This is a genomic window from Oribacterium sp. KHPX15 (assembly GCF_900107835.1).
Classification (GTDB): Bacteria; Bacillota; Clostridia; order Lachnospirales; family Lachnospiraceae; genus Oribacterium.
This window is the reverse complement of record NZ_FNRG01000009.1, coordinates 57,672-114,083: the sequence shown is the minus strand read 5'-3', so window position 1 is coordinate 114,083 and position 56,412 is coordinate 57,672. Positions and strand designations below refer to the sequence as shown.

The 56,412-nt window shown below is 42.4% G+C and carries 44 protein-coding genes, 1 tRNA gene and 1 pseudogene (1 of these 46 cut by a window edge); 39 read left to right on the top strand and 7 right to left on the bottom strand.

Translation table 11 applies throughout. From position 1 onward, the window contains the following. Positions 1-275 (top strand): annotated as a pseudogene (locus tag BLV86_RS17800) (IS4 family transposase); the annotation flags it as partial. A gap of 187 nt (positions 276-462) precedes the next feature. On the opposite strand, the gene BLV86_RS07830 reads toward BLV86_RS17800, so the two are convergent. Together BLV86_RS07830 and BLV86_RS07825 are read right to left on the bottom strand one after the other, a co-directional pair. After that, positions 463-1,017 carry a chromate transporter gene (locus BLV86_RS07830; protein WP_090816096.1) on the bottom strand — a complete coding sequence of 185 codons (555 nt, stop codon included), beginning with the start codon at positions 1,015-1,017 and terminating at the stop codon, positions 463-465. Continuing rightward, positions 1,010-1,579, bottom strand: a complete 570-nt coding sequence (locus BLV86_RS07825; RefSeq protein ID WP_031549637.1) for a chromate transporter — start codon at positions 1,577-1,579, stop codon at positions 1,010-1,012. The genes BLV86_RS07830 and BLV86_RS07825 overlap by 8 nt, the downstream gene beginning before the upstream one ends. Positions 1,580-1,895: 316 nt before the next feature. Between BLV86_RS07825 and BLV86_RS07820 the strand changes: the two genes are divergently transcribed. From BLV86_RS07820 to BLV86_RS07750, 15 genes are all read left to right on the top strand, one after another. Beyond that, positions 1,896-3,467: a MotA/TolQ/ExbB proton channel family protein gene (locus BLV86_RS07820; RefSeq protein ID WP_049962299.1), complete on the top strand. Its 1,572-nt coding sequence runs from the start codon at positions 1,896-1,898 to the stop codon at positions 3,465-3,467. Between the two features lies 1 nt (position 3,468). Beyond that, positions 3,469-4,497, top strand: coding sequence for an OmpA family protein (locus BLV86_RS07815; protein WP_175456473.1), 1,029 nt, complete (start codon positions 3,469-3,471; stop codon positions 4,495-4,497). A gap of 471 nt (positions 4,498-4,968) precedes the next feature. Beyond that, positions 4,969-6,573: a Na+/H+ antiporter NhaC family protein gene (locus BLV86_RS07810; RefSeq protein WP_090816092.1), complete on the top strand. Its 1,605-nt coding sequence runs from the start codon at positions 4,969-4,971 to the stop codon at positions 6,571-6,573. A 232-nt stretch (positions 6,574-6,805) separates the two neighbouring features. Then, positions 6,806-7,450: a hypothetical protein gene (locus tag BLV86_RS07805; protein WP_031549630.1), complete on the top strand. Its 645-nt coding sequence runs from the start codon at positions 6,806-6,808 to the stop codon at positions 7,448-7,450. A 334-nt stretch (positions 7,451-7,784) separates the two neighbouring features. Beyond that, entirely contained in the window at positions 7,785-9,062 is a 1,278-nt protein-coding gene (locus tag BLV86_RS07800; protein ID WP_090816090.1) for a sensor histidine kinase, read from the top strand. Positions 9,063-9,248: 186 nt separating this feature from the next. After that, the gene (locus BLV86_RS07795) at positions 9,249-9,527 is read left to right on the top strand and encodes an STAS domain-containing protein (protein ID WP_049962296.1); all 279 of its coding nucleotides are present in this window, start codon (positions 9,249-9,251) and stop codon (positions 9,525-9,527) included. Between the two features lie 52 nt (positions 9,528-9,579). Next, positions 9,580-10,368 carry a response regulator gene (locus tag BLV86_RS07790; protein ID WP_031549624.1) on the top strand — a complete coding sequence of 263 codons (789 nt, stop codon included), beginning with the start codon at positions 9,580-9,582 and terminating at the stop codon, positions 10,366-10,368. A gap of 450 nt (positions 10,369-10,818) precedes the next feature. Beyond that, complete coding sequence (locus BLV86_RS07785; RefSeq protein WP_031549623.1) at positions 10,819-11,661, top strand: SDR family NAD(P)-dependent oxidoreductase; 843 nt, start codon at positions 10,819-10,821, stop codon at positions 11,659-11,661. 524 nt (positions 11,662-12,185) lie between these two features. Then, positions 12,186-13,235, top strand: coding sequence for a 3-deoxy-7-phosphoheptulonate synthase (locus BLV86_RS07780; RefSeq protein ID WP_031549621.1), 1,050 nt, complete (start codon positions 12,186-12,188; stop codon positions 13,233-13,235). Positions 13,236-13,364: 129 nt separating this feature from the next. Continuing rightward, positions 13,365-14,585 (top strand): tyrosine--tRNA ligase, encoded by a 1,221-nt coding sequence (tyrS, locus tag BLV86_RS07775; protein WP_090816088.1) that lies wholly within the window; start codon positions 13,365-13,367, stop codon positions 14,583-14,585. A 308-nt stretch (positions 14,586-14,893) separates the two neighbouring features. Beyond that, complete coding sequence (locus tag BLV86_RS07770) at positions 14,894-15,469, top strand: hypothetical protein (RefSeq protein ID WP_090816086.1); 576 nt, start codon at positions 14,894-14,896, stop codon at positions 15,467-15,469. A gap of 161 nt (positions 15,470-15,630) precedes the next feature. Beyond that, the gene (locus BLV86_RS07765; protein WP_090816084.1) at positions 15,631-17,439 is read left to right on the top strand and encodes a DUF5722 domain-containing protein; all 1,809 of its coding nucleotides are present in this window, start codon (positions 15,631-15,633) and stop codon (positions 17,437-17,439) included. Positions 17,440-17,699: 260 nt separating this feature from the next. Beyond that, positions 17,700-18,002 carry a DUF6110 family protein gene (locus BLV86_RS07760; protein WP_031549611.1) on the top strand — a complete coding sequence of 101 codons (303 nt, stop codon included), beginning with the start codon at positions 17,700-17,702 and terminating at the stop codon, positions 18,000-18,002. Positions 18,003-18,091: 89 nt separating this feature from the next. Then, the gene (locus BLV86_RS07755) at positions 18,092-20,188 is read left to right on the top strand and encodes a heavy metal translocating P-type ATPase (RefSeq protein WP_090816082.1); all 2,097 of its coding nucleotides are present in this window, start codon (positions 18,092-18,094) and stop codon (positions 20,186-20,188) included. 158 nt (positions 20,189-20,346) lie between these two features. Continuing rightward, entirely contained in the window at positions 20,347-21,618 is a 1,272-nt protein-coding gene (locus tag BLV86_RS07750) for an SPFH domain-containing protein (RefSeq protein ID WP_031549608.1), read from the top strand. A 60-nt stretch (positions 21,619-21,678) separates the two neighbouring features. Here BLV86_RS07750 and BLV86_RS07745 read toward each other — a convergent pair. Then, positions 21,679-21,751, bottom strand: a tRNA-Arg gene (locus BLV86_RS07745). Positions 21,752-22,013: 262 nt separating this feature from the next. Here BLV86_RS07745 and BLV86_RS07740 point away from each other — a divergent pair. After that, a complete protein-coding gene (locus BLV86_RS07740; RefSeq protein ID WP_090816080.1) occupies positions 22,014-22,877 on the top strand; it encodes a MurR/RpiR family transcriptional regulator in 864 nt (287 codons plus the stop codon). A gap of 40 nt (positions 22,878-22,917) precedes the next feature. Here BLV86_RS07740 and uvrB read toward each other — a convergent pair whose 3' ends face one another. Then, on the bottom strand, positions 22,918-24,912 hold the full coding sequence (gene uvrB / locus BLV86_RS07735) for an excinuclease ABC subunit UvrB (protein ID WP_031549604.1): 1,995 nt from the start codon (positions 24,910-24,912) through the stop codon (positions 22,918-22,920). 145 nt (positions 24,913-25,057) lie between these two features. On the opposite strand from uvrB, the gene leuB reads away from it, so the two are divergent. From leuB to ftsH, 5 genes are all read left to right on the top strand, one after another. Then, complete coding sequence (gene leuB, locus BLV86_RS07730) at positions 25,058-26,152, top strand: 3-isopropylmalate dehydrogenase (protein ID WP_090816078.1); 1,095 nt, start codon at positions 25,058-25,060, stop codon at positions 26,150-26,152. A 232-nt stretch (positions 26,153-26,384) separates the two neighbouring features. Beyond that, positions 26,385-27,467, top strand: coding sequence for a 3-phosphoserine/phosphohydroxythreonine transaminase (gene serC / locus BLV86_RS07725; RefSeq protein ID WP_090816076.1), 1,083 nt, complete (start codon positions 26,385-26,387; stop codon positions 27,465-27,467). Positions 27,468-27,488: 21 nt separating this feature from the next. After that, on the top strand, positions 27,489-28,658 hold the full coding sequence (locus BLV86_RS07720; RefSeq protein WP_090816074.1) for a phosphoglycerate dehydrogenase: 1,170 nt from the start codon (positions 27,489-27,491) through the stop codon (positions 28,656-28,658). Positions 28,659-28,886: 228 nt separating this feature from the next. Beyond that, on the top strand, positions 28,887-30,176 hold the full coding sequence (locus tag BLV86_RS07715) for a DUF1015 domain-containing protein (RefSeq protein ID WP_090816072.1): 1,290 nt from the start codon (positions 28,887-28,889) through the stop codon (positions 30,174-30,176). A 390-nt stretch (positions 30,177-30,566) separates the two neighbouring features. Next, positions 30,567-32,750, top strand: coding sequence for an ATP-dependent zinc metalloprotease FtsH (ftsH, locus tag BLV86_RS07710; RefSeq protein ID WP_090816070.1), 2,184 nt, complete (start codon positions 30,567-30,569; stop codon positions 32,748-32,750). Positions 32,751-32,861: 111 nt separating this feature from the next. Here ftsH and BLV86_RS07705 read toward each other — a convergent pair whose 3' ends face one another. Further along, positions 32,862-33,122: a helix-turn-helix domain-containing protein gene (locus tag BLV86_RS07705; protein WP_044916233.1), complete on the bottom strand. Its 261-nt coding sequence runs from the start codon at positions 33,120-33,122 to the stop codon at positions 32,862-32,864. A 132-nt stretch (positions 33,123-33,254) separates the two neighbouring features. On the opposite strand from BLV86_RS07705, the gene BLV86_RS07700 reads away from it, so the two are divergent. From BLV86_RS07700 to BLV86_RS07675, 6 genes are all read left to right on the top strand, one after another. Further along, a complete protein-coding gene (locus BLV86_RS07700; protein ID WP_090816068.1) occupies positions 33,255-34,187 on the top strand; it encodes a metallophosphoesterase in 933 nt (310 codons plus the stop codon). Between the two features lie 11 nt (positions 34,188-34,198). Continuing rightward, a complete protein-coding gene (locus BLV86_RS07695) occupies positions 34,199-34,999 on the top strand; it encodes a segregation and condensation protein A (RefSeq protein ID WP_031549588.1) in 801 nt (266 codons plus the stop codon). A gap of 3 nt (positions 35,000-35,002) precedes the next feature. Further along, positions 35,003-35,725, top strand: a complete 723-nt coding sequence (scpB, locus tag BLV86_RS07690; RefSeq protein WP_090816107.1) for an SMC-Scp complex subunit ScpB — start codon at positions 35,003-35,005, stop codon at positions 35,723-35,725. Next, positions 35,703-36,140: a dUTP diphosphatase gene (locus tag BLV86_RS07685; protein ID WP_090816066.1), complete on the top strand. Its 438-nt coding sequence runs from the start codon at positions 35,703-35,705 to the stop codon at positions 36,138-36,140. The genes scpB and BLV86_RS07685 overlap by 23 nt, the downstream gene beginning before the upstream one ends. 27 nt (positions 36,141-36,167) lie before the next feature. Continuing rightward, complete coding sequence (locus BLV86_RS07680) at positions 36,168-36,794, top strand: tetratricopeptide repeat protein (protein WP_090816064.1); 627 nt, start codon at positions 36,168-36,170, stop codon at positions 36,792-36,794. A 180-nt stretch (positions 36,795-36,974) separates the two neighbouring features. Beyond that, positions 36,975-38,321, top strand: coding sequence for an aspartate aminotransferase type Ic (locus BLV86_RS07675; RefSeq protein WP_031549581.1), 1,347 nt, complete (start codon positions 36,975-36,977; stop codon positions 38,319-38,321). Between the two features lie 110 nt (positions 38,322-38,431). Here BLV86_RS07675 and BLV86_RS07670 read toward each other — a convergent pair whose 3' ends face one another. Then, the gene (locus tag BLV86_RS07670; protein WP_090816062.1) at positions 38,432-38,950 is read right to left on the bottom strand and encodes a DUF4364 family protein; all 519 of its coding nucleotides are present in this window, start codon (positions 38,948-38,950) and stop codon (positions 38,432-38,434) included. 168 nt (positions 38,951-39,118) lie between these two features. On the opposite strand from BLV86_RS07670, the gene BLV86_RS07665 reads away from it, so the two are divergent. From BLV86_RS07665 to rlmH, 5 genes are all read left to right on the top strand, one after another. After that, on the top strand, positions 39,119-41,803 hold the full coding sequence (locus BLV86_RS07665) for a DUF5717 family protein (RefSeq protein WP_090816060.1): 2,685 nt from the start codon (positions 39,119-39,121) through the stop codon (positions 41,801-41,803). Between the two features lie 5 nt (positions 41,804-41,808). Then, positions 41,809-43,026, top strand: coding sequence for a DUF5716 family protein (locus BLV86_RS07660; RefSeq protein ID WP_031549576.1), 1,218 nt, complete (start codon positions 41,809-41,811; stop codon positions 43,024-43,026). A 72-nt stretch (positions 43,027-43,098) separates the two neighbouring features. Next, positions 43,099-43,890: a tetratricopeptide repeat protein gene (locus BLV86_RS07655; protein WP_031549574.1), complete on the top strand. Its 792-nt coding sequence runs from the start codon at positions 43,099-43,101 to the stop codon at positions 43,888-43,890. 23 nt (positions 43,891-43,913) lie between these two features. After that, positions 43,914-46,553, top strand: a complete 2,640-nt coding sequence (locus BLV86_RS07650) for a valine--tRNA ligase (protein ID WP_090816058.1) — start codon at positions 43,914-43,916, stop codon at positions 46,551-46,553. Positions 46,554-46,597: 44 nt separating this feature from the next. Continuing rightward, entirely contained in the window at positions 46,598-47,077 is a 480-nt protein-coding gene (gene rlmH, locus BLV86_RS07645) for a 23S rRNA (pseudouridine(1915)-N(3))-methyltransferase RlmH (protein ID WP_090816056.1), read from the top strand. 228 nt (positions 47,078-47,305) lie between these two features. On the opposite strand, the gene BLV86_RS07640 is transcribed toward rlmH, so the two are convergent. After that, entirely contained in the window at positions 47,306-47,815 is a 510-nt protein-coding gene (locus BLV86_RS07640) for a CarD family transcriptional regulator (protein ID WP_031549568.1), read from the bottom strand. Between the two features lie 373 nt (positions 47,816-48,188). On the opposite strand from BLV86_RS07640, the gene BLV86_RS07635 reads away from it, so the two are divergent. The 6 genes from BLV86_RS07635 to argB all read left to right on the top strand — a co-directional run. Beyond that, entirely contained in the window at positions 48,189-48,617 is a 429-nt protein-coding gene (locus BLV86_RS07635) for a GtrA family protein (RefSeq protein ID WP_090816054.1), read from the top strand. A 96-nt stretch (positions 48,618-48,713) separates the two neighbouring features. Then, entirely contained in the window at positions 48,714-51,425 is a 2,712-nt protein-coding gene (locus tag BLV86_RS07630; RefSeq protein ID WP_090816052.1) for a YfhO family protein, read from the top strand. A 290-nt stretch (positions 51,426-51,715) separates the two neighbouring features. Further along, positions 51,716-53,047, top strand: coding sequence for an argininosuccinate lyase (gene argH, locus BLV86_RS07625; protein ID WP_090816050.1), 1,332 nt, complete (start codon positions 51,716-51,718; stop codon positions 53,045-53,047). A gap of 263 nt (positions 53,048-53,310) precedes the next feature. Next, positions 53,311-54,573: an argininosuccinate synthase gene (locus tag BLV86_RS07620; RefSeq protein WP_044931939.1), complete on the top strand. Its 1,263-nt coding sequence runs from the start codon at positions 53,311-53,313 to the stop codon at positions 54,571-54,573. Positions 54,574-54,872: 299 nt separating this feature from the next. Continuing rightward, positions 54,873-56,102, top strand: coding sequence for a bifunctional glutamate N-acetyltransferase/amino-acid acetyltransferase ArgJ (gene argJ / locus BLV86_RS07615; RefSeq protein ID WP_090816105.1), 1,230 nt, complete (start codon positions 54,873-54,875; stop codon positions 56,100-56,102). A 16-nt stretch (positions 56,103-56,118) separates the two neighbouring features. Further along, a protein-coding gene (gene argB / locus BLV86_RS07610) for an acetylglutamate kinase (RefSeq protein WP_029200584.1) crosses the window boundary here: on the top strand, positions 56,119-56,412 show its start. 588 nt of this gene lie beyond the right edge of the window; the window shows 294 of its 882 coding nt (coding positions 1-294); it begins with the start codon at positions 56,119-56,121; its stop codon lies off the right edge, out of view.

Genomic DNA, 56,412 nt, shown 5'->3' with positions numbered 1-56,412 from the left:
CCATCGTATTTGCCAGATACATGTATCTTTCTGTATATCAAAGAAAAGATCAGGACGAACGTACGATAGGAGAAATCTTCTATGTACTGCTACAGGAAATGGAAGACATTACATTCCAACATTCTCTTTTCATACTCGTAGAGGCTATGACTGCAAGTATAAAGAACATACTTCATATCACAGACGAACAAGTTGAAGAAATCTATAAGGATTTCTTTTTCAGATTGCCTGAATATATGCAGGATGCTCTGACAAGTGATTACAAAGTGGCGTAATTGTATTTTTATAGTCTAGAATATAGAGTTTTCAAGGTGCGATGCCCACTATTTATGTGGGAAGTTTAAGTTACTAAAATAAAATAAGTAAGCGTCGGCGGAACCTGCCGACGCTTATTTACTTCGAAAGAAATCCATCGTGGACGGTTCTCGCCGGCGAGAATCGTCCACGATGGATTTCCAATCATCATAATTTCAAAACACCGTATACCACTATGCCAATCACTGCACTGATTATGATCACAGTGGGTATTCCGAGATTTGCGAATTTCAGAAGAATAATGTCAAAGATACTTATGATTATGGCTATTATGGAAATGCTTCCCTCTGACATGTAGTTTGTCTGGGATAGTGTGAAAAGCACACCTATAACCATGGCGATACATGCGGGACGGACACCTGTAAGGATTTTATGCATGATCTTTGAATGTTTGAATTTTTCAAAGAAAACCGCTCCTACAAGGCACAGAGTAAGGGATGGAGTGATGGCTCCGAGGTTTGCGAATATGGCTCCTAAAACTCCTCCGCCTTTAAGACCGGCGAATGTTGCACAGTTAAGTCCGAGAGGACCCGGGGTCATTTCAGCTATGGCAACTATATCTGAGATTTCCGAACTGTTCAGCCAGCCGTGTTCAAGCATTTCACTGGTGATGAGAGGAATCATGGATAGGCCGCCGAAGCTGGTGAATCCGATTTTTACAAAACTCCAGTAAAGCTGCAAACAGGTAAATATTTCACTCATGATCTGCTGCCTCCTTACGCTGATAAATCTCACTGATGATGATACCTGCGATGCCGCCAAGGATCACAAGATATACACAGTTGACATTAAAGACCAGGTAAAGGATTACGCACAGCACCATTACGAAATAGCAGGGTGGATACTTAAAGGCACCGTTTATCATTTTTAAGGCTGCTATAAATATGATTGGTACTACAGCACATCTTATACCGCTCATTGCAGAGGCTATCCAGTAGTTGGTGCGGAAAGCATTATAGAAATTTCCGACTATGAGAAGCACTAAAAATGGTGGAAGTATCATTCCGAAAAGGCAGGTGAAAGCTCCAAGTACACCGCCCTGGCTGTAGCCGAAAAGTATGGCGATGTTACCTATCATGGTTCCCGGAAGGCTTCGTCCCACACTGGTCATATCCAGGAGTTCTCCATCGGAAATCAGCTTCCGTTCCTCCACATATTTTTTTTGCATCTGAGCAACGATACTCCAGCCGCCTCCGAAGGTGAACAGTCCGAATTTCAGGAAATCACCAAATAAGGCAGCAAGAGAAATTTTTTTCTTTTCCATGATTACCTCCTCATGACGCAAATTATACGCAATTAAGTCTTATTATACATAGTCTGAGCATATTTTTCATGACATTTTTGTCACGAAATCAAAAATAAGAATGACAATTTTCTCAATAGAGGCAGGGCGACATTTAAGCGGTTGAAATTTATTATCTTTTTTAATCCTAAATTAAGGTTTATTTCAATAAGAATTGCTATAATTCTATAAAGAGCCTGAATTGTAAAGGCATATGAAAGTATAAAAGATCTGAGTGCCATAAGTGGATGTACTTCTGACACTTGTACAATAAGTAACTATCCGGAGGAAAAGGAATATGCAGAGAAAAAAATGGTATGAATGGATTATGGCTGTTGTTTTTATTGCCATGGTGGGATTATGTATATACCTTAATCTGTTTTCTGTTCAGGGCAGGGATATGTCAAGTATAGTGGTTAACAGTGCCATGTTTTTTATTGTTGCCATTATTCTCATAGCATGTGATAGGAAGGCATTTACTCCTATCAATCGTATCATTTACGATCTTCAGCGTGTAACCGGAAAGATTAAAAATGATGCTTTGAACAGTCATGCTTTCCTTTTTGACAGCTATAAGGCGAATCAGGAAATGCTTTTTGAGGAAGCGCATCTTAAGGATCTGTATCAGGATTATAACTTTGAACTCAATCGCATAAATGAGATGAGAGAGCACAGCTATAAATGTGATATAGAGGATTTCATAAATGACAATATCATTGACAGTGTTATGCACCGTGACCAGCTGAACCAGGTGGCCGGTGCCATGACAGGTCTCGGAATTCTCGGAACCTTTATAGGCCTCTCCCTGGGACTTCAGGAGTTTAATACCGGTTCAACTTTGGAGATCACAAACAGCATTGCTCCTCTTATGAATGGTATAAAGGTTGCATTCCATACATCTATATACGGAATGATCTTTTCCCTTACTTTTAACTATGTTTTCAAGAGGAAACTGGATGAAGCCGAAACTTCCATCCGTGATTTTGTTAATGCTTACAGAAAGTATGTCCTTCCCGATACCGAGTTCGACAGCGTGAACAGGCTGATAGAGCTTCAGGAAAAGCAGCTTAGTTCCATTGATAACCTTGGAGATAAGATAACTGATGAGCTCACAAGAGTTTTGACCCCTCAGTTCGACCGTATGAACAGAGTCATAACTGATTTTGCCAATATTGCAACCCAGAATCAGAGTGATGCCTTAAGGTCGGTTGTTAATGCATTTATTATAGAGATGAATAAATCCCTTAATGATGCATTCAAGCAATTATCCGATACCATATCCGAGTGCTACAATATTCAGAATAATAATGCAGATCTCATGAAACAGGTAATGGATGAAACAGGCAGCACCCGTGAGATAGCCCACCGTATAAATGAAGAGGCCAAGCTTCTCGGAGAGCAGCTGGCAGGCTTCACTGCAAGTGTTGTGGAGACGCAGCAGGAGATCAAGCGCAGCATGAATGATCTCTGGGTATCCAATGGAACAAATCAGAAGCTTATCGCTGATGACAGACAGTACCTGAGAGACCTTGAAAGCTACAGAAGCATGCTCAATGAGTCAGTTAAGGTATTCCAGAAGGAGCTTAATGCACAGAAAGAGCTGCTTGATGCCATAAGACTTTCAGTTAATCAGCTGCCGAAGAATATAGACAATACCTTCAAAGTCATAGATAACAATCTTATAAATGTTGAGTCACATCTCGTAAATCAGGCGGCTGAGATTAAGAAAGCCAACGATCAGCTTCCAAAGATCATTAACAACAGCTACAGGGATATGCAGGATGCGGTTGAACGTGCCGTTTCTTCTGTAAATGGTCTCACTCTTGCCATTGAAGAAGCAAAGAGAGGCAATGCGGCAAGGAGAAACTAAAATGTTTAAAGTCAAAAAAAAGAATGATCATCCAAAAAGACAGGATGGAGAAACCACATACTGGCTTTCATATTCGGATATGATGGCGGGCCTGCTTTTATGTTTCGTTCTGATCATTGCCCTCACAACTCTTCATTCACAGATGAAATTTGATCTTAAGGAAGAACAGTTGGCCGGTAAAGAAAAGGAACTGGTGGTACAGGCTTCCGAACTGGATGAACAGAAAAAAGTTGTGGCCACTCAAAAGGAAGAACTGGAGGAACAGCAGGCAAAGCTTGCGTCTCAGAGGGAGCTTCTGCTTACACAGGAGAGTAAGCTTAATTCCCAGGAAGAAACACTGAATGAGCAGTCACGTCTTCTTGCCGAGCTTCAGGAAATCATGAATACCCAGCAGGCAAAGCTTGACAGGATCATAGGTGTAAGGTCTGAGCTTATCGAGGAACTGAAAAAAGAGTTTTCCGGTTCCAACTTGAATATAAAGGTTGATGAAAAGACCGGAGCTATCACCATGGATTCAAGTATTCTGTTTGAATATAACAAGTCGGAACTGAAGGATTCGGGTAAGGATTTCCTTGCGGAGTTTTTGCCAAGATATGCCAATATTCTTTTAGATGATAAGTATAGGGAATATGTTTCTTCCATTTCCATCGAGGGACATACGGATACTAAAGGTAATTATCTGTTCAATCTCGATCTTTCACTTAAGCGTGCATATTCAGTTGCTGCTTATTGCCTTGGGGATAATTCCACTATTCTTTCCGGTGATCAGCTGAGTGAGATGAGAGAGCTTGTTTCAACTGACGGAAAATCCTATACAGATCCTGTTTACAATGAGGATGGTACAGAAAACAGTGAGGCTTCAAGGCGAGTAGAATTTCTCTTCACTCTGAAGGATGAGGATATGATCCGTGAGATGATCGAGATTCTGAATGAGCAGGAGAATGCCACTTCCGCAGCTGAAATCATAAGCGGCGGTCCGACTGTGCCGGCAGAAACCGGAGCTTCCGGAGCTTCTAATGGTCCGGGATGATGTATAAACGGACGTAACAGTTCAGCCGGGGCACTGGAAGAGCAGAGCCTGAGGGCATCAATTTGAAGGCGAGTCGCTTCGTCGGAAAAATCTAAGACAGACCCCCTAAGAACCACTAGGCCCTCGCCAATGTCAGATATTTTCTTTATGAAAAATCTGACTTGGCGAGGGGGCTAAGGAAAAAGGGAACCAAGTGGTTCTAAGGGCGTCTGTCTTGATTTTTCTCGACTCAGCTCAACGCCTTCAAATTGATGCCCTCAGGCTCTTATCTTCCAGTGCCCCGGCTGAACTGTAACTGGTTGTGTATATTTATTAAATTCTTTGCATATATACCATTGAATGATGGACTTTGGAAGTGTAATATATAGGTTATTAAATTTCAGAGTTGCTGCATTAAACTGATAAAGCAATAAAGCGTTGAGCTTGTGTAGCAATCAGAAGCATTTTAAATCAAAAAAGAAGGGGAGTAACATGAAACAAAATATCAAGCGCTATTACACTATAGGCTCTCTTGGTCTGGTGGTTTTCATCCTGATCATTGCCGGGTTTATGACTACGGCAGAAACGGTTCAGATGACTGCCTGGTCGCTTTTGCCGCCTATCATTGCCATAGGACTTGCTCTTGTAACTAAGGAAGTTTACAGTTCTTTGTTCATGGGTATACTGACAGGTGCGTTACTTTATTCCGGTTTTAATTTTGAAGGAACCATCAATCATATCTTTTCAGATGGTATAATCTCTGTTCTTTCTGACAGTTATAATGTCGGAATACTTTGCTTCCTGGTTATACTCGGAGCTATGGTACAGCTCATGAACAAGAGCGGAGGCTCGGCAGCGTTCGGAAAATGGGCTTCAAGTCAGATCAAGACAAGAGCAGGTGCCCAGCTTGCAACCATCGCTTTCGGATGCCTTATCTTTATTGATGACTATTTCAACTGTCTTACAGTAGGTTCTGTTATGCGTCCGGTTACAGATAAGCATAAGGTGAGCCGTGCAAAGCTTGCATATCTTATTGATGCTACGGCAGCACCTGTTTGTATCATCGCACCTATCTCTTCATGGGCAGCGGCAGTTTCCGGATTTGTTGAGGGTGAGAATGGAATGAAGCTTTTCCTTCAGACCATTCCGTACAATTTTTACGCGGTTCTTACTATAGTAATGATGGTAATGCTGGTTATGTTCAGGGTTGATTATGGACCTATGCGTAAGCATGAAAGCAATGCTATTGAAAAGAATGATCTTTTTACCACAACAGACAGAGCTGTTGAGACAAATCCTGAAGAGAACATGAGAGAGGACGGACATGTCCTTAACATGCTTGTTCCTATTGTTTCGCTTATCATATGCTGTGTTATAGGTATGATTTATTCCGGCGGATTTTTCAGCGGAACGGGCTTCATTGATGCTTTTGCAGGTTCTGATGCTTCTGTAGGACTTGTTCTTGGATCTGCTTCTGCACTTGTGATTACAATTGTGTTCTACATGATTGGAAATGTGCTTTCCTTCGATGAATGTATGAGTTCACTTCCGGATGGATTTAAGGCAATGATCGCTCCTATACTGATACTTACCTTTGCATGGTCTCTCAAGGCTATGACAGACAGTCTCGGAGCAAAGGAATTTGTTGCAGCGGTTGTTGAGCATTCAGCTGCAAACTATCTCAGCTTCCTGCCTTTCATCATTTTCCTTATCTCAATCGGTCTCAGTTTTGCAACAGGTACTTCATGGGGAACCTTTGGTATACTTATTCCTATCGTAGTTGCCTGCTTTGAGGGAATAGATCATACAATGATGATCATTGCAATGTCTGCATGTATGGCAGGTGCGGTTTGCGGAGACCACTGCTCACCTATCTCGGATACTACCATCATGTCAAGTGCCGGTGCCCAGTGTGTTCACATTAATCACGTATACACACAGCTTCCTTATGCACTCACTGCAGCAGCTGTATCTGCATTGGCATATATTGTGGCCGGAATCACCAAGAGCGCGGTTATTTCGCTTATTGTCGGAGCTATAGCCATTGCAGCGGTGCTTTTTATTATCCGCAGCAAGACCGGTATAGAAAAAGAGTAAATTTAATTTTTTCTCAGAAGGCGGTGCTGCTATGCACCGCCTTTTTTCTCGATAGGGACGTTACGTGTGTTTTGTGCTTGCACAAAATCACGTGTGACAGCCAATGCGTAATTGGGGTAAGGCGCATTTCCCCTGCTCGATTAGGCGATAATTGATTAAAAATTTATCAAAAGTGTGACTCTTTTGTGATATTTCATGTTGTATCATGCCGCTATAGGAGTGAAAAAAGAAAATGAGTTCTTATTTTGATGTTGAACATCCGGTTAAAACTGAGACCGAAGAACTGATCGGCATTTCTTCGAATAATCGGAATATACCTGATATAAGAGTCGTCATGGTGCCGGAAGTGATTTTTCCGGAGGGCTCAGAAGGATTTAAGCTTGTTGATTATCTCCGAAGATCCACGAGGGGGTATCAGACTGTTGAAGAGCATGATGAATTTCTGAGATATGTATTTGAACCCTTCAGTAATACAGAGAAGCTGAAGCTTGGCTTCTGGTGTGTTGAAGAAGTTGGTAAGATGCCTTTAAATCTCATTGAGATGTATTCGTACATATTTACCAACTGCTTTGGGGACAATGGCAGAGACCTTGTTACATCACCAAGTGCCGTCAGAGATGTTTTTGAACGGATCTTTATAAACGGTGAGAACTATATCGATCATTATAAGCTTAGTCCGGTAAATAAGATGAACTACTACGAGATGGTTTGCGAGTTTATCGAGAATGTAACAAGAGGAGAAGTGGCAGGCAGTTTTTTATCAAAGGAACAGGAGCACATGGTTGTTACCTACATGCCGCCGGGGAAGGATTATGTTAATGTCTATATTCCGGCAGCTTCCGAAGCTTCTGTAAATCCTGAAAAAATGGTGATATGACAATCCGGTACATTATTTAGGGGGTATCGGAGGGCCTTTCAAAATCGGTAGACCTCTTCAGATAACAATATTTGGTCTGTGTTTTCACTTATTGGATGGGAATGTGGGTTAAATCGTTTTCCAAGGTCGGCCTGATAGAAGAGTATAGGGGAAAATCGCTTAAGTCATTATGGAATCTTTTAAAGATTATCCATTGGCTTAAGCGATTTTTCTTTTTTTATGATGTATTATATAAGTATGGTTTACAAAGCTGAATTACCGGCAGATCATATCTCGATTGTGCTGCCGCAAAATGATACTAAAGTAACAGATTAACTGGAACAGGTACAGCCTTATGTTGATAGCTAAAGTAGGGTCGGAAGCCTATGGAGCATGTATAGCGTTGGTGCTTCTGGTGGGAATGCTGACAACCTTTAAAAAAAGTTTAAAAAACTATTGTCTCATATTGATTCTTGCTTCCAATGGATTAATGCTTATTATTGATGCGCTTACCTGGTGGCTTGAGTATAACGATAAGGTCAGGACCTTGTATGTCATATTCACCATTAGCTCAGTATCGCTTTTATATCTGATTGTGGCGGTGTTTAATTATTACATTTATTTTTATCTGTCCGAAAAGTGCAGTGTGCCGGCATGGATCGGACACTTCGGAGTGCCCTTTTGTGTTTTGGGATTTGTAATGTGGCTGACATCCCCCATACATGGTCAGGTTTTCTATATTGAAAACGGAGTATATATACACGGACCTTTATATATGCTTTCACAGCTTCTGGGTGCGGGAGTTATTTTCTTTGATTTCGTACTGACCATCATTTACAGAAAAAACCTTGAACTTCTTGATTTCATTGCTGTAATTGGCTACATGCTCCTTCCGCTTTTTGCTGTCGCTATGACGATGCTTATGCCAAGCGTCGGATCGGCTTTCATTTACCTTTCTGTAACCCTCAGTATGCTGATGGTTTACACCTTTATTCATGTTCAGCAAAGTATAGAACTTAAAGAAAAAGAAAATGCGCTTACCCAGGAAAGGCTATCCATTATGATGAGCCAGATTCAGCCGCATTTTTTGTACAATTCTCTTAATGCCATTTATTATCTTTGTACCAAGGATCCGGAGATGGCTCAGGAAGCCATAGGTGAATTCTCCGACTATCTGCGCGGAAATCTTGATTCTCTGAGAACAAAGGAACCAGTACCTTTTGAAAAGGAACTTGATCACATTAAAAACTACCTTGCTCTCGAAAAAATGAGATTTGATGATGATCTGAATATAGTCTATGACATTGAGACAAAAGATTTCAAACTTCCGGCGTTGACAGTACAACCTATTGTCGAGAATGCAGTAAAATATGGAGTAGGTAAATCTCCTAATGGCGGTACGGTTACGATATCAAGCCGGGAGTATGATGACAGATATGAGATCGTTGTAGACGACGACGGCGTAGGAGGTTACACGGAAGCAAAAAGAGAGTACGACGGCAGATCTCATATAGGTATACAGAATGTCCGTGAACGTCTTAAGCTTCAGTGCAAAGGTTCCCTTAATATAGTAAGTGAACTTGGAGTAGGAACTACTGTCACCATAGTGATACCAAAAGAAGATACAAAGTAGTTACGGCATACATTGATAAGTTAATATTTTTAACGGATTTTACTGATCGGAAGACTATAAAAAGTAATTCTGTTTTTGTAAGGATTTGGAACGAAAAATATAGTAGTTCTGTATAAAATTTAGTATCATATTTAAAAGAATTATTTTTAAAACAATCATTAAACAATAAAAAGGAGCGGAATGACTATGGCAGTTGATTATGTGATGATGGAAAGAGTAGACGGAAAAACCGCACCGCAGCTTGATAAGGATCTGAGAGATTTTATTGAAGCCGGTAACACTGAGATCAATATAGATATGACAAATACAAAGTATATCAGTTCTGCAGGTTTGAGAGCACTCCTTTCAGCCCAGAAACAGCTCAATAAATTGTCAGGTTCCATGGTATTAAGAGGAGTTTCTGATGCAGTTCGCGAGATATTTGATGTTACAGGATTCTCAGGATTTCTTACCATCGAAGACTGAGAGTCGTATTTAAGGGGTGTGGATAAAAAATCCTAAATTGAGGGGTACAGATATGCAGGTGCTTGCTATTGATGACGAGAAGATAGCATTGGAAGGACTGACGGACCTGATTAAAAAGGCATTACCTGACGCGGAGGTTTATTCTTACAGGAATGCTTTGAAGGCCATTGAGGAACTGGAAGGGAAGCACATAGATATAGCTTTTCTTGATATTGAAATGAGAGATATAAACGGTCTTCAGTTTGCTGACCATTTAAAAGAACGTTTTCCAAAGATTAATGTAATCTTCACAACCGGTTACAGTGAGTATGTGGGTGAGGCCATGGATCTCCATGCCAGCGGATATATCATGAAGCCGGTTACACTTGAAAAGATAAAAAAAGAGATAGGAGATCTGAGATATCCTGTTGAGGATGCCGGAAAGAAGAAGGATGTTCTGAGGGTTCAGACTTTCGGAAACTTTGAGGTGTTTAAAAATAATGAGGTTCTCCATTTTCAGTACAATAAGACAAAGGAGCTTTTTGCCTATCTTATCGACAGGTGCGGAGCCCGAACCAGTAACGGTGAGATTCTGGGTGTTCTCTGGGAGGATGATGCCAATCCCGAGCGAAAGGCTTCATATCTTCAGAATCTCCGTGCAGATATGATGTCAACCTTAAATGAAGCGGGATTTTCTGATGTCATCGTTCGACAGAGGGGAACCATAGCTGTTGTTCCCGATAAGATGGAGTGCGATCTCTATGAGTGGAAAAAGGACAGAAATTCCGCAAGCTCGAAGTACACCGGTGAATATATGAATCAGTTCAGCTGGGCGGAGTACAGTAAGGGTGCACTTGAGTAACCCGGCCGGAGCAGAAGCTAATCCCTTTGAATGCGAGTCGCCTCGTCGGAAAAATCTAAAATCGGACCCCTAAGAACCACTAGGCCCTCGGTAAAGAAAGAATCCTGACGGATTCTTTTGAACCGCTCAAAGCCGCGCGGCTCCCAAGATTAAAAAACAAATCTTGGGCAGCAATGTCAGATATTTTCTTTATGAAAAATCTGACTTGGCGAGGGGGCTAAGGAAAATAGAGCCAAGTGGTTCTAAGGGGTCCGATTTTGAATTTTCTCGACTCGGCTCAACGCATTCAAAGGGATTAGCTCCTGCTCCTACATGATGATTCTCGATATGAATCGTTAGTTTTGTATAAATAATTGTAGAATAATTTATCAAATTTAGTACTACAATTATTTGGAATATCTGTTAAAATGTATTCATTGTATGACAATATTTCAAAAAGGAGTAAATATCATGGAATTACCATTTAAGATTGATCTTTCGGGAGAAGTTGCTGTAGTTACAGGAGGTACCGGGGTTATCGGTGGAATGTATGCCCGCGCACTTGCTGCATGTGGTGCAAAGGTTGCGGTACTTGGACGTAAAAAGGAGAACGGAGCTCAGGTACTTGCTGATATTGAGGCAGACGGTGGTGAGGCTATGGCTGTGGCAGCAAACGTTCTTGACAAAGACAGCCTTCTTGCTGCAAGACAGGAAGTGCTTGATAAGTGGGGACATATCAACATCCTTGTAAACTGTGCAGGCGGAGCCATTAAGGCAGCACAGGTTCCTCAGGATCATTATCATGAGAAAGAAGAGGGAACAGACACACTCTTCACCATGGATCTCGAAAATGTTCACAAAGAGCTTGACCTTAACATTTACGGAACCATGCTTCCCACACAGGTTTTCGGTGAAGTGATGGTTGGTCAGGACAATGCCAACATCGTAAACATTTCCTCTATGGGAGCATATCATCCGCTCACCAGAATTCCGGGATATTCAGCAGGTAAGGCAGGCGTTGCAAGCTTCACAGAGTGGTGCGCAATCTACTTTGCCAAGAGCGGCATCAGAGTTAACGCAGTTGCTCCGGGATTCTTCCAGACAACCCAGAACCATGCCCTTCACTTCAACGATGACGGAACACCAAAGCCGCGTGCACAGCACATCATCGACGCAACACCTATGCTGAAGTACGGTGATCCTTCAGACCTGGTAGGAGCCCTCCTTTACCTGGTAAGCCCTAAGGGTTCAGACTTCGTCACCGGCATGGTCCTCCCCGTAGACGGCGGCTTCCATGTATATTTGGGTGTATAATTTAACATAAAATCCAGTTCATCTTTATTCAAAAAGTTATTGATGGATTTGCAATATGTGAAGAAAAAGCAATGGATATGCGCTGAAACTTTCTCAGCGTGAGAAAATGGAAGGGATGGGTGACAAGGCTTGCGAGTTGAAAGAACATCCTACCTGTCATGTGCGTACTAGGCGTACGTAAGTACGAATTGTACGCACATGACAGGTAGGATGTACTTTCAATCTCGTGGGCCGCCGCTCATTCCTTCCATTTTCGTATTGTTGTCAACAACCCAGCGCATATCCATTGCTTTTTCTGTACCATTTCAATAAAAGTTATGGTTTTCATACCTTATTATTACTTGATTTTATGCCTCACAAGCACTATACTTCAGCTAATGCGGCTTTTATCTGCATTTCCGGTATCCGTCAGGTGCGGAAGAATATCCCGGAAATCGTCATGACCGGTAAGCATCGGCATGAATTTAGATATAAGTCCACGGGAAGGGTAGATATGAAGACCCTCGCATTGAAAGGAGTACACTATGGGATTTGAATTCAGAGCAAAGCTCCCCTCAAGCTCAGAGATCAGGGAGCAGCTTCCGCTTTCGGCAGAACTTGCAAAAATTAAAGCGGAAAGAGACGAAGAGATTAAAGCAATATTCAGAGGAGACTCACGTAAGTTTCTCCTTATCATAGGACCATGTTCTGCAGACCATCCGGATCCTGTACTTGATTACTGCAACCGCCTTAAGGAAGTTGCGGAGCAGGTTAAAGATAGCATCATGATCGTCCCCAGAATTTATACAAATAAGCCACGTACAACAGGGCAGGGCTATAAAGGCATGCTCCACCAGCCGGATCCCGAAAAGGATGCCAATGTTTTGGGCGGCATCGCAGCCATCAGAAAGCTCCATATGGAAGTCCTTCAGCAGACAGGTATGTCAACAGCTGACGAGATGCTCTATCCTGATAACCTCCGTTACTTAAGCGACATTATGAGCTATGTGGCCGTAGGAGCACGTTCTGTTGAAAACCAGCAGCACAGACTTGTTGCATCAGGTATAGATGTTCCAACAGGAATGAAGAATCCGACTTCCGGAGATTTCGGGGTAATGCTTAACTCCATTTATGCAGGACAGCATGCTCACGATTTCATCTTCCGTGAGTGGGAAGTTCAGTCAGACGGAAACCCGTATACACATGCCATTTTAAGAGGTGCCCAGTCAAAGCACGGTCAGATGATGCCGAACTATCATTATGAAGACCTTAAGCTCCTCTATAACCTTTATACGAAAAAAGAACTTTTATATCCTGCAGTTGTTGTGGATACCAATCATTGCAATTCAGCAAAGAAGTACAAAGAGCAGCTTCGTATCGCTCAGGAAGTAATGCATTCCCGTAAGTATTCACCTGAGCTTGCAGGCTTTGTAAAGGGTCTCATGGTAGAGTCCTACATTGAAGAAGGCAGCTGCAAGGTGGAAGACCACATTTACGGAAAGTCCATCACCGACGCCTGCATCGGCTGGGACGATACCAAGCGCCTCATTTCAAACGTATACGATTATGTTCAGATGACAAAATTTGAGGACTAAGTAGATTTGGCCGGAGCCGGCAGGCTCCGGCTTTTTTATATTCCAATTTTATTTGCATTTATTTAATTGATTTGTATAATAAGGTGATATGAGTGTGAAAACACATTAATTGCAAAGGAGAAAGATTCCATGGGAGTATACGAAGAATTAGTAGCCAGAGGCCTGATCGCTCAGGTGACAAACGAAGAAGAGATCAAGAATCTCGTAAATAACGGTAAGGCTACATTTTATATAGGATTTGACCCGACTGCTGATTCTCTGCATGTCGGACACTTTATGGCACTGACACTTATGAAGCGTCTCCAGGAAGCCGGCAACAAGCCTATCGCACTGGTAGGCGGCGGAACTGCCATGATCGGTGATCCTTCAGGACGTTCAGACATGCGTTCAATGATGACAATTGAGCAGATTGATCATAACTGCGAGTGCTTCAAGAAGCAGATGAGCCGCTTCATTGAGTTTGGAGAAGGCAAGGCTAAGCTGGTAAACAATGCTGACTGGCTCAGAAACCTTAACTTCCTTGATTTCATGCGTGAGATCGGACCATGCTTCTCAGTAAATGATATGCTTCGTGCAAGATGCTATGTTAACCGTATGGAGCAGGGACTTACCTTCCTTGAGTTCTCTTACATGCTTATGCAGGGATATGATTTCTACAGACTTTTCAAGGATTACGGCTGTAACATGGAGTTCGGCGGCGATGACCAGTGGTCCAACATGCTTGCCGGAACAGAGCTTATCCGTAAGAAGGAAGCAAAGGATGCTCATGCCCTTACCATCACACTTCTCACTAATAAAGAAGGAAAGAAGATGGGCAAGACAGCCAGCGGTGCCGTATGGCTTGATCCGAACAAGACAACTCCTTATGATTTCTATCAGTACTGGAGAAATGTTGATGACGCGGACGTTATCAAGTGCCTTAAGCTCCTTACATTTGTTCCTCTTGAGGAGATTCAGGAGATGGAGAAGTGGGAAGGCGCAGAGCTTAACAAGGCTAAGGAGAAGCTTGCTTACTCACTTACAGAGCTTGTTCACGGAAAGGAAGAGGCTGACAAGGCCGATTCAGCTGCAAAGGCACTGTTTGTAAGCGGAAGTGACAGTGAGAACATGCCTAAGTACACACTTAAGTCTGAGGATTACAGAGACGGCGCCATCGACATCTGCGGAGTCCTTACAGTTTCAGGTCTTACAAAATCAAGATCTGAGGCACGTCAGAACGTACAGCAGGGCGGTGTTCAGGTTGCAGGAGAGAAGGTTTCCGATATAAAGGCAAGCTACACAGCAGAATTCTTTAAGGACGGAGTTGTGGTACAGCGCGGAAAGAAGAAATTCGTAAAGATTTTCTCTTAAAGGTTTAAAGATAGAATCCTTACGGATTCTTAACCGCTAAAAGCCATTCAACTTCCGGGATTGAAAATCGGGGCAGTGACTATATAGATAAAAGTCATCTTATTTAAGGGCTTTTCGGATTTTTTAACGGCTGGTTTATTTAGAAAGAATTACTTCGTTAGTCTTAAATTTAGTTTACAGATGGGGCTCTGGTATTGTCGGGCTCCATCTTTTACTTTATAATGGATTTGTAGGTTGATTAAAAATTAACAGGTTTATGCTGTTTTTAAGCAGTGGCCTGTAATCTTAAGAAGGAGCTTTATCAATCCATGTTATTTAAAAATATACTCCGTGGAACTATAGCAGCATCTTGTATAGCAGCTGCATTAAGTTTTACGGCATTAGCCTCCTCATCAAAGGAAGGCGCTGTGGACCCAATACAGATAGTGGTAGACAGCGACTATATACTTTATAAGGTTAATGATCCTGTTTCACGTCAGACCAAACAGGCTTATATAGTTTGCGACAATGCAGAGTTCCACTTTGTTTCCGGATCATACAATGAAGCTGAGACGATCTTCTATATCAACGAATTTTTATCAGGACAGGATGCAGGTGTATCAAACAGAGTACTGAAGAAGAAAGTTCGCATGGGTGAACAGCTTACCATGCTTCCTGAAGATGTATTCGATGAGGACGTAAGCGATGGTTCGGCATACAGATTCACAGACCGTTGCTATGATATAAGGGTTTATTACGGACCGGGCGATAATTATGATGACTTTTATTTCGGACTTGTAGATTCGAAGACTTTTGAAAAAATGTCAGAGACTATCGGATTTCCGGAAGATAAGGAAGAAGTAACTGAAACTTCCTACATATCAGGACCGGTTGTTGAGAGATGATACCTGTTAAAATTTAAAAATGATAATTTGAAGATACATATGGTTCGACCGTATGTATCTTTTTTATTTTTATTTAATCAACTCTTTCATAAGAGTAAGAAAAATGCTATAGGTTGTGATTTTATGAAATGTTATACTTCATTTACCTGGGAGGAAAAGAAATGTCATTTAAATCACATAAAAAGAAATTGATAACTTTGACTGTTGCAGTTAGCTTTGCAGCACTTACGCAGCTTACAGCTTTCGCTGAGGTTGTGGGTAAAGGAGTGAATCCCTCATTTATACAGGGACCAACCGCAGGCACAGTTCAGGAAGATTCCTCGGGCACTGCTGCCAACACTGCCATCAGTGCGGGAAACGATTACAGGTATCGCATTGACTATACCACAGCGGATTCTTTGAGGGCATCTGCAGTAGTCTCGGGACAGGCAACCATCACAAATGTAAATTTGAACATTTATGATCCTACAAAGATAAATATAACAGTCGATGCTTCGGCGCTTATCGGGCAGGTTCAGGAATTATATCTTTTTGATATTAAGCCTTATGAAACAGATCTTTTCTCGAGGACGGACCCACTGCTGGTAAAGCCCATAGGAAATGGCATATTCACATTAACTGCAGATCTTTTCAGGGAGGATGGAAGCAACAGATTATATGATGCCTTTGTTATTGCTGTCCCCACCGAAAGTGGATATTACCCGGTTTCCAACAGATGCTACATCTCAAATCCGGAGGCCATAGCACCGGATCAGACACCGGCTCTCAACCTTGGGAAAAAGGGACTTATGGTAGATCCCAACATACTGGATGATGCCATTGACCAGAATATAAAGCACGCCTTCATAGCTGTTACCACAAGCCAGCTTTTCGGCACAGGTATAAATTATTCCTTTGAGGGAAAAACCTATTCATTTGATTCAGGACTTATCAATCAGCTCGATCAGGAGATAAACCGTCTCAGTTCAAGCGGAATAGCGGTTACGGCCGGAATAGTAAACGGCTGGAATGCTGCATATCCTGATCTCTACAGACCCGGCACGGCTGTTCAGAGTTCATCTGCAGCTCTTTACTATGGTTTCAATGTTGAGACTGAGGAAGGTTTTCAGATGGTGAAAGCATTGGCATCCTTCCTGGCAAACCGGTATAACGGGCATAACAGTCACGGAAAGATCACCAACTGGGTCATAGGAAATGAGATCAACAATCAGTACTGGAATTATGTCGGAAACTATGGCGTTGTTGACTATACAAGAATTTTCCAGAGAACCTTCAGGGTATTTTACAATGCTATCAAATCGGTTTCTGCCAATGACAATGTCATGTTCTCACTGGATTATTACTGGACAATTCCCGCAGAATCAGGGTATGTAAGCAAATATCCCGGAAAGGATGTGCTTGACAGCTTTGCGGCACTTGATAAACAGGAAGGAAGTTCCAACTGGGCTCTTGCCATCCATCCATATCCATATCCTTTGACAGACCCGAACTTCTGGAATGATGAAAAGTCCGGAAAGGTTAATCAGGAAATCACAACACCGGTTGTAAGTTATCTTAACCTGAGCGTACTTACAAACTATATGCATAACAGTTATATGCTTGATAACAATGGAAACGTCCGGAACATTTTCATGACGGAGCAGGGCTTTAGCTCTATAAAAAATCTGTCTCAGGATGCCCAGACAGAACAGGCTGCTGCTGTGGCCTACGGGCACTATATCGTAGAAAATAATCCTGATATTGATGCGTATATGCTTTCGCGTCAGCTGGATAATCCCGGAGAAACCAAGGACGGACTTTATTTCGGACTGTCCACTACGGGTGCAGACGGTTCTCTTGTTGCAAAGCCTGCAAGAGAAGTATTTAAATACATTGATGACCCTGCGAAGTCTCTGGAGGTTTCCGAGTTCGCAAAGCAGATCATCGGTATAACAGACTGGTCGGAGGTTATTCCGAATTTTCACATATAACTAAGATATTTATTATGATTCAAGGCAGGTCGGATTCGCTTCGGTCTGCCTGATTTTTTTGCAGTTAGATATGATGTGTACAAGTTTCAAAACTAACCAAAAGATTTTTTTGTGAAAATTTGTAGAAATATTGATAAAATATAGACGTGACTAACGTAGGAACCGAAAACTATAATTTATATATAAAGTTAAAAAGGCTTGGTCGCGAAGAGTTAGCTTAACGACCGTACCTATATATAAAACCGAAAGGAGAACATATTATGTGGTTAACAGATTGTTTTTGTAAGATCAACTGGAAGAAGGTTGGCATTTTCGCCAGTGGATTTGCTTTTGGAACAGCAGGTCTCAAGATTCTTGCATCAAAGGATGCAAAGAAGGTTTATGTTCAGGCAACAGCTGCAGCACTTCGTGCTAAAGAGTGTGTTCTTGACACAGCAGCCTGCATTCAGGAAAATGCTGAGGACGTTCTTGCCGCTGCCAAGGAAGAAAACGAAAAGAGAGCCGCAGAGGTTATTACAGATGAGGATCTTCAGGAAGATATCGAGTCAGATGATGAGGCATGAGTTTAAATATTAGCTTTTGGAAATAATTGCTGATCAGGTACGAATCGGGCTTAACCCATTCGTATCTGACTCATGGAGGAAATATTAAAATGAAGATCATCATCCGTGATGAGAGCAGAGGGCGTATACGTTTTACTTTAGGTAAAAAAAGATTTACTGAAAAGCAGGCGGATATGCTCTTATATTATCTGCTTTCACTTGACCAGGTAGATAAAGCTAAGGTTTACCAGCGTACGGGAAGTGCGGCAGTCATATATAAAGGAGATAAGCAGACTCTTTTAAAAGAGATACTGAAGTTTAGATTTGAATCTGATGAAATTGCGGCCCTTGTGCCTGAACATACAGGAAGAGCTCTTGCAAATGAGTATCAGGATCGTATCGTGACAAAGGTGGTTCTGCACTATCTTTTAAATGTGGTTCTTCCCCGGCCGCTCAGAAACCTTAAAGCACTTATTTTATCAGTTAAATATCTAAAAGAAGGCCTCAAATGTCTTTGGGAAAAAAGACTTGAAGTCCCTGTGTTGGATGCAACGGCCATCGGAGTATCAATGCTTCGGAACGATTTCAAGACCGCATCCAGCGTCATGTTTCTTCTCGGTATCGGTGACATCCTTGAAGAATGGACTCACAAAAAATCCGTGGAAGATCTTGCCCGGTCCATGGCTCTTACAGATGAGAAGGTCTGGGTTAAGAGTGGTGAAGACGAAGTTCTCGTTCCTGTCAAAAGTGTCAAAGCGGGAACATTGATATGCGTGCACATGGGCAGGCAGATACCTTTGGACGGAGTCGTTGTTGATGGCGAGGCTATGGTCAATCAGGCATCTCTCACAGGAGAGGGCGTTCCTGTTCACAAGGATGCAGGCGCTTATGTTTACGCCGGAACTGCCATAGAGGAAGGCGACCTCATTATCAGAGTTGAAAATGCCCAGGGTGCAACAAGATATGAAAAGATCATTAAGATGATCGAGGACTCCGAGAAACTGAAAGCCGGACTTGAAGCAAAGGCTTCAAATCTTGCGGACAGACTTGTGCCCTGGAGCTTCGCGGGAACAGGCTTGACATATCTTCTTACAGGAAATATCACAAAGGCTATATCCATCCTTATGGTGGATTTCTCCTGTGCCCTTAAGCTCAGCATGCCCGTATCGGTTCTTTCAGCCATGAGGGAAGCCCAGGATCACAATCTGACTGTTAAAGGCGGTCGTTATCTTGAAGCGGTGGCTGAGGCTGATACACTTATTTTCGATAAGACCGGAACCCTCACCAAGGCAACACCTACAGTTGCGGATATCATACCTTTTAACGGTATGGATGAAAAAGAAGTATTGAGAATTGCAGCCTGCCTTGAAGAGCATTATCCTCACAGCATAGCCAATGCTGTTGTGAAAAAGGCTGAAGAAGAGGGCCTTGACCATGAGGAAATGCATAAAGAAGTTCAGTATGTGGTGGCTCATGGCATAGCTTCACTTATTGACGGTAAGAAGGTAGTCATCGGAAGCTCGCACTTCGTGTTCGAAGATGAGAAGGTGAAGATACCTGCAAAGGAAAAGAAAAAGTTCAATTCGATATCTACACAGTACTCACATCTTTACCTTGCCATTGGTGGAAAGCTTGCTGCTGTAATATGCATAGAAGATCCCCTCCGTCCGGAAGCTCCGGAAGTTATCAGAAAGCTTCATGAAGCCGGCTTCAAACACATAGTCATGATGACAGGAGATTCAAAGAACACTGCTGAGAATGTTGCTTCCATCGTTGGTGTTGATGAGTTCTATGCGGAAGTATTACCGGAGGATAAAGCATCCTTTGTTGAAAAGCAGAAATCTATGGGCCACAAGGTTATCATGGTGGGAGACGGAATCAACGATTCCCCTGCACTGAGCGCCGCCGATGTAGGCATTGCAATTTCGGAAGGTGCCCAGATTGCAAGAGACATTGCGGATATCACCATTTCAGGCTCTGACCTTGAAGGACTCCTGACACTCAAAGAAATCGCCAACGGTCTCATGAAGAGAGTAAATCACAATTACCACTTCATAATCGATTGGAATCTCGGCCTCATTGCACTCGGTCTCATGAGCATTATCCAGCCAAGCACCAGTGCCCTGTTCCATAACCTGAGCACCATAGGCATCGGAATGCACAGCCTCACCAATTTGCTTCCTGATAAAAAAGCAAGAAACAATTAAAATATTAGATTACAGTTTATAGATTTTGTGGAAGATAGAGCCGGAGGGCCTAATACATTTATTGACTGAAACAAATATTATTGTTTCGAGAAAAAAATTGTTTTATAATTGAGGAAAATAAAACAGATTTTTAATAGTTTTAGAGGAGGAATGTAAATATGGGACTTTTGAGTGTTGCTGCGGGTGCTCTGAATACAGTTCTCGCCGATCAGTGGCGTGAATACTTCTACTGCGATTCCTTAAGCGAAAATGTGCTTATGACAAAGGGCTTACCCCGTAAAGCAAAGAACAATCAGAACACAAAAGGTTCAGACAATCTGATATCAAACGGATCGGTTGTAGCTGTTAATGAAGGACAGTGCATGATCATCGTTGACAATGGTGCCATCGTTGAAGTCAGTGCAGAACCCGGACAGTATGTGTACGATTCATCAACTGAGCCTTCTATCTTCTACGGCGGACTTGGAAAAGGTATCGTAGATTCCTTTAACCAGTGGAAGAAGCGTGTAGGCTTTGGTGGAGATACCGCAACAGACCAGAGAGTTTATTACTTCAACACAAAGGATATAATGGGAAACAAGTACGGAACCCAGAATCCTATCCCGTTCCGTCTTATTGACAAGAATATCAATCTGGATGTTGAATTCGGAGTACGCTGCCATGGTGAGTACAGCTACAGACTCATCGATCCTATCCTTTTCTACAAGAAAGTTTGCGGTAATGTTACAGACGAGTTCACACGTGACCGTATAGACAGTCAGCTTAAGTCAGAGCTTCTTACAGCACTGCAGCCTGCATTTGCAGATATTTCAGCAAAGGGAATCCGTTATTCCGAGTTGCCGGCACATGCAGATGATATAGCTGCAGCCCTTAACCAGCATCTTACAGAGACCTGGGGCAAGAATTATGGCGTAGAGATCGCTGCCTTCGGATTAAGCTCTGCTACTATCTCCGAGGCAGATGCAGAGAAGATCCAGACACTCCAGCTCAATGCTTCCCTTCGTGATCCGGGTATGGCAGGTGCTACACTTGCAGCAGCTCAGGCTCAGGCTATGAAGGATGCTGCAAACAATCAGAGTGCAGGACCTATGATGGCCTTTGCAGGTCTTAATATGGCTAATATGGCCGGTGGAATGAATACCGGAAATCTTTATAACATGGCTGCTCAACAGCAGCAGATGGCTCAGCAGGCTCAGCCACAGATGCAGCAGCCAGGAGCACCTGTAGCAGGAGTTGTAGCCGGCGGACCGGCTGAAGCTCCAAAGATGCAGGCAGGCAGCTGGACATGCGAGTGCGGAAGTGAGAATAACGGAAACTTCTGTACAAATTGCGGAAAGCCGAAACCACAGCCCAAGAACTGGTTCTGCCCACAGTGCGGAATTGAAAACACAGGAAACTTCTGCACAAACTGCGGAACAAAGAAGCCGTAATTCTTTAATTATTGAGAAAGAGAGTCACACCCAAAACCTTAGGGAGTGACTCTCTTTTTCTGTTCCTAGACGGACTCGAACCGTCACTACAGGCGTCGGAGGCCTGCGCTCTATCCTGTTAAGCTATAGAAACAAATATGTTTTACGAACTTCTAGAGTATAAAACATTTGAATCCAAAAAACAAGACTGCACAAAAGAAGAAAAACCATATACAACGATAAATAAAAGTGATATTTTTTAATACTCTTTAGATTGAAACTAATTTCCGAAAGTGTTATGATGTTATCAGTGTGATAAATCTGTCTCATGACTTAAATATCAACGTTAAGAAATGAGTGGGAGATGGATTTGGTATCGTTTCATAGAATATTTAGGCTTTTGAGAGGAGAAAGAAATGCAGGAGGATTATATCTCAAAAATTCGTTCCGCATATAATCAGTTTACTAAGGCTGAAAAAAAGGTAGCAGATTATATCCTGGCACATCCGAGAGAAGTATTGTTTATGTCTATATCAGACCTTGCGGAGGCTTGTGATGTAGGTGATACCTCTGTGTTCAGATTTTGCAAGACCATGAATGTGAAGGGATATCAGGAATTTAAAATGATGCTTTCCCTCAGCATGAGATCCGGCGAAACCGCCGTGCCATCAACTGATGATGATGTCATAGATCTGGAAGATGATTTTGATAACCTTTCCAAAAAGGTTCTCATGGAAAATATTTCTGCAATAAAAGAGACCTACAACCTGATCGATGCCGCTCAGATGAAAGAAGTCATGAATGCCATGACATCAGCAGAAAGGATCGTATTCTTCGGAATCGGAACTTCAATGCTTACAGCCATGAAAGCCATGAATAAATTCCTGCGTATCGAACCGAAGGTTGTATGTAACATGGATGTCAATATGCAGCTTATCATGGCATCCACACTTACAGATAAGGATGTTGCACTGATCTTTTCCTACTCAGGCTCAACCAAGGATACAGTGGAAATTGCAAAGTATGCTAAAAAAGCCAATGCAAAAACCGTTGTGATCACAAGATTCGCAAAATCCCAACTCACCCAGTACGCCGACATCCTTTTACTTTGCGGAGCCAACGAAGGCAACCTCCAGACCGGTTCCACCTCCGCCGAAATATCCCAGCTCTTCCTTGTAGACGTTATGTACAGCGAGTACTACCGCCGCCACTACAAGAGATGCAAACCCATCTGGGACAGCACCACCGAAGCCGTCAAAGACAAAAACTACTTAGGTTAAAAATGAGCCAGAGGGGCATTCCCTCTGGCTCTTATAATGATTACTCGTCCTTGCTGAGGCGCTTCCTGATCTCCTCAATCCTGTCGCGGTACCTCGCTGCATCCTCGAAGTTAAGCTCGGTAGCTGCAGCCCTCATCTTCTTCGTAAGCTCCCTGATAAGCTTGTCGATCTCCTGATGATTCATGGATTCAATATCTTTCTTAATTCCGGTCTTATCATCAGAATCCGCCGCCCTTGAAATAGCGATAAGCTCCGCCACAGCCTTCTTGATGGTAGTAGGCGTGATATTGTGCTCCTCATTGTAAGCCATCTGAACCTTTCGGCGCCTGTTGGTCTCATCAATGGTACGCTTCATGGAGTCGGTAATGTTATCCGCATACATGATGACATGACCCTCTGAATTTCTTGCCGCACGACCTACCGTTTGAATAAGAGAAGTCTCCGAACGAAGGAAGCCCTCCTTATCAGCATCAAGAATCGCCACCAAGGCAACCTCAGGAATATCCAGACCCTCCCTCAACAGATTGATACCCACAAGAACATCAAACTTATCCAGACGCATATCCCTTATGATGGAAGCACGCTCCAAAGTATCTATATCCGAGTGTAGATATTTAACCCTGATCTCTGCATCCTTCAGATATTTGGTGAGATCCTCCGCCATACGCTTGGTTAATGTTGTCACCAGAATCTTATGGTTTGCCTTTGTCTCCTTGTGAATCTGGGCGATGAGATCATCAATCTGACCCTTGGTTGGACGAACATCTATTTCAGGATCCAGAAGACCCGTAGGCCTGATGATCTGCTCCGCCCTCAATAACTCATGATCAGCCTCATAATCACCGGGAGTTGCAGATACAAAAAGCATCTGATCAACCTTCTGCTCGAACTCTTCAAAATTAAGAGGACGGTTATCAAGCGCAGAAGGTAATCTGAAACCGAAATCCACAAGAGTGGTTTTTCTGGACAGATTTCCATTGTACATACCCCTTACCTGCGGAAGAGTAACATGTGACTCGTCAATGATGATGAGATAGTCATCCGGAAAATAATCCATAAGAGTGTAAGGTGGCTCACCGGGCTTCGCAAAATTCAGATGCCTTGTATAATTCTCGATACCTGAACAGAAGCCCGTCTCCTTAAGCATTTCCACATCATAATTGGTTCTTTCGGAAATACGCTGTGCCTCAATAAGCTTGTCATTATCTTTGAAGTACTTGACCCGCTCCTCAAGTTCGCTCAAGATATTCTCACATGCCAGATTCAGCTTTTCCTGAGGGATAACATAAGGACTTGCCGGAAAAATCATGATATGCTCCATGGTGGCTGTGGCCTTGGCGGTTAATGCATTTATACGTGTGATACGATCAATCTCATCCCCGAAAAACTCAACACGATAAGCCTCCTCGCCTTCACTTGCCGGAAAAACATCCACCACATCACCCATGACACGGAAAGTACCACGCTTGAAATCCATGTCATTACGATTGTATTGAATGTCTATAAGCTGCCTTATAAACTGATCCCTGTCCTTCTGCATTCCGGGACGAAGAGATATTGCCATATTCAGATATTCCGTAGGCGCACCCAGACCATAGATACAGGAAACCGAAGAAACCACGATTACATCGTCACGCTCCGAAAGAGAAGCCATGGCAGAGTTCCTAAGCTTATCGATCTCATCATTGATATCCGAGTCCTTCTCAATATAAGTGTCAGTAGAAGGAACATAAGCCTCCGGCTGGTAATAGTCATAGTAGGACACAAAATATTCCACCGCATTCTCCGGAAAAAACTCCTTCATCTCGGAATAAAGCTGCGCCGCCAGAGTCTTATTATGAGAAATGATAAGCGTCGGCTTCTTCACCGCCTGAATCACATTCGCCATTGTAAACGTCTTACCTGATCCCGTAACCCCAAGCAGCGTCTCAAACTGATTTCCCTCTTTGAACCCCGCCACCAGCAAATCTATCGCCTGCGGCTGATCCCCGGTAGGCGCATAATCTGAATGCAATTTAAATTCGTGATGTTCCATATATTAAACCTCTTGCTGTTTATCATTGTATTGTTACATCACATTGTATCATATCAGTCATAGCGTATATATATTTGTTTTCTCATTATGGAATTGTAGTATAATATACATAATAGTTATATCAATTCATAGAGAGGAAAGACTGATGAATTACAAGATCGTAACAATTCCCGGAGACGGAATAGGACCTGAAATAGTCAGGGAAGCACAAAAGGTACTTGAAAAGGTGGCTAATGTTTACGGCCACAACTTCACCTTCGAAAAGGTACTCATGGGCGGCTGCTCCATAGATGCCTACGGAGTCCCCCTTACAGACGAAACCATAGAAAAATGCAAGAGTGCAGACGCAGTACTTATGGGCTCCATAGGAGGAAAAGTGGGAGTTTCCAAGTGGTATGAACTTCCTGCAGACAAGCGCCCGGAAGCAGGACTGCTGAAGCTCCGTAAGTCCCTGGGACTGTTCTGTAATCTGAGACCGGCACATCTTTATCCTGAACTCAAAAACGCCTGCCCGCTTAAAGAGTCCATAGCAGAAAAAGGCTTCGACGTAATGATGGTGCGAGAACTTACCGGCGGTCTTTACTTCGGCGCCCGTAAAACAGAAATCGTAGACGGAGAGGAAGTGGCCATCGATACTCTCGAGTATCATGATTATGAAATCAGACGTATAGCAAAGAAAGCATTTGAAATAGCAGGAAAGAGAAATAAAAAGCTCACCTCTGTTGATAAGGCAAATGTTCTGGATTCCTCAAGACTCTGGAGAAAGATATTCAAAGAAGTATCAAAAGACTATCCTGAAGTGGCACTGGAGGATGCACTTGTTGACTCAACCGCCATGCAGCTGGTCCGTAACCCGGCACAGTTTGACGTGGTAGCCACAGAGAACATGTTCGGAGACATTCTTTCCGATGAAATGGCAGAGATTGCAGGATCCCTGGGAATGCTTCCGTCGGCCTCCCTCCGTGAGGACAGCTTCGGCCTTTATGAGCCGTCAGGAGGATCCGCACCTGATATTGCAGGAAAGAATATAGCCAATCCTCTTGCAACCATACTCAGTGCAGCCATGCTCCTTAGATATTCCTTCAATCTTTCCGAGGAAGCAGATGCCATTGAGAATGCGGTGGAGAAAGCATTGGCACAGGGCTATCGTACCGGAGATATCCTTGAAGAAGGTGTTGAAGGTCTCAAACTTCTCCATACAGACGAAATGGGAGATAAGATCGCAGAGCTGATCGGCTGAATATTAAAAGATTAATTTACCTGTATGAGTCCAATGTTTCCTGCGGACACATACAGGTAAATGTATCTATATTAATACATAAAATTATTTTATATATACGATAAAGTCTAATGGTGCTATATTATGCACATATCCAAAAGCAATCGCGAAAAACATTTGTATAAAAGCAGGTTATACCTGATAAATACGTGTTTTATGGATGCCGTAAAATAAAATGAAGGGGAAACATATTATGAGCAGAGTTTACAATTTCAGTGCAGGTCCGGCAGTATTACCGGAGGAGGTTCTTAAAACAGCAGCAGCAGAGATGCTCGACTACCATGGAACAGGAATGTCTGTTATGGAGATGTCCCACAGATCAAAGGACTACCAGGCTATCATAGATACAGCAGAGGCTGATTTCAGAGAGCTCCTCAACGTACCTGATAATTACAAAGTACTTTTCCTTCAGGGAGGCGGAAACACACAGTTCGCCATGGTTCCTATGAACCTTATGAAGAATAAGGCTGCAGACTATATCCTTACAGGTCAGTGGGCTAAGAAAGCGGCCAAGGAAGCTGAGATGTACGGTAAAGTCAATATCATCGCAAGTTCTGCGGACAAGACTTTCTCATATATTCCCGATCTCACAAATCTGAAAATATCTGATGATGCGGATTACGTATACATTTGCCAGAACAACACAATCTATGGAACCACCTTCAAGGAGCTTCCTGATACAAAGGGCAAGCCGCTGGTTTCAGATGTTTCTTCAATGTTTTTAAGTGAGCCTATGGATGTTTCAAAGTACGGTGTGCTTTGGGGCGGCGTTCAGAAGAATATCGGACCTGCCGGCGTAACCATCGTAGTTATCCGTGAAGACCTCATCACAGAAGATGTTCTTCCCGGAACACCTACCATGCTCCGTTACAAGATCCACGCAGACAACAAGTCACTTTACAACACACCTCCTTGCTACAATATCTATATTTGCGGACTTGTATTTAAATGGCTTAAGGAAATGGGCGGTCTTTCAGTTATGAAGGAGCGAAACGTTGAAAAGGCAAAGGTTCTTTACGATTACCTTGATGCTTCAAATATGTTCCATGGAACCGTTGTTCCCAAGGATCGTTCTCTTATGAATGTTCCGTTCGTAACAGGCAATGAAGAGCTTGATAAGAAGTTCATTGCAGAGGCTTCAGCAGCAGGCTTCAAGAACCTGAAGGGACACCGCACAGTAGGCGGTATGAGAGCTTCCATCTACAATGCTATGCCGAAGGAAGGTGTGGAAAAGCTTGTAGAGTTCATGGACAACTTTGAGAAGAACAATAAATAAGCGGAAGGGTCGTGAGATAACATGAAAGATCGTGAAATTTTTTGCCTTAACAACATTAGCCGTGTGGGAACCACAAAATTCAGAAAGGGCTATACACTTGTAGACAGTATCGATAATGCAGCAGGCGTTCTTGTACGTTCTGCCGATATGAAGTCAATGGATTTTCCGAAGCCTCTTCGTGCCATCGGACGTGCCGGAGCCGGAGTAAACAACATCCCTATCGATAAGTGCTCCGAGCTGGGAATCGTAGTCTTCAATACACCCGGTGCCAATGCCAACGCCGTTAAGGAACTGGTTATCGCAGGACTTATGCTGGCAAGCCGTGATGTTATCGGAGGTGCAGAGTGGATCAAGGCCAATGCTTCCGATCCTGACATCGCAAAAAATGCAGAGAAAGCAAAGAAGAATTTTGCGGGAAATGAGATCAAGGGCAAGAAGCTTGGAGTTATCGGACTCGGAGCCATCGGTGTCCTGGTTGCCAATGCCGCAGTTGAACTTGGAATGGATGTTTATGGCTATGATCCATATCTTTCAGTAAATTCCGCCTGGAAATTAAGCCAGAAGGTTCATCACGCAGCAGTAGTTGATGAAATCTATGAGAAGTCAGACTATATCACAGTTCATGTTCCGGCACTTGATTCAACCAAGGGCATGATCAACAGAGACTCCATCAGCAGAATGAAGGACGGAGTTCATATCCTGAATTTTGCAAGAGATGTTCTGGTTAATGACGATGACATCGCAGAAGCATTGGCAAAGGGCAAGGTAAAGACCTACGTTACCGATTTCCCTAATGCTAAATCCGCTAACATGCAGGGAGCTGTTGTTCTTCCTCATCTCGGAGCATCCACAGAAGAAGCAGAAGATAACTGTGCTGTTATGGCTGTTGAGCAGGTTCAGGATTATCTTGATAACGGTAATATCCATAACTCGGTAAACTTCCCTGAGACAGATATGGGAGTTTGTCAGAGCGGCGGACGTATCGCAATCCTTCACAGAAACATCCCCAACATGCTGGGACAGATCACAAAGGCTCTCGGCGATGCTTCCATAAACATTGACGGACTTCAGAATAAGTCAAAGGGTAATTTCGCATATACCTTAATGGATATAGACAAGCATCTCACAGACGATGGACTGGAGAATCTTGGACAGATTGAAGGAATCCTGAGAGTCCGTAAAGTTAAATAAAAAAGATCAGAACATAATAACGAATATCAGTCGGAGAAAAGTTTCTCTGGCTGATATTTTTGTGTAGTATCCACCGGGGACGGAAACCGTCCCCGGTGGATAAGTGGGCAGTTCATCAGTCAGGTTTGCTTGCAAGGATGTGCTGACATCTGATACGATATCAGGTATCGAAATTTAGAGTGTCAGTATAGTAATGCAAAGGATTTATAGATTGTGGAGGATAGATATATGGCAACAGTCAAGCCTTTCAAAGCCATTAGACCAAATATCGATGTTGTAAGTGAAGTAGCGGCACTTCCCTACGACGTTTATTCCAGAGCTGAAGCAAGGGAAGCAGTCAAGGGTCACCCGCTTTCTTTTTTAAACATTGACAGACCGGAAACCCAGTTTCCCGAGGATCAGGATATGTATGCTCCCGAGGTTTATGAAAAGGCCTCAGAACTTCTTTCCGAAAGAATAAAAGACGGTACCTATATAAGAGATAATGAAGCCTGCTTCTACGTTTATGAGCTAACAATGGACGGACGCACCCAGACCGGAATCGCAGCCCTGAGTTCAATTGATGATTATCTTAACGGAGTATGTAAAAAGCATGAAAACACGGTTGAAGAAAAAGAACAGGACCGTATAAAACATGTAGATACCTGCTCCTGTCAGACCGGCCCCATCTTCCTTGCCTACAGGGAGAAAAAAGAAATTTCCGATATAGTTAATGAGGCCAAGAAAAACAAAGCTGTCTATTATTTTGTTTCGGAAGACGGCATCAGACACAGAGTCTGGGTGATTTCTGAAAAGACCATTGTGGATCAGCTTGAAAAAGCATTCTCAGAAGTACCTGCCACCTACATTGCAGACGGTCATCACCGTGCAGCCAGCGCCGTTAAGGTAGGACTTAAAAGAAGAGAAGAACATCCGGACTATTCAGGAAAAGAAGAATTCAATTACTTCCTTTCAGTACTGTTCCCTGATGACCAGTTAAAGATCCTTGATTATAACCGTGTGGTGAAGGATCTGAGAGGCCATGATCCTGAAGAACTGATGCTGAGCATCGAAGAAAACTTTACCGTATTTAATGTAAAGGAAGCCTTCGTACCAAAGGTAAAAGGCGAGATGCTCATGTACATATCCGGCGAATGGTTCCTCCTCCGCGCCAAGGATGAAGTTGTGGAATCACGAAAGAACAATCCCGTTGCCTCCCTTGACGTTTCCATACTCCAGGACCTGATACTTGGACCATTACTCGGAATAGGAGACCCAAGAACAGACAAACGCATCGAATTCGTTGGCGGCATCCGCGGTTTAAAAGAACTGGAAAAACGTGTAAGCCAGCATACCTACAGCCATGCCATGGACGGGACCCTGGAAGAAACCGGCCCCGCCGTAGCTTTCGCCATGCATCCCACCGACATCCGTGAACTCCTCGATGTAGCCGACCACAACCTCCTGATGCCCCCCAAATCCACCTGGTTCGAGCCTAAACTCCGCTCCGGAATTTTTATTCATGAGTTTGAGAGATAACAATTGTATCGGAATAAAACGAGGTAAGAACCGGAGTGCATCCATTTAAAACCGTTAAGCTGAGTCGAGAAAAATCAAAATCGTCCCCCTTAGAACCACTTGGTTTCCTTTTTCCTTAGCCCCCTCGCCAAGTCAGATGTTGTCATAAGGAGAACTCTGACATTGGCGAGGGCCTAGTGGTTCTTAGGGGGACGATTTTAGATTTTTCCGACGAAGCGCCTCGGTTTTAAATGGCTGTCCTCCGGCTCTGGCGTCCGCTTTAAAAAGCCTATAGTGAACCAACGCTTCACACAGTCTGTCTTGATTTTACTTCATGCGTTCTTTATAATTAAAAGTGCTTTAAAAGCAGAAGTCTGCCCATTTTAAATGGGTAAGGGAATGGAGTATTAGATGGATAACAATAACAGCCAGGGTAATGACGGAAAGAGATTTAATCATTCAAGTCAGACTTTTATCATTCTGATAATCGCCGCAGTTATTACTTTCTTTGTTTACACCATGATAAGAGGATTTTTCGTTTCAGGTGTTACACAGGAAGTAAGTTACACAGAGTTCATTTCAATGATAGACGGAAATCAGATTTCCGAAGTGGAGTGGGGTGACTCGGATATAACCATATATCTTAAGTCATCAGCAGAAGCTCCTGTCAAAAATTCTCCGGTAAATACAAAGGATCAGTACAGTCAGTATCTCAGCCAGATGAATGTGAGATATTATGTAGTGCCTGTCAATGCTGACGCCGAAAATCTTGTGGACCGCATGCTTCGTCATGGTGTCGAGATTTACAAGCTGAAGCCGGATAATTCAGGTTACATCATGGAAGCCATGATAAGCATAGTTATTCCTTTTGTGCTTATCTTTGTGATCATGAACATGACCATGCGCCGTATGGGAAACGGCGGCGGCGGTCTCATGGGAGTCGGAAAATCCACTGCCAAGATGTATATGCAGAAAGAGACCGGAGTTACCTTTAAGGACGTTGCCGGTGAAGACGAAGCCAAGGAATCACTGGTGGAAATTGTTGACTTCCTTCATAATCCAACGAAGTATACCGCAATTGGTGCAAAGCTTCCAAAGGGAGCCCTGCTTGTGGGACCTCCCGGAACCGGAAAAACACTTCTTGCAAAAGCCGTTGCAGGTGAAGCACAGGTTCCGTTTTACAGCCTCTCCGGTTCAGATTTCGTTGAGATGTTTGTAGGTGTGGGTGCAAGCCGTGTAAGAGATCTTTTTAAGAATGCAACACAGTCTGCACCATGTATCATATTCATCGATGAGATCGATGCCATCGGTAAGACCAGAGATACAAGATACGGCGGTAACGATGAGCGTGAGCAGACCCTGAACCAGTTGCTTTCAGAGATGGATGGTTTTGATGCATCCAAGGGTATCATGGTCATGGGTGCCACCAACAGACCTGAGATTTTGGATCCCGCACTTCTCCGCCCGGGCCGTTTCGACAGACGTATAGTTGTAGAAAAACCTGACCTTAAAGGTCGTGTCAATATCCTCAAAGTTCATGCAAAGGATGTCCAGCTTGACGATAGTGTTGATTTCAATGAGATAGCACTTGCAACTTCAGGTGCAGTAGGTGCGGATCTTGCCAACATGATGAATGAGGCAGCCATTACAGCTGTCAAGCATGGACGTAAGAAAGTGTCACAGGCTGACCTTTTCGAAGCAGTTGAAGTAGTTCTTGTTGGTAAGGAAAAGAAGGATCGTATCCTTTCTAAAGAGGAGAGACGTATCGTTTCCTATCATGAGGTTGGACATGCACTCGTATCAGCTATCCAGAAGGATGCAGAACCTGTACAGAAGATAACCATTGTTCCCAGAACCATGGGAGCCCTGGGATATGTTATGCAGGTACCTGAGGAAGAGAAATATCTCAATACCAAGGACGAACTTCATGCCATGCTTGTAGGTTATCTTGGTGGAAGAGCAGCTGAAGAGATAGTATTCGGCACAGTCACAACCGGTGCTTCCAATGACATCGAAAAAGCCACAAAGCTTGCAAGAGCCATGGTTACACAGTATGGTATGACTGAAAAGTTCGGACTTATGGGCCTTGCAACCCAGGAATCCATGTATCTCAATACCGGAAGAACAGTCATGAATTGTGGAGATGATACAGCCACACAGGTTGATCAGGAAGTTATGCGTATCCTTAAGGAATGCTACGAAGAGGCTAAGGAGATACTTAACCAGAACAGATTTGCACTTGATCGTATAGCTGAGTATCTTATTGAAAGAGAGACCATAACAGGAAAAGAGTTCTTACATATCCTTCATGATGTTCAGAAAGAAGAAGATATGAAGCTTCATCCGGAAAAGTATACTAACGAAAATGCTGAATCAGAGAATTCTGATGATGATAGCTCTGCCGAAATAATTCCAACTGTTGAGAATCCGGATATAGATTCTGTTTCAGAATCCGGATCACAGGAGAATAAAGGCAAGATGCCTTTTGAAGAAGTAAGAGCGAAATATGCTGCTAAGGAGGTTACAGAACAGCTCGATGATGCATCTCCTGTTAACGACGAAACTTCAGGAAAAGACAGTACATCTTCCGTATAATCAGTTTTTTTAAATTATAAAAGTGTCGGTAATTTATCCCGGCACTTTTTTTCTTCGCAGATTATCATTGGGTCTACATTAGAACGCAACAAATTCGGATGATAATGAGGTTTAAATGATTGCCGGTTTCTTTCCGTCGGGACATAAGATGAAAATATCAGAAGGATGGATGTTGAGTCGTAAGCACAGCATGGCTATGGACTTTAATGTGAGAGGCTGATCTTTTCTTAGCTTTTGTAACATACTTGAAGAAATATAGAGTTTATTCACCAGATCGTATTGAGAAAGTCTTTTCTTTTTGAGAGTGTTCCAGAACGGAGCATAAGAGATTACAGCTTCATAAGAAGACGGTTCTTCAAAATAATTGTTCATACTACTTGTTACCTTTTTTAGTGTGGGATTTATAGTTACAATTGCACGAAATATTAAAATATTGGAAAGAAATCCAAAGAGCTGTTAAGATTTAATAAACGCGCCGATTGACATAATATAACGAGAGGTTTTATGTTTTCAATTGTAATAAACACCATTCTTTTCATACTGATATTTGTCATAATCACTATAACTATGTCAAATTGGGAAAGAAATAACCCAATAGTTTACCGGTATGTAATTCAATCCGGAAAACTGAATAAAGCTCACAGTTTTGTATATATAAGTGATCTTCACGAAAAAGAATTTGGTGAGAATAATGAAAAGCTTATAGAAATGATAGATGAACTGAATCCGGAATTTATCATAATCGGCGGTGATCTCATCAGATGCCGAAAGGTTAGTGATTCTGAGAAATATAAGGATAAAGATAAAATTGATGTTTCATTAAAGCTTTTGAATGATCTTAAAAGCAAATACAAGGTTTATTTCAGCTACGGAAATCATGAACTGCGACTCATGGATAAAGCCGGTTTCAATGATTGCAATGAGACCTCAAAATATGATAAATATATACAGGATATTTCTTTGGAGAGAGTCACACGTCTGAAGCAGGCATTGGAAGGTATAAAGGTATTGGACGATGAAACCGTAAGCTTCTCTGACTTTGATCTGACGGGCTTCACTCTGCCGCTTGATTACTACAGGCCTTTGTTTATGAGAACCAAAGAAATGCTTACAGAAGAGGACATTTCCCTTCATATTTCTAAACCTGATAAAGATAAATTCAATATCATTTTGCTTCATACACCTATGTATTATAAAGAAATGATAGACTATGGAGCAGATCTGGTTCTTTCTGGGCATTATCACGGAGGAACTGTAAGATTACCGGGTTTGGGAGCACTTATGACTCCGCAGTATCAGTTCTTTGTAAAAGAATGTGCAGGAGAATTTAAATATAAAACCGGAAAATTGATAGCCACCAGAGGACTGGGAACTCATTCTATAAATATACGTATCAATGACCGTCCGGAAATCAGCTTCATAACCATTGAACCATAAGGAAGTATTTTATGTCTGAAATCACATATAAACTGGATAAATTTGAAGGTCCGCTGGATCTTCTGCTCCATCTGATCGAGAGAGACAAGGTTGATATATTTGATATCCCTATTGTTCAGATCACTGCAGAATATCTTGAGTATGTCAGCAACATGGAAGAAGAGAATCTGGACATCGTTTCCGATTTCCTTGTTATGGCAGCAACTTTACTTGAGATTAAATCCCGAATGCTTCTCCCCAGAGAAGTGGATGAGGAAACCGGAGAGGAAGTTGACCCGAGAGCAGAACTTGTTGAGAGACTCCTTGAGTACAGAAAATACAAGCTTATGGGACAGATACTTCAGGATCGTGAGGATGCTGCAGATAGATTCTATTACAAAGGCCCGACTATACCAAAGGAAGTGGAAAAGTATGTTCCGCCCATCGATCTGGATGATCTTTTGAAGAATGTTTCCCTGGAAAATCTCAAAACAGTTTTTGAAGATGTTATGAGACGTAAAGAGGATTCCATAGATAAGGTACGTTCAAAATTTGGTGTAATAAAGAAGGAAAAGATATCACTGGAAGGCCGTATCAGGGATGTTTTAAAGTATGTCCGTGGGCATCATAAGTTTTCTTTCAGACATATGATAAGAAAGAAAAAAGATAAAATGGATGTGGTAGTAAGCTTCCTTGCCATACTTGAGCTTATGAAAATGGGGCGTATAACCCTGGTTCAGGATACTCCTTTTGGAGATATGGATATAACTGAAGTTGAAGATCCAAATCAGAACGATGAAGAACTGGATCTTACAAATCTGGAGGACTTGTAATTGATGAATGATGTTGAACAGTTAAGACTTCCCATAGACGGAGATGAGCTTTCCGAAAAGGAAAAGGCGCTTGCACAGGAAATAGACAGGGAATTTACCGATGAACTCCAGATGGAGGAGAATATTATAGAAGCCCTATTATTTGCGAAAGGAAATTCTGTCAGCCTTGAAGAAATAAAAACAGCTCTTGACTGTGGAGAAAAGCCGGCACTTAAGGCACTTGACAGATTGATAAAAAAATATGAAGAACGTCACGGAGGGATCATTATCCAAAAGGTAGGCAGTCATTACCAGATGACAACCAATCCTGAATGTTTTGACGGACTTATCAGAGTGGCAAAGCATCCCAAGAAGCCGGTGCTTTCAGATATTGTCATGGAAACTCTTGCTATAATCGCATATAAACAGCCGGTTACAAAGGCTGAGATTGAGAGAGTAAGAGGAGTATCATCGGATCACGCAGTCAACAAGCTTGTGGAGTACGGACTTGCCTACGAGGTTGGCCGTTTAAATGCTCCCGGCCGTCCGGCATTATTTGCCACCACAGAGGAGTTTTTGCGAAGATTTGGTGTAAGTTCTTTGGATAATCTTCCAAATCTCAACCCTGAAATGGAGGATGAGATCAAGAAGGAAGTTAACGAAGAAGTTATCGATATCATGGGAGCCGCACCGGACACAAATCAGGGAGATGAGGAGAATAAAGATGGAAAAGACAATCAGAATTAAGTACCACTCAAACGAAATTGAAAAACTTGAATATATAGCAGGAAAAAGCGACTGGATCGATCTGAGAGTTGCTGAGAATGTAACCCTTAAAAAGGGCGATTTCAAGCTGATCAGCATGGGTATCTCACTTCAGGTTCCTGAAGGTTACGAGATGCTCCTTGCGCCAAGAAGTTCAACATTCAAAAACTTCGGACTCATCCAGACCAATTCTCTCGGAGTAATTGATGAGACCTATTGCGGTGACAATGACATTATACGCATGCCTGTATATGCAACAAGAGACACGGAACTTCACGTAAACGATCGTATCGCCCAGTTCCGTATTATTGAGCATCAGCCACATATAATATTTGATGAAGTAGACTCTCTCGGAAATGCTGACAGAGGCGGATTCGGGTCTACAGGTAAGAACTAAGATTTTATTTGTCAGGTAGTATTAATCATGTTTAAAAACAGACCAATATTGAAATTCACAAGAAAAACAATCATCATAGCTTCAATGCTTTTTCTTACAGCCTGTTCCTCAAAGAAGGTATATGAACTTCGGGAAAAGGGCATAGAAGAACTTCAGATGGCTAAATATGAGCAGGCAATTGAGACCTTCAACGAAGCTTTGGATAACAGTAACGGAAAAGTTACCGAAACCCAGTTTGATATACTTCTCTACAGAGCAGAAGCCGAATATATGCTGGGAAACTACGAAGCAGCTCAGAAGACCATTGATACATTAAGAGAGGTTGATGGAGATAAGGAAAGCTATCTTAAGTTCCAGGGCCAGCTTGATGCTAAAAAGCTGATAGCAGAGGCAACCGAAGCTCTGAACAACAACGATCCGGAAACGGCAAGAGAGAAGCTTGATGCAGCAAAGGCAGCAGGAATCTCCAATGACCGTGATCTTCAGTTTGACGAGATAGTCTACCTTGAGAAAACCGCAAAATGGCGCGAAGCCTACGAGGCAGTACAAAACTACCTCACCCAGTTCCCCGGAGACGAAGACGCCGAGCGGGAAAAATTTTTCCTCGAAACCCGAGTGGAAGCGTTAGATAGCAACCCTTTACTTTCAGAATAGTAGTGGGTAGAGCGGTCGGGCATCCATATTTAAATGGATGCCCGACCGCTCTTTCAATATGCACCGGATTATCCCTGCTATCACGAAGAGTTATGAATTTCTACCGCCCGACGCTTGCAAGCATCGGGCTTTTTGATTATACTCGGAAAGTATAAAAACATAACAGGCGGGAGGCCACTTATGAAAGCTTACACAAAAATGACAAAAGAAGAGCTTCAGAAGGAGCTTGTGAATCTAAAAAAAGAGTATGAAAAATATCAGGCAATGGAAATGAGCCTTGATATGAGCCGCGGAAAACCATGCAAAGAGCAGCTCGATCTCAGCATGGGACTCATGGACGCCCTTACCAGCGGTGCCGACATGTATTGTGAAGACGGAACTGACTGCAGAAATTACGGTGTTCTGGGAGGGATAGATGAGGCCAAGGTTCTTCTTTCTGACATGATGGAGAATAATCCCAACAACATTATCATTTATGGAAATTCATCCCTGAACGTAATGTATGACTCGATTTCCAGATCCATGACACATGGCGTTATGGGAAATACACCCTGGTGTAAGCTTGATAAGGTTAAGTGGCTCTGTCCTGTACCGGGATATGACAGACATTTCGGAATAACCGAGTATTTTGGCATTGAGATGATCAATGTTCCTATGACACCAACCGGACCTGATATGGATATGGTGGAAAAGCTTGTAAGTGAAGACGAAACTATAAAGGGAATCTGGTGCGTTCCCAAGTATTCCAATCCTCAAGGCTACAGCTATAATGACGAAACAGTCCGTCGTTTTGCCAGACTCCGTCCTGCTGCCAAGGATTTCAGAATTTATTGGGACAATGCTTACGGCATCCATCATCTTTATGATAAAAATCAGGATTACCTTATTGAAATCCTTGCCGAGTGTAAACGTGCGGGAAATCCTGATCTGGTATATAAATTTGCATCCACTTCCAAGATAACCTTCCCTGGTTCGGGAATTGCGGCACTGGCTACCTCATCAAACAACCTGGATGATATAAGAAATCAGATGCAGCATCAGACTATCGGATACGATAAGGTTAACCAGCTCCGTCATGTACGTTTCTTCAAGGATATTCATGGTATGGTAGAGCATATGCGTAAGCATGCGGATATCATCAGACCAAAGTTTGAAATGGTTGAAAAGATTTTTGCCGAAAAGCTTGATGGCCTTGGAATAGGAGAATGGACTAAGCCTAACGGAGGATATTTTATCAGCTTTGATACTATGGATGGCTGTGCAAAGTCTGTTGTAGATCATTGCAAGAAAGCAGGTGTCAAGCTCACAGGTGCCGGAGCTACTTTCCCTTACCATAAGGACCCTAAGGACAGCAATATCCGTATCGCACCAACATATCCGCCACTTGAAGACCTTAAGACAGCTGCCGATCTGTTCACACTCTGCGTCAAGCTTGTTTCTGCCGAAAAGCTTCTTTCTCAGAAAACCGGCGAGGACATCGAGACTCTGGATGCAGAAAAGCCTGAAGAGGTTATTGTAAAAGGCTAATGATAAAAATAAGGACGGTTCTTGATGAACCGTCCTTATTTTTAAGCTTATTTACGGGGTACTGTTCTCGCCGGCGAGAACAGTACCCCGTAGATTTCTTTCAACAGTTTTCAACTTAACAACTGCTTTACTATGAATGCATATATCTCCTGATTTTTCTCACTCCACCTTACGCACATTCTCTCGGCAGATTCCTTATCCGGTACATTGATGTCCAGAGCATAGAGAATGGAGTTTTCTTCCCTGACTTCAGCGTGAACGATGTAATCGCCGCCTTCGGTTGCGTAATAATCTGTAAAATTCGAGGATTCCTGACGGAGTTTTATCTTGTTTTCCTTTAGAAAGTCATCCATATCCTTGATGGCACCGGAGGAGATATCATTTCCGAAGAGGTCAACAGTATTGGAACCTTCCTGGGTGATCTCATAGCGGGTTGATTTCTTGCTCTGATGGGTTTTTATAAAGCCTGCATCATCAAGTTCTGAAATGGCCTGCTGTAATGTGAAATAGGTTGTGTATTCGTAATCAAGGAAAAATCCGCTTAACTGATTGTTTGTTAAAGGATAGTTTACGGTTTTTAATAAGTATAAGATCATAAGCTTATACAGTGTGATAGGTTCTGTTATCATATAAGATTCCTTTACTGGTTTAATGTAAAAGCCCGAAAACGATAGTGGAAGTCTTTTCGTTCTTCGCCTATACAATGATACCAACAAAACCTCCGTATTACAATTACTCTTTAATAAGACCCTTTTCTGTGTTAAAATACATGGAGATTTTCTCGGAGAAAACACAGTATGAAAGAACGTATAAATAAATTAGCAAGAGGAATAGTTGAGATAGACCGTCCTTTGCTTAAATTAAGTGATAAATCTTTTAAGGGAACTGTCGATGTGGGGGAACTCACCAAGTTCGATCTGATCATTTATTCTGAGAACGGAATACTGCTAAAGGGACTCATATATTCTGACAATCCCGCAGTAACCGTGCAAAAGGATGCTTTCGGGGGGATCAGATCCCGTATCAAGTGTTCTGTTGATACCCATAACCTGCAGGATGGAGACAAGATTGACGGACAGCTCTGTATAGTATCAAACGGAGGCGAATTTAAGCTCCCGTATTCTTTTGATGTTTGTTCATCCCACAAATCAGGTGAGCTTATTTCACGTTTTGAAACAAAAGAAGATTTTATAGATTTCTGTAAAAAGAATCCTGATCTCTCAAAAAGAGTATTTGATTACAGTGATTTTGAAAATGCTCCTTTCATGAGGGACTCGGGTATTTATACTATTTACCGGGGACTCAGGAGAGGACATGACAGAAACATTGCCCTGAAACAGTTTCTGAGAGCACTTGGATTCCCTCCTGAGCAGGGTTCAGGTACTGATGAACCGGAAGCCGAAGAAAGCATTATTCCTGATGAGAATGAGCCTGAAAAGACAGAGCTGTTTCCTTTGAAGGTTAATGATAAACCTCTCATAGAAAAGGCAGCCAGCATTTGCATAAGAGAAGGGGCAACCGATAAGATGGCCTTTGACATATATCAGAGAGCCATAGAGATGGGATCTACCATCACAAGGCTTTACGAATATTATGTTTATGCCATGCCCAAGGGCTATAAAGGATTACTGCCCAGAGAAGTATATCTGTACTTTGCTTATGAGCGCTCCATAGAGGAAAACATGAAGCTTCCTCTTTATTACAATGTCATTGTGAATTTCAAAGAAACCGATGATATATATCAGCGATTTGAACACAGGATTCAAAGCTATGCTATAGATATGCTGTTAAAGTCCGAATTCAACCAGCGTCTGAGTGTTATTTATGACAGGATGATCCTTGCGGATATGATAGACGAAAGGATAGCCTCGGTATTCCCTGCGATTCTTCATTCCTACAGACTTACAACAAACGATAGGCGTCTTAGCTACGTGGTTGTTAAGTACAGGGAGCTTGACCGTGAAGAGGTATATGCATTAAAAGAGGGTAATGCTTACATCCCCATCTTCTTTGAAAACAGTGAGCTTTTATTCCAGGATGCCTATGGAAATCGTTATACGGATGTTGTATACGAAACAACCCGCATAATGCATAAGGAAGAGCTGGAAAGAAAGTGCTTTGAGATATTGCCTGAGCATGCCATGTTAAAGCTTTCAAGAGCAAGAAACATTGCAAATAAGGGTATAGCTGACATAGCCCAGCTGAGACTGCTTGAGCAGGTTATGACAGATATGGATATTTCGAAGCCATATCGCACCTTCCTTAATAAGGTTATACTTGATTATCATCAGGCTTTTACCAAGGATTCCGATAAGGATCTCAGCAGCCTGGATATCAGGATATTAAAGAATATAGATCTCAAATATCTCGATGCCAAAGAAAAGGATATTCTTCTTTGCACATACATAAAGCTTTCCATGTTTAAGGAAGCGTATAAGCTTATCCTTGAGATTGGTGAAACTGACATTGAGATGCCGTATCTTGAAAAACTGATAAAAGCTCTTATAATAGACGAGCAAGCAGGAGAATCAAAGGAAATTATGATGCTGGCGCTTCGTACATTCCGCAAAGGCTCTCTGGATATGGATATATTGAATTTCCTTCTCAGGGAATACAATGGCCATTCAAAGGATATGCTGGAGCTTTTAAGGAGAGGTCAGAAAGCAGGTGCCGGAATCAATGATATGGCAGAGAGGCTTCTGGCACAGATGATCTTCTGCTGGGCCGATGATGACCTTGATGAGGTTTATCATATTTACAGACACAGCTCGGCACCTCAGAATGTACTCATAAGGGCTTATATAACAAAACGCTGTATAGATTATTTCCTATACAGGAAAAATGTATCTGAAGAGGTATTTCACGATGTATACGGCATCATACATGACGAGAGATATAAGGAAAAAGTTCCTGTAATCTATCTTCTTTCCATGTCAAAGTATATGTCAGAAAACAGGAAGCTTACGGGCGAAGAGAAATATGTTCTTCAGGAGATTGTGGATATTCTTATACAGAAGAAACTGGTATTCCCTTACATCAGAACTCTCAGTGATATAATCCGTATTCCTGACAGTGTTATGGACAGATATTACGTTGAATATCATGGCGAAAAGTCCATAAGACCGTCCTTGTATTTAAGGATATTGCCTGATGAGCGTGACTTTGAAGAAGTGGAGATAAGCCGTGTATATCAGAATATTTACGTCCGTCCGGTAACACTCTTCAGCGGAGAAAGAGCAGAATATCAGATATATGATGAAGAAAAGGGTGAAGACTTTGTGGAAAGCGGTACTATAAAAGCCGATAACAAAGTACGTCTTAAAGGCGACACCTTTGACATAATAAATGAGATGTCCGGCTTGCTTTGTCAGGATAATGACTGTAAGCTTCGCGATGTTATGCTTCGCTATGTGAAAAATGAATCGGTTATAGATGAGCTTTTCACAAAAGAGCTGGATGAAACGAATGATAAGGAGCAATAAATATAGTGAGTCGCTACATTGGAATTTCACTAAATGATGATTATACATGCATATGTATAAATGATAAAACCATATCCAAATATCATCCTACAGTCATTGCCAGGGATAAAAAGGAAGATGCCTGGACTATAGGTGAAGATGCTTACAAGGCTACTCTTGCAGGTTCGGGAGTTATAGTGGATAAACTTCTGAGCCTTATTGAAAAAAACGGTACGGCAACCATTGCAAGGGTTAAGTATCATGCTGTAGATATACTTGCCCACTATTTCCATGAGCTTTTGGGAAAGGACAGCATTAAGGCTGATGAAGATGTTGTGGCCATAACCATCAGAAAGCCAAGCCGTGAAGCTGTCGGCAGGATAAAAGAAGCACTGATAAGAGCAGGAGTTCTTGCAGATAATATTTTTATTTTGAGCCATACGGAAAGCTTTGCTCATTTTGTACTGGATCAGGATCCTAATCTCTATAATCGTATGGTGGGGATGTTCGAACTCAATAATCAATGCCTTTACTATTACGAAATGCATGTTTCAAGAGGTACCAGGCGCTATGTTATGGTGGCTCATGAAGCAGAGGAAGAGGCGTTTAATCTTGATATCCTGAAGACTACTTCAGGCGGGAAGATTGCAGATAAGATTCTGAGCACTGTGGCAGAAAGAGTGATGGGAAAGAAATCATATTCATCTATCTTCTTATCCGGAAGAGGTTTCCAGGATACGAACTTTGCCACCAATTTTATGAACTTTATCTGTAATAAAAGAAGAGTTCTTATAGAGCCCGGAATGTTTGCAATCGGCGCTGAAATTTATGTAAAGAATAAGTCTGAAGGAAAAGGCGAGGATTACATGATATTATGTGACACTCGCAGTAAATCGGATGTTTCTGTAAAAGTCATTGTGAATGAAAAGGTTGAGAGCCTGCCCATTGTTCGTGCAGGAGAGCCCTGGATGGATACCAGTTCAAGTTATGATATGATACTGGATGATCAGGATTTTATTGATTTTCAGGTCACCTCCATTATTAAACCACAAAGACCTCTGAGACTGCGCATGATGCTGGATACTTTTCCTGAAAGAGAGAATCGTACAACCAAAGTTCGTATGACTACGGAATTCAAGGATGCAGATACTCTGAAGGTGACTGTGAAAGATCTCGGATTCGGAGACATTTTCCCTGCTTCAGATAAAGAGATTGTTGAAGAGATCGATCTGTCTGATAAGTAAAAGTTCACCTTAAGATCTTTTTTGTACAGATGGTTGTGTCATATACGGCACAGATTTTTATAGGAAAAATTCATGGGATTACTTTTGTGTAATAAGGATGCAAGACATCCGTTTTACTATGAAAAACTTGATATAAATATTTGGTCCATTCAGGAACTGAGCTATGTGATATACAATTATCCGGTTATCATACCTGAGGATTTTGTGGATCATAAACTTACCACGTGGATCAGAGATGAACTCTCTATGGGTATTCTCGCAGCCAAGCTTGAGCAGTATTTGAATGTTTCGGATGAGATCGATCAGGAACGTCTCATACTTCTGATCCTGAGGGAAAGCAATTATTATACTCAGCTAGAGATATCAAGGTTTCAAAATGAGTTCAAAAAGCTCAGAAATATCGACAGACACGTATTTCTGAATATGCTCGGAGATACTTATTTTCATATGGGAAGATACGGAAAAGCTATCGAATCATATGAAGAATCGCTTTTTCTTAATAATGATCACATGGTTCAGATGAAACTTGCCGGAACTTATGTTACAGTTATGCAGTTCAGGAAAGCGGCAGATCTTTATGAGGAAGTCTATGTGACTACCCAGGCAGAGGAAGCGCTTCATAAGCTGTACCTGATCAATAAGCTTGAACCAACTGTAAAAACCATAGAGAAATATATCGATGTTATCGATGTTGAAACTCTTGCCGGTTGGGAGCTTGAGTACAACAATGCAGTGACAGATGCAGAACATGATGAGCGTGCTAAAGAAATCTATGATATTTATCAGAAAAGTCATTCAGCTTTTCGTGAACATGCAAAGATCATGGTGCTCAAATGGAAACGGGAGTATCGTGCAAAACTTTGATAAAAATAGAAAGGTAAACATATATGAAGGAACTTGCTAAACAGTACAATCCGGAAGAGGTTGAGGACCGCATTTATGAAATGTGGATGAAAGGTAATTATTTTCATGCAGAGGTAAATGCCAATAAGAAGCCATTTACCATCATGATGCCTCCTCCAAATGTAACCGGACAGTTACATATGGGACATGCTCTCGACAATACATTACAGGATTCACTTATCCGTTTTAAGAGAATGCAGGGTTACGAGGCGCTCTGGCAGCCCGGATGTGACCATGCAGCCATTGCTACAGAGGTTAAGGTTACCAATAAGCTTAAGGAGCAGGGCATCGACAAGCATGATCTCGGACGTGAGGGATTCCTTAAGGAGGCCTGGAAGTGGAAGGAAGAATATGAGTCAAGAATCGTTGACCAGCTCCACAAAATGGGTTCCTCCGCTGACTGGGACAGACTCCGTTTTACTATGGATGAGGGCTGTTCAAAGGCTGTTGAGACAACCTTTATAAAGCTTTACAAGAAAGGCTATATTTACAAGGGGTCACGTATCATTAACTGGTGCCCGGTTTGCCATACATCACTTTCCGATGCCGAGGTTATCCATGAGGAACAGGAAGGACATTTCTGGCATATCAATTACCCTATCGCAGGACAGGAAGGCAGATTTATAGAGATCGCTACAACAAGACCTGAAACAATGCTTGGTGATACAGCGGTTGCCGTTAACCCTGAGGATCCTAGATATAAGGATCTCATCGGAAAGAATGTCAAGCTTCCTCTTACAGACAGAGAAATCCCTATCGTAGGAGATGAGCATGCCGATATGGAGGTTGGTACAGGTGCCGTTAAGATCACTCCTGCCCACGACCCTAACGACTTCGAGGTAGGAAAGAGACATAACCTTCCTGAGCTTAACATCATGAATGATGATGCTACCATCAACTGCCCGGGTTCAAAGTACCACGGCATGGATCGTTATGAAGCACGTAAGCTTATAGTAGAGGATCTTAAGGAGCTTGGTCTTCTTGTTAAGATCATGCCTACAAAGCATAATGTCGGTACCCACGACCGCTGCGGTACTACCGTTGAGCCTATGATCAAGCCTCAGTGGTTTGTAAAGATGGCTGAGATGGCTAAGCCTGCTATCAAGGCTATAGAGACCGGTGACCTTCAGTTTGTTCCCGAGAACTACTCCAAGACATATCTTCACTGGCTTGAGAATATCAAGGACTGGTGTATCTCCAGACAGCTTTGGTGGGGACACAGAATTCCTGCATATTACTGCGATGAATGCGGTGAGATGGTGGTTTCTTCCGAAGCTCCTTCAGTTTGTCCTAAGTGCGGAAAGAATCACTTCACACAGGATCCTGATACTCTTGATACCTGGTTCTCAAGTGCTCTCTGGCCTTTTGAGACATTAGGATGGCCCGAAGAGACACCTGAGTATAAATATTTCTATCCTACAAATGTACTTGTAACAGGTTACGATATCATCTTCTTCTGGGTAGTACGTATGGTATTCTCCGGAATCGAGCAGACAGGAAAGGTTCCTTTCGGAAAGGTACTTATCCACGGTCTTGTAAGAGACGATCAGGGACGTAAGATGAGTAAGTCCCTCGGAAACGGTATCGATCCTCTGGAGGTTATCAAGACTTACGGTGCAGATGCTCTTCGTATGACACTTCTTACAGGAAACGCTCCCGGAAATGACATGCGTTTCTACTGGTCAAGAGTAGAGGCATCTCGTAACTTCATGAACAAGGTATGGAATGCTTCAAGATTTATCATGATGAATCTTGATAAGGCAGATATACCTGAGATAATGCCGGAAAATCTCTCCATGGCTGACCGTTGGATACTCAGCAAGGTCAATAACCTGGTTACCGATGTTACACGTAATATGGAGGCATTTGACCTTGGTATCGCTCTTGATAAGGTTCAGAACTTCATCTGGGAAGAGTTCTGTGACTGGTACATCGAGATGGTTAAGCCTAGACTATGGAATGAGGAGGATGAGACAAAGGGCGCAGCTCTCTGGACTCTTAAGCATGTTCTCATTACATCTCTTAAGCTTCTTCATCCTTTCTGTCCGTTCATTACAGAGGAGATTTACGATACACTTACTGACAGTTCATCACCTCTTATGAGACAGGATTGGCCATCTTACGATAAGGCTCTTGATTTTGCAGAGGATGAGGCTGAGATCGAGGCTATAAAGGAAGCTGTACGTGCTATCAGAAATATCCGTACAGAGATGAATGTTGCTCCTTCCAGAAAGGCTCAGAACTATGTTGTTACAACTAACGACAGAGTAAGAAAGACTTTTGAGCACAGTAAGGTATTCTTTGCTACTCTTGCTTATGCTTCTGAGGTATTTATCCAGGAGAACAAGAACGGTATCGCTGATGATGCGGTTTCTGTAGCTATTCCTGATGCGGTTATCTACATTCCGTTTGCGGATCTTGTGGATATCGAGAAGGAGAAGGAGAGACTTCTAAAGGAGAAGGCTAAGTGGGAGGCTGAGATCAAGCGTTCCGAGGGCATGCTCAATAACGAGCGTTTCATCTCCAAGGCGCCTGAGGCTAAGGTTCAGGAAGAGAGAGACAAGCTCGAGAAGAATAAGCAGATGCTCAAGCAGGTTACAGACCGCTTAGAGTCACTTCACTAATTAAACGAGCCGGAGGCTTTTGCCCCGGCTCTTAATTTAAAGCTATGAAAATTACACTTATCACGGTTGGAAAAATTAAAGAGAAGTACCTCAAAGACGCTATTGGGGAGTATTCAAAAAGGCTCAGTGCTTATTGCGACATCAATATTATCGAGCTGCAGGACGAGAAGACGCCGGACAGGGCACCGGCGGCGGTGGAGGAGAAGATTAAGGAGACTGAAGGAGGACGGATTCTTCAGAAGATTGGGGACAGGGCTTATGTGATTGCGCTGGCCATCAATGGGGATATGCTTAGTTCTGAGGAGCTGGCGGAGAAGATGTCGGATCTTATGGTCAGGGGAAACTCGGATATCGTATTTGTTATCGGGGGATCCCTGGGGCTTTCACCGGAGGTTCTCAAGAGAGCGAATTATAAGCTCAGTTTCAGCAGGATGACTTTCCCGCACCAGCTTATGAGGGTGATTCTTCTGGAACAGGTTTACAGGGCTTTCAAGATCAACAGTAATGAGCCGTATCATAAGTGATCATCAGAAGAATGGGTGTTTATAGCTTGGTTCTGTTGTGAAAAATTCATTGAAAGCATATTGACTTAGATTATAAAAATACCTGTAGGATATCTAATTTGAATAAAAAAAGGGCTTCGGATTCAAAAATCCGAAGCCTTTTGTATTATCTATATCTATACTAAATATTTAGTTATTGTCCAAATAAAATGCAATAGCTTTAAATCAGGGCCCATCACCCTTTTTTACTCATACTACAGATTTATGTACGATTCCGGAAATATACTCTGGAACATTGTCCTTTGGCATATCCAGTACGAGTGCAAGCTCATCATAAAGAATGCCTTCTGCCTGCTGCATATAATGTGAATCTGTAAGTGTAAGTTTCTTTCCCTGGCTGATACGTTCCTCTTTGCGAACGTATAAAGTTTTGATGACCCTCATAAGCTCGTCCGGGTCGCAGCTGCGGATGCACTCTTTATAAGCATCTTCGCGCTGTTTGTTGTTTTTGATGTCAAGGATGCCTATGCCCGGAACAGTTTTGATGAAAGCATTAGCTTCTTCCTTTGACATGATCTTTCTCATGTTGATCTTCTGAGCATCAACAGGAGCATAAACGGAACCTGATGGCTTATCATATGGCTGCATCACGTAATACTCTTTGTTTTTGGATACGCCATCCATGTTAAGCGTTGTTTTGTCGATGATTTTGTGTATGCCTTTACATCCGTAAACTACATAATCACCATTTTGAAACATAATACCTCCTTTAAAAAATATGGTCTTACTAGAAACAAGTTCTGATGTGAACTTAAACATTTACTTAAATCACAATAAAATTACGATTGATTTGTAAGAAAATAATCTGAATTTAATATTGACAATCAAAGTAAGAATTCATATATTATATATTTTACATTTTTTAGTAAAACTTTCAAAGTCAATATTGCACAATTAAGATTTAAAATTTCACCCTTTTCTTGATATGAATTAAGCTCTGGGCTATACTTTAGCGAGGTTGTATATATCAAAATTACGTAACTTGCCAAAACATTATCTGAGTTTCGACCTCAAATAAGAGTCCATAATTGAGTGTGTTTTGATTAAAAACCAGCTGATCGGAGAAATATTTATGGAAAAATTGAAAGAGTTATACTTTAAATATAAAGAAATAGTCAACTATCTGATAGTTGGAGGATTAACAACAGTTGTAAGTCTTCTTGTATATTTCATCTGTGTTTCCACCTTCTGTGATCCGTCATCACCGCTTCAGCTTCAGGCAGCAAATGTCATTTCATGGGTTGTGGCAGTAACATTTGCCTTCTTCACAAACAGAAAGTATGTCTTTAAGAGCAGCAGTGAAAATATCTGGGCGGAAGCCGGTAAATTCTATGTTTCCAGACTGAGTACCCTGGGGATAGATATGCTGATAATGTTTATAACAGTGACTGTCTTTAGTATGAACGATAAGGTGGCTAAGCTTATTGTTCAGGTAGTGGTCACAATCACTAATTATTTATTTAGTAAATTTTTGGTGTTCAATAAAAGCAGTAATTCTTAATGTAGTAAATAGACTTTTTTACAGTAGTATAAAATTGTATCGGATTATCAATAACACATAAGGAACACATAAACCTGCGTATTTAGGAGTTGATCTATGAGCTTTAAAAATATCAAGAATAAAAAAGCCTATGTTATGGCATTTCTTTTTCCTGTCATAGCAATGATCCTTATATTTTTCTTCAGAGGAATCTATCCATTCGGATCGGAGACATTTCTTCGTACAGATATGTATCATCAGTATGCTCCGTTTTCCTCGGAGTTTAATTATAAGCTTCAGCATGGAGGTTCTCTTTTATACACATGGGATGTGGGACTCGGGATCAATTTTACGGCTCTGTATGCGTACTATCTGGCCAGTCCTCTGAACTGGCTTATGGCACTTTGCCCCAAGGGACTGATTCTTGAATTCATGACATACATGATAGTACTGAAGATCGGTCTTTGCGGTGTTACCATGTGTTACTATCTCAGACATCATTTCATGAATAATGATCTGGGATGTGCATTTTTCGCTATATGCTATGCCTTATCAGGCTATGTTTCTGCATATAGCTGGAACTGGATGTGGCTTGACTGTATAGTGCTTTTCCCACTCATTATGCTTGGTCTTGAAAGGCTTGTAAAAGGAGAGAGCGGTATGCTGTATGTTCTGACATTGGGACTCAGCATTCTTTCAAACTACTACATTTCCATAATGATCTGTATTTTTATGGTCATATACTTCATATGTCTTAACTTTACCGAGGGACTGGACAGCTTTCAGACCTTCATCGTAAGGGGCATAAGATTCGGTATATATTCCATGATTGCGGGAGGACTAGCTGCGGTTACACTTCTGCCGGAGATATTTGCTCTTCAGCTTACCGCTTCAGGTGACTTCAGTTTCCCGAAGACAGCACAGCAGTATTTCACCATCATAGACATGTTTGCAAGACAGATGCCGCTGGTTGATACAGAGCAGGGACTTGATCATTGGCCCAATATCTATGCCGGATCCATGGTATTCATAATGCTTCCCTTGTATTTCATGAACGGTGCCATAAGAGTGAAGGACAAAGTTATAAACGGCGTTCTCCTTATATTCTTTTTCCTTAGTTTCAGCATAAATATGCTTAACTTTATCTGGCACGGATTCCATTTCCCAAACTCTCTTCCCTGCAGACAGAGCTTCATATACATTTTCATAATCCTTTATATGTGCTATGAAGCTTACATTAAGAGACATAATGTGGAATTCAGGCACATCGGAGTGTCACTGTTTGCTGCAGTTGCATTCATCCTGCTTGCTCAGAAGCTTGTTACTGATGATGCTTTAAAATGGTACAGCTTCTATGTGACATTGCTTTTTGTCCTTATATACTTTGGATTCCTTTATGCGGACAAGCTTAAGAAATTTGATCATGATATAGGGGTTATCCTCCTCGCTTTTGTGCTCTTTATGGAGCTCACCCTCAATATGGCTGTCACATCAGTGCCTACAACTTCAAGAGATTCTTATACTGCAGACAATAAGGATGTTATCAAACTTGTGTCTGAAGTAAAGGAACAGGATAAAAGCTTTTACCGCTTTGAGAAGATGACCAGGAAGAGTAAGGACGATGGTGCCTGGATGAACTTCCCGAGCGTTTCAATGTTTTCGTCCACAGCCTATTCAGCCTGCTCGGATTTCTTTAAATCTGTGGGTATGGAAGCTTCCACCAATGCATATTCCATAACAGGCTCAACTCCCCTTATGAATATGCTGTTTGCGGTAAAATACAGCATTTATTCACAGAAAGTAGATAAACCGGAAGAACTGTCCGTTAAGCTTCTGGACACCTCCGGAGACACTTACATGTATGAGAATACCTATGCATTGCCGCTGGGATTTAAGCTTTCCGATAAAGAACTGGCCCATTGGTTCACTGACATGGGCTCACCTGCATTAAACCAGAACAGCTTATGTGATGCCTTGGAAACAAACCTGGTTTTGAATAGTGTTATCGGAGAATTAAACGGAAAACAGTACAGTTTTACAGCAGGCGTTCCCGGCGATTATTATGCCTACGTCAACGATTCTTCAATAAAAGAAGTTAATGTTGATTACGGATACAGAACCAAAAAAGTAAATAATTTAAACAGAGGCTATTTTATAGAGATAGGCCACCTCAATATGGGAGATTCAGTAACCCTTAAAAATGAGACCAATGAAAAAGCATTGTCACTGGACATCTACCGCTTTGACTATGAAGCCCTCAAGGAAGTCTACGACAAACTGAACGACGAAGTCTGGAACCTTACAACCATAGAGGACACCTATCTGTGCGGAGAAATCACTGCAAACACTAACGGCACCATGATGACCTCAATCCCCTATGACGAAGGCTGGACAGTCTATGTTGACGGAAAAAAACAGGAACTCCAAAAAGTTAAAGACACATTCATAGGCGTAAGGCTGGAAGCCGGAACCCACAAAGTGGAAATGAAATACTTCCCCCGCGGTCTGAAAGAAGGCGCCATCATCTCCGCTTCAAGTATCCTTGTTCTCCTTCTGATAGCCCTTTTCACCAAAAAATACGGCTACCTGGAACACCTCCTCCCCGAAACCCTGGACGAAGACGATGAGGATGACGAAGAAGACGAGTATGAAGAGAATCCCGTCGCCGACGATAACGAAATCAAAGCCAAAGACGAAGTAGAAGAGATCCTTGAAGAAACCCTCGAAGAACTCGAGGAAGTCGAAAAATCCGACCGCGCCGTCAACGATTGCGACCTCCCCCAGAATATTGAAGAGCAAGTGCTTGATGTCGATACTTCAGAGAAATAACAGTAAAAATATAGAACACGCAGGAAAATGGAAGGGATGGGTGGCTAGGCTTGCGGGTTGAAAGAACATCCGGCTTGGCATGTACGTCACAGATGCACGTCAGTGCAGCTGGGACGAACATGCCAAGTTGGATGTACTTTCAATCCCGTGGGCCGTCACCCATCCCTTCCATTTTCCGTCCGGCATATAATACCTAATATTCATTTAAACCATTTAACTTTATATCCCTTGTGTAGTAAAATACACAGGGGATATTTTTATTCAAAAATTTTAATCACGGAGGAACGCCAATGAAGCTTTGGGGCGGCAGATTTACAGAAGCAGAAGATGCATTAACAGAAGCATTTAACGAATCACTCAGTTTTGATAAACGCATGTACAGACAGGACATCAGAGGATCCATAGCACATGCAAAAATGCTTGGAAAACAAAGCATCATCTCAGAAGAAGACAGCGAAGCCATCGTAAAAGGCCTCGAAGGAATCCTTTCAGACATAGAAGCAGGAAAACTCACAATAGGCGGTTCGGCCGAAGACATTCACAGTTTTATAGAAGCAGAACTTACAGAACGCATTGGAGAGGCAGGCAAAAGACTTCATACAGGCCGCAGCCGTAATGATCAGGTAGCCCTTGATATGAAGATGTATACCCGTGACCATATGGACAGCATGGTGGAAGAAATCAAGAAACTAATCGACACCTTTGAAAAGCTGATAGATGAAAACCGCGATACCTATATGCCGGGATTTACACACCTTCAGAAGGCACAGCCCACAACTCTTGCACACCATATGGGTGCTTATAAGGAAATGCTATTGAGGGATCTTAGCCGTCTCAGCGACACAAGAGACCGTCTGAACGAGTGCCCTCTCGGAGCGGGAGCATTCGCAGGCACTACCTATCCTCTGGACAGAGACTATACAGCGAAACTTCTGGAATTCAGAAAACCCACAAACAACTCCATGGATTCCGTATCTGACAGAGATTACCTTCTTGAATATATATTCGACCTTTCAACCATACAGATGCACCTCAGCCGTTTAAGCGAAGAAATCATCATCTGGAACTCCAATGAGTATCAGTTTGTCCGCATATCCGACGCCTATTCCACCGGCTCAAGCATTATGCCGCAGAAGAAGAACCCGGATATAGCCGAGCTTATTCGCGGAAAGACAGGACGTGTATATGGTGCACTTCAGAGCCTTCTGGTAGTAATGAAAGGACTTCCTCTTGCCTACAACAAGGATATGCAGGAGGATAAAGAATTTGCATTTGACGCCATGGATACCGTTCTTGATTCCGTAAAACTCATGAACGGAATGCTCAGCACCATAACCTTTAACAAAACCCGCATGGAGGATTCCGCAAAGCGAGGATTCACCAATGCCACCGACGTTGCAGATTACCTCGTTCGTAAAGGCGTTCCCTTCAGAACAGCCCACGGCATCGTAGGCGAGCTTGTTCTCTTATGCGAAGAAAAGAAGTGTGCCCTCGACGACCTCACACTCACAGATTATAAGAACATTTGCGACAAAATAGATGAAGACATCTATGACGCCATCTCCCTCGAGACTTGCGTTAAAAACCGTAAAACCACCGGCGCTCCGGGAGAATTATTGTAAATAATAGGGGAAGGTTCCCGCAGTCGGGAACCTTCCCCTATAATGCATTGACGATGTATAAATATGCTACAAATATGCATTGGATGAGGATTTATACAAGATAAAATGACTAAATATGCATTTTTATACAAATAACACTTGCATTTTCATGCAAGAAAGCGTATTATCCAAACAGCAGTTAAGTAAATGCTTTTTGAAGAAGTACTTACCACACTTCACAGGATAACCTGTAAAGTCAAAAAGTTTTGAAAAGGAGAAAAGATATGGGCAATCTTACACCAAAGAACAACACACAGGGCGAGAAAGTAGTACTCGCGTATTCCGGCGGACTTGACACAACAGCAATCGTACCATGGCTTAAAGAAACCTTTGGATATGAAGTAATCTGCTGCTGTGTAGACGTAGGACAGGGCAATGAGCTCGACGGACTTGCCGAGAGAGCAAAGCTTTCCGGAGCTGCAAAGCTTTACATCGAAGACATTACCGACGATTTCTGTGACAACTACGTTGTACCATGCCTTCAGGCAGATGCAACATATGAGAATAAATATTTACTTGGAACGTCCATGGCGAGACCGGCCATCGCAAAGAAGCTGGTAGACATTGCACGTAAGGAAGGCGCTAAGGCAATCTGCCACGGTGCTACAGGAAAGGGCAACGATCAGATCCGTTTCGAGCTTTCCATCAAGGCTCTTGCTCCTGATCTTGACATCATCGCTCCATGGAGAATGACAGACATCTGGACCTTCCAGTCACGTGAAGATGAGTACGACTACATTAAGTCAAAGGGAATTCCTCTTACATTCTCTGCGGACAATTCATACAGCCGCGACAGAAACATTGTTCATATCTCACATGAGGGACTTGAGCTTGAGGATCCTTCACAGGAGCCGAATTACGACCACATGCTGGTTCTTTCAAACTCTCCCGAAAAAGCACCGGATAAGGTGACAGATGTGGAGATCAAATGGGAGGCAGGAATCCCCGTTGAGCTTAACGGAAAGAAGATGTCTGTTAAGGATATAATAATCGAGCTTAACAAGCTTGGCGGAGAGAACGGCATCGGAATCATCGATATCGTTGAGAACCGTGTAGTAGGTATGAAGAGCCGTGGCGTTTATGAGACTCCGGGACTTACCATCCTTATGGAGGCACATAAGCAGATCGAGGAGCTGATCCTTGACCGTCAGACTATGGAATTCAAGCAGATGGTTGATGTTAAGTACTCTCAGGTAGTTTATGAGGGTAAGTGGTTCGATCCTCTTCGTGAGGCTCTTCAGGCATTCGTAGAGTCAACACAGAAGTATGTTACTGGTGTTACCAAGCTTAAGCTTTACAAGGGTAACATCACAAAGGCAGGAACAACTTCACCATATTCACTTTACAATGAGTCTCTTGCGTCCTTCACAACAGGAGATCTTTACGATCACCACGACGCTTCAGGATTCATCACCTTATTCGGTCTTCCCGAGAAGGTACGTGCAATGAAGATGCTTGAGGTTAAGAACCTTCAAAATAACAAATAAATCCGGTAAGAACTTTGTATGATGCCTTTATCGGAAAACCCCGATAAGGCATTATAGAGAGTTTGCTCATAGAATGAAGCTCTTCGGCTCGGTAAACCGAAGAGCTGAGTTCACATTCAGACCTAAATCGGTCAATGTAAACCTGGGTTAAAAGTGAAAATTTAATCTTTATAAGTAGGTATGATACAAGCACGTATAAATCATGATTGTACATAAGCTATGAAGATAATGATGATAACTGTTTAGAGTCAGAAGATAATGAGAGTTTTCAATTGACTCCGGAGGTTCTATTAATGAGTATGATTTCAATAAACGGCGGTGTATGTGCCGCCAAAGGTTTTATGGCAGCTTCCTATGCTGCTGAAATAAGGAAAAAAGGCCGTGATGATATGGCCATGATCTTTTCAAAAGAACCCTGCACGGTGGCAGGAACCTTTACATCCAATGTTGTAAAGGCTGCTCCTGTAATGTGGGATAAAAACATTGTCACATCGGGAAATTCTGTACATGCAGTAGTTGTAAATTCGGGAATTGCCAATGCCTGCACCGGAAAAGAGGGTATGGATGCCTGCAAAGCAGAAGCTAAGTGTGTTGCAGAGCACTTCGGAGATACATTTTCCGCAGAGTCCGTACTGGTAGCTTCCACAGGTGTCATCGGTATGCAGCTCCCAGTAGATAAGATGCTTAATGCCATCTCTGAAATGATTCCGCTTCTCGAAAGCGATGAGGCTCACGCAACCTCGGCAAGCAAAGCCATTATGACCACAGATACTGTGAACAAAGAATTTGCCGTGGAGTTTGAGCTTGACGGCAAGAAGGTTCATATCGGCGGAATGACAAAGGGCTCCGGCATGATTCATCCGAGAATGTGCACCATGCTTTGCTTCCTGACAACAGATGTTGCTATTTCCAAGGAGCTCCTGCAGAAAGCCCTCAGCGAAGATATCGTTGATACCTTTAACATGATTTCCGTTGATGGTGATACATCAACAAACGATACCTGTGTGATCCTTGCAAACGGCACCGCGGGGAATAAAGAAATTATTGACGATGATGAGGATTTCGAAACATTCAGATCAGCTCTTCATCAGGTTAATGCTACCCTCGCCACAAGAATGGCTGCAGACGGAGAGGGAGCGTCACACCTTTTCACAGCAAAGGTTGTCGGGGCGAGAAACAAGGATCAGGCGAGAACATTAGCCAGATCCGTTGTATCATCAACCCTCACAAAGGCAGCAATTTACGGAAGAGACGCAAACTGGGGACGAATCCTCTGTGCCATGGGTTACAGCGGAGCAGAGTTCGATCCTGAAAAGGTGGACCTGTATTTCGTTAATGATATAGGAAAGATAGCTGTTTATAAACAGGGAGTACCCCTTGATTTTGATGAGGATTTTGCTGCTGAGATCCTGGGATATCAGGAAGTCACAGCCCTTATTGAAATGAACGAGGGCGTTGAGACAGCCACCGCATGGGGCTGCGACCTCACACATGAGTATGTAGACATTAACGCAGAATATCGTACGTAAGGAGAAAAAGATGGACATTTCACAGGAGATAATGAATAAGGCTGCAACCCTGGTTGAGGCACTTCCATATATTCAGAAATTTCAGGACAAGGTAGTTATCGTAAAGTATGGCGGATCAGCCATGACAGATGAGAACCTCAAGATGCAGGTTATGCAGGATGTGGCTCTTCTTAAACTGGTTGGACTTAAGCCTATTATCGTTCACGGTGGAGGAAAAGATATTTCAAAGTGGATAAGCAAAGTCGGCAAGGAGCCAAAATTTGTAAACGGACTTAGAGTTACCGATGATGAAACCATGGAAATCGCTGAG

Bases quoted from the DNA above. Each gene is read 5' to 3' on its own strand.
- BLV86_RS07830 (WP_090816096.1), bottom strand. From the start codon at position 1,017: ATGAGTGAAATATTTACCTGTTTGCAGCTTTACTGGAGTTTTGTAAAA.
- BLV86_RS07825 (WP_031549637.1), bottom strand. From the start codon at position 1,579: ATGGAAAAGAAAAAAATTTCTCTTGCTGCCTTATTTGGTGATTTCCTG.
- BLV86_RS07820 (WP_049962299.1), top strand. From the start codon at position 1,896: ATGCAGAGAAAAAAATGGTATGAATGGATTATGGCTGTTGTTTTTATT.
- BLV86_RS07815 (WP_175456473.1), top strand. From the start codon at position 3,469: ATGTTTAAAGTCAAAAAAAAGAATGATCATCCAAAAAGACAGGATGGA.
- BLV86_RS07810 (WP_090816092.1), top strand. From the start codon at position 4,969: ATGAAACAAAATATCAAGCGCTATTACACTATAGGCTCTCTTGGTCTG.
- BLV86_RS07805 (WP_031549630.1), top strand. From the start codon at position 6,806: ATGAGTTCTTATTTTGATGTTGAACATCCGGTTAAAACTGAGACCGAA.
- BLV86_RS07800 (WP_090816090.1), top strand. From the start codon at position 7,785: ATGTTGATAGCTAAAGTAGGGTCGGAAGCCTATGGAGCATGTATAGCG.
- BLV86_RS07795 (WP_049962296.1), top strand. From the start codon at position 9,249: ATGGCAGTTGATTATGTGATGATGGAAAGAGTAGACGGAAAAACCGCA.
- BLV86_RS07790 (WP_031549624.1), top strand. From the start codon at position 9,580: ATGCAGGTGCTTGCTATTGATGACGAGAAGATAGCATTGGAAGGACTG.
- BLV86_RS07785 (WP_031549623.1), top strand. From the start codon at position 10,819: ATGGAATTACCATTTAAGATTGATCTTTCGGGAGAAGTTGCTGTAGTT.
- BLV86_RS07780 (WP_031549621.1), top strand. From the start codon at position 12,186: ATGGGATTTGAATTCAGAGCAAAGCTCCCCTCAAGCTCAGAGATCAGG.
- tyrS (WP_090816088.1), top strand. From the start codon at position 13,365: ATGGGAGTATACGAAGAATTAGTAGCCAGAGGCCTGATCGCTCAGGTG.
- BLV86_RS07770 (WP_090816086.1), top strand. From the start codon at position 14,894: ATGTTATTTAAAAATATACTCCGTGGAACTATAGCAGCATCTTGTATA.
- BLV86_RS07765 (WP_090816084.1), top strand. From the start codon at position 15,631: ATGTCATTTAAATCACATAAAAAGAAATTGATAACTTTGACTGTTGCA.
- BLV86_RS07760 (WP_031549611.1), top strand. From the start codon at position 17,700: ATGTGGTTAACAGATTGTTTTTGTAAGATCAACTGGAAGAAGGTTGGC.
- BLV86_RS07755 (WP_090816082.1), top strand. From the start codon at position 18,092: ATGAAGATCATCATCCGTGATGAGAGCAGAGGGCGTATACGTTTTACT.
- BLV86_RS07750 (WP_031549608.1), top strand. From the start codon at position 20,347: ATGGGACTTTTGAGTGTTGCTGCGGGTGCTCTGAATACAGTTCTCGCC.
- BLV86_RS07740 (WP_090816080.1), top strand. From the start codon at position 22,014: ATGCAGGAGGATTATATCTCAAAAATTCGTTCCGCATATAATCAGTTT.
- uvrB (WP_031549604.1), bottom strand. From the start codon at position 24,912: ATGGAACATCACGAATTTAAATTGCATTCAGATTATGCGCCTACCGGG.
- leuB (WP_090816078.1), top strand. From the start codon at position 25,058: ATGAATTACAAGATCGTAACAATTCCCGGAGACGGAATAGGACCTGAA.
- serC (WP_090816076.1), top strand. From the start codon at position 26,385: ATGAGCAGAGTTTACAATTTCAGTGCAGGTCCGGCAGTATTACCGGAG.
- BLV86_RS07720 (WP_090816074.1), top strand. From the start codon at position 27,489: ATGAAAGATCGTGAAATTTTTTGCCTTAACAACATTAGCCGTGTGGGA.
- BLV86_RS07715 (WP_090816072.1), top strand. From the start codon at position 28,887: ATGGCAACAGTCAAGCCTTTCAAAGCCATTAGACCAAATATCGATGTT.
- ftsH (WP_090816070.1), top strand. From the start codon at position 30,567: ATGGATAACAATAACAGCCAGGGTAATGACGGAAAGAGATTTAATCAT.
- BLV86_RS07705 (WP_044916233.1), bottom strand. From the start codon at position 33,122: ATGAACAATTATTTTGAAGAACCGTCTTCTTATGAAGCTGTAATCTCT.
- BLV86_RS07700 (WP_090816068.1), top strand. From the start codon at position 33,255: ATGTTTTCAATTGTAATAAACACCATTCTTTTCATACTGATATTTGTC.
- BLV86_RS07695 (WP_031549588.1), top strand. From the start codon at position 34,199: ATGTCTGAAATCACATATAAACTGGATAAATTTGAAGGTCCGCTGGAT.
- scpB (WP_090816107.1), top strand. From the start codon at position 35,003: ATGAATGATGTTGAACAGTTAAGACTTCCCATAGACGGAGATGAGCTT.
- BLV86_RS07685 (WP_090816066.1), top strand. From the start codon at position 35,703: ATGGAAAAGACAATCAGAATTAAGTACCACTCAAACGAAATTGAAAAA.
- BLV86_RS07680 (WP_090816064.1), top strand. From the start codon at position 36,168: ATGTTTAAAAACAGACCAATATTGAAATTCACAAGAAAAACAATCATC.
- BLV86_RS07675 (WP_031549581.1), top strand. From the start codon at position 36,975: ATGAAAGCTTACACAAAAATGACAAAAGAAGAGCTTCAGAAGGAGCTT.
- BLV86_RS07670 (WP_090816062.1), bottom strand. From the start codon at position 38,950: ATGATAACAGAACCTATCACACTGTATAAGCTTATGATCTTATACTTA.
- BLV86_RS07665 (WP_090816060.1), top strand. From the start codon at position 39,119: ATGAAAGAACGTATAAATAAATTAGCAAGAGGAATAGTTGAGATAGAC.
- BLV86_RS07655 (WP_031549574.1), top strand. From the start codon at position 43,099: ATGGGATTACTTTTGTGTAATAAGGATGCAAGACATCCGTTTTACTAT.
- BLV86_RS07650 (WP_090816058.1), top strand. From the start codon at position 43,914: ATGAAGGAACTTGCTAAACAGTACAATCCGGAAGAGGTTGAGGACCGC.
- rlmH (WP_090816056.1), top strand. From the start codon at position 46,598: ATGAAAATTACACTTATCACGGTTGGAAAAATTAAAGAGAAGTACCTC.
- BLV86_RS07640 (WP_031549568.1), bottom strand. From the start codon at position 47,815: ATGTTTCAAAATGGTGATTATGTAGTTTACGGATGTAAAGGCATACAC.
- BLV86_RS07635 (WP_090816054.1), top strand. From the start codon at position 48,189: ATGGAAAAATTGAAAGAGTTATACTTTAAATATAAAGAAATAGTCAAC.
- BLV86_RS07630 (WP_090816052.1), top strand. From the start codon at position 48,714: ATGAGCTTTAAAAATATCAAGAATAAAAAAGCCTATGTTATGGCATTT.
- argH (WP_090816050.1), top strand. From the start codon at position 51,716: ATGAAGCTTTGGGGCGGCAGATTTACAGAAGCAGAAGATGCATTAACA.
- BLV86_RS07620 (WP_044931939.1), top strand. From the start codon at position 53,311: ATGGGCAATCTTACACCAAAGAACAACACACAGGGCGAGAAAGTAGTA.
- argJ (WP_090816105.1), top strand. From the start codon at position 54,873: ATGATTTCAATAAACGGCGGTGTATGTGCCGCCAAAGGTTTTATGGCA.